The following is a 57,671-nucleotide window of genomic DNA, read 5'->3' as shown; positions in this document are numbered from 1 at the left end:
GCCGGTCGCCGGCGACGTCACGGGCCGCGCGCGGCTGCGCAACTTCGACATCATCGACATCGCGCTCAACCATCTGCAGTGATGCATCCGCATCCGCAAGGGGACACACTCATGAACGCCATTGCAGCATCGACGGACGTCCGCGAGATTCGTCGCGAAGCACTGCGAATCGACGGCGAACGGATTCATCGGGACGCGGTGATCGAAGTGCGCAACCCGTACGACGGCGCGCTGGTCGGCACCGTGCCGAAGGCGACGCTCGACGACGTGCGGCGCGCGTTCGCGGCCGCGCGTGCATACCGGCCGGCGCTCACGCGCCACGATCGCGCGGCGATCCTGCGCCGCGCGGCCGACATCGTGCGGGCGCGCACGGCGGAGATCGCGGCGCTGATCACCGCCGAGGCCGGGCTGTGCATCAAGGATTCGACATACGAGGCGGGGCGTGTGGCCGATGTGCTGACGTTCGGCGCCGGCGAAGTGCTGAAGGACGACGGGCAGATCTTCTCGTGCGACCTGACCCCGCACGGCAAGAAGCGCCGCGTGTACACGCAGCGCGATCCGCTGCTCGGCGTGATTTCGGCGATCACGCCGTTCAACCACCCGATGAACCAGGTCGCGCACAAGATCGTGCCGTCGATCGCGACCAACAACCGGATCGTCGTGAAGCCGTCCGAGAAGGTGCCGCTGTCGTGCTACCTGTTCGCGGACATCCTGTACGAAGCGGGCCTGCCGCCGCAGATGCTGCAGGTGCTCACCGGCGACCCGCAGGAGATCGCCGACGAACTGATCACGAACCCGGCGATCGACCTCATCACGTTCACCGGCGGCGTATCGATCGGCAAGTCGATCGCGGCGCGGATGGGCTACCGGCGCGCGGTGCTCGAACTCGGCGGCAACGATCCGATCATCGTGATGGAAGACGCCGATCTCGACGAAGCGAGCACGCTCGCGGTGTCGGGGTCGTACAGGAACTCGGGGCAGCGCTGCACCGCGATCAAGCGGATGCTCGTGCACGAGTCGGTGGCCGATCGCTTTACGGAGCTGGTCGTCGAAAAAACGCGTGCGTGGTCGTATGGCAATCCGGCCGATCAGTCGGTGGACATGGGCACGGTGATCGACGAAGCGGCCGCGAAGTTCTGCGAGCGGCAGGTGAACGACGCGATCGCGCGCGGGGCGCGGCTGCTGGTCGGCAACGTGCGCGACGGCGCGCTGTATTCGCCGACGGTGATCGATCGCGTGACGCCCGACATGCCGCTCGTGAAATACGAGACGTTCGGGCCCGTGTCGCCGATCATGCGTTTCCGCGACATCGACGAAGCGATCAGGATGTCGAACAGCACCGACTATGCGCTGTCGTCGTCGGTGTGCACGAACCGCTTCGACCACATCACGCGCTTCATCACCGAACTGGAAGTCGGCAGCGTGAACGTGCGCGAAGTGCCGGGCTACCGACTCGAGCTGACGCCGTTCGGCGGCGTGAAGGACTCGGGGCTGGGGTACAAGGAAGGCGTGCAGGAAGCGATGAAGAGCTTCACGAATACGAAGACGTATTCGCTGCCGTGGTAAGCGGTGTGTAAGCCGCGCGCACCGGTTTCGCGGCCGGTGCGCGCGTCGATCGGTGCGTTGAGCGGCGCGTTGATCGACGCGTTATTCGATCGGCTCATATCGATAGCCGATTTGCGTTTTTGCCGTGCCTCGACGCGTCGGTAGAATTCGCGGACTTCTCGAACGGCACGCGCGTGCCGCGGGATCATTCCCTCCAATCATTCGGGGTCCGCACCATGAAAATCCTTCGCTCCATCCTGGTCGTCGCCATGCTGCAGGCCGTTTCGGTCACGAGCGCACTGGCGGCCGACGACCTGTCGCAGATCAAGTCGTCCGGCGTGTTCCGGGTCGGTACCGAAGGGACGTACGCGCCGTTCACGTACCACGACGAGACCGGCAAGCTGACGGGCTTCGACGTCGACATCGCGACCGCGATCGCGCAGCGTCTCGGCGTGAAGCCGCAGTTCGTCGAAGGCAAGTGGGACGGGTTGATCGCCGGCCTCGACGTGAACCGCTACGACGCGGTCGTCAACGAAGTGTCGATCACCGACGCGCGCAAGGCGAAATACGATTTCTCCACGCCGTACATCACGTCGCGCGCGGTGCTGATCGTGCGCGCGGACAACACGACGATCCGCTCGTTCGACGACCTGAAGGGCAAGAAGTCCGCGAACACGCTCACCAGCAATTTCGGCAAGCTCGCGGCCGCGCATGGCGCGGACGTCGTGCCGGTGCAGGGCTTCAACGAATCGATCGACCTGCTGAGCTCGGGCCGCGTCGACGCGACGATCAACGATTCGCTGTCGTACCTCGATTTCCGCAAGCACAAGCCGGACGCGAAACTGAAGATCGCGGCGACCGACGCGGGCGGCGCCAGCGATGCATCGGGCGTGCTGCTGCGCAAGGGCAGCCCCGCGCTGGTGGCCGCGATCGACAAGGCGCTCGCGGACATCAAGGCCGACGGCACCTACGCGAAGATCTCGCAGAAGTATTTCGGCCGCGACGTGTCGCAGCCGTGACGCGAGGCTGAACGATGCCGGCCTGGCTTCACCTGATGGCGGAATCGCTGAAGCCCCTGCTCGTCGCGGGGCTCGTGTTCACGGTTCCGCTCACGCTCGCGTCGTTCGCGATCGGTCTGCTGCTCGCGTTCGGCGCGGCGCTCGTGCGGCTGTTCGGGCCGCGCTGGGCGCAGGCCGCCGTGCGGTTCTACATCTGGCTGTTTCGCGGCTCGCCGCTGCTCGTGCAGCTGTTCGTGATCTTCTACGGCCTGCCGAGCGTCGGCATCGTGCTCGATCCGCTGACGGCCGCCGTGATCGGCTTCTCGCTGAACGTCGGCGCGTACAACGCGGAGGTGATCCGCGGCGTGATCGAATCGATTCCGAAGGGGCAGTGGGAGGCCGCGTACTCGATGGCGATGACGCGCCCGCAGGCGCTGCGCCGCGCGATCCTGCCGCAGGCCGCGCGCGTCGCGCTGCCGGCTTTGTCGAATTCGTTCATTTCGCTGGTGAAGGACACGTCGCTCGCGGCCGTGCTGACCGTGCCGGAGATCTTCCAGGCCGCGCAGCGGATCGCGGCCGTGACCTACGAACCGATGATCCTCTATACGGAAGCCGCGCTGATCTATCTGCTGCTCAGTTCGGTGCTGTCCACGCTGCAGCGTCGCCTCGAAACCCGCTTCGGCCGTCACGCGCTGTTCCAGGCGGAGTTGCGATGATCCGGCTCGAACGCATCGACAAGTCGTTCGGGACGCAGCGCGTGTTGCACGGGATCGACCTCGCCTTGCAGCCCGGCAGCGTGACGGCGCTGATCGGGCCGTCCGGCAGCGGCAAGAGCACGCTGTTGCGTTGCGTGAACCTGCTCGAAGTACCCGAGGCAGGTGCGCTGACGGTCGGCGACGCCCGCATCGACTTCTCGCCGGCGCACCGGCCGGCGCGCGACGCCGTGTTCGCGGTGCGCCGACAGACCGGCATGGTGTTCCAGAACTTTCAGCTGTTTCCGCACCTGAGCGTCGTGCAGAACGTGATGGAAGGGCTCGTCACCGTGCAGCGCTGGTCGCGCGAACGGGCCCGCGAACGCGCGCTCGCGCTGCTCGAGAAGGTCGGCATCGCGAACAAGGCCGACGCGTGGCCCGGCACGCTGTCGGGCGGCCAGCAGCAACGCGTCGCGATCGCACGTGCGCTTGCACCGTCGCCGCAGGTGCTGCTGTGCGACGAGCCGACGTCGGCACTCGATCCGGAGCTGTCCGTCGAAGTCGTCGAGGTGCTGCGCCAGCTCGCGCGCGAAGGCACGACGATGCTGATGGCGACGCACGACCTGCGCCTGGCCGCGTCGATCGCGCACGACGCGGCGTTTCTCGCGGAGGGGCGCGTGGTCGAGGCCGGTGCATCGCGCGACCTGTTCGGCGGCCCGCGCGATCCGCGCACCGCGAAGTTCATCTCGACGCTCGCGCAGGGCGTGCCGGTGTTCTGACGCGGCACGCGACACGCGGTACAGGCGGCGTCAACCTTTCCCGGGCCGGTCGAGCACCGCCGCGACGATCGCTTCCGGCGCATCTTCCTGCACCAGGTGGCCCGCGCGCGGCACCCTGATCAGCTGGCCGCCGGCGATGCGATCGGCCAGCGCCTGCCCCTGTTCGAGCGGAATCCACGCGTCGTCCTCGCCCCACACGATGCGCACCGGAAAGTCCGGTGGCGCATAACGGGCCTCGGCTTCCTCGATGTAGTGCTGGCGCATCTGCGCGATCTGGCGATAGAACGCGGCCTGGCCGACTGGCGTGAGCCACGGCGCGCGGTAGATCGACAGCGCCTCGTCGCTCAGCGGCCGGGCGACGGCGTTGCCGAGATAGGCCGACACGAGTGCGTGATGCGCATACGCGGGCAATCCGGTGAAGGCGGCTTCGTGCTGCGCGACGTGGCGCACGAACGGCGAACCCTGCGGCGCAATCGCGACCGGGTTCACGAGCGTGAGATCCGCATAGGCGACACCGTCGAGGAAGTGCGCGCGCAGCACGGTGGCGCCGCCGTAGTCGTGCGCGAGCACGCGCGGTCGCGAAATCTTCCACTCGTCGAGCATCGCGCCGAACAGCGCGTTCTGGCGGCCGAGCGACACGTCCGCATCCGGCATGTCGGATTGACCGTAGCCGAGCAGGTCGTAGAAGAACACGCGATGACGGCGCGCGAGCCACGGTGCGATCCGCCGCCACACCTGCGACGAAAACGGCGTGCCGTGCACGAGCACGAGCGGCGGGCCTTCGCCGAACGTTCCCCAGGCAATCCGGTGGCCTTCGAAAATGAAGCGGTTGGCGAGTTCGAGCATCGGCATCTCCGTGCTAACCTGTTTTGGTTGTTAACAGGTTACTCCGGATTGTTCGGGTGTGAAACCGATAGGTGAAAATAAATGGTTACTCGACACGAACCCGTGCGACATGCGCATGAATGGGGGGCAGCCGATTTCGTCGGCGGCCATCCGGCGCTCGACTTCCTCAACACGGTGGCCGACACGGGCAAGACGCGCGACGCGGACAAGTTCGTCGACTGGCCGGCCGTGCATGCCTGGGTGGAGCGATCGGGGTTGCTGGTGCCGGCCGATCTGGCGCGGCTTCTGCGTCATGCGCGGCAGGACGACGCCGACGCACTGGTCGCGCTGCGTCGCTTTCGCGAGGAGGCTTACACCGCGATCGCACACCTGACGGCCGGCAGTGGCGGCACTGCCGGCGCGCGCGCGGCGGGCCGGCTCGCCGTTGCGATCCGCGAGGCGATCGGGCGCAGCGCGTTCGATGCGGTCGACGGCCGGTTCGCGTGGCGGCCCGACGCGCGCGTCGCGTCGCGCTGGGTCGACGCGGCCGCACTCGGGTTCGAGCATCTGCTGCGCAGCGACGAATTTGCGCGCGTGCGCCAGTGCGGCCGTTGCACGTGGTTCTTCGTCGATCGCGGGCGCGGTGTCGGGCGGCGCTGGTGCGACATGCGCACCTGCGGGAACCGCGCGAAAGTGGAGGCGTTCAGGGAGCGGTGACGTGCGCGCCGAGCTGGTCGTCGTGCCGCGCGGTGCGCGGCCGGCACGCGAACGTCATGGCGCGGCTTCGTGCGGCGGATGTTCCGGCCACAGCGTCGCGGCGATGAACAGCCCGGCCGCGAGGAACGGTGCGCCGATCGCGAACAGGATGGCCGTGAGGCCCCAGTGATCCCAGAAGCGGTCGACCACCGCGCGCTCGGGTGTGACGGGGTCGTACAGCACGTTGACCGCTTCGCCTTCGTGCAGGCCCGGATGCGACGACGCCGAACCCTGCGCGAACTTGATCTGGCGTCCGCTGTCGGTCGTGAACGCGACGATCGCCGAATACAGCGACGTGCGCGCGCGGGGCGAGTGCGTGTTTTTCGCGATCTCGACGACATGGCCGGTGGAACGCGCATAGTGATGGATGACCTGCCACTGGCGCAGGCCGGCCGCACCGGCGCCGGCGATGAAGCCCGTGCCGATCGCGATCGGAATCAGCACGATCGCGATATCCCAGCGGCTGCGCACGTGCTTGCGGGCGCGGCGGGCCGGCGGCGGGGCGGACGACCGGCGCCGGCGCTCGCCGGCGATCAGCAGGCCGCCGATCGCGAACGATGCGATGGCGAGCAGCGCCGGCACGATTGCCGGAAACCAGCGTTGCGCGAAATCGTCGATCAGCGCGGGGCGTTCGGGGTGGCCGGGGTCGAGCCATACCTCGACGTTCTCGCCGATGTCGTAGGCGGGGACGGTCGATGCGGTATTGCCGGCGACTTCGCGACGCTGGCCGTCGTTCGCGAGGTACGCGACGATCGGCCGGTACGCGCGCATCGCGTCGCTGTCCTGCACGATGCGCACGACCGTGCCCGGTGCACGGACCAGCTGGCCGGTCGCCTGCCCGGCCGTCACGGCGAGCATGGCGGCCAGTACGAGCAGCACGACGCCGAGCGCCATCGCGACGAGTGCGTCCCTACCCGGCATGACCGGATCCGGTTCGTCGTGCTTCGCACTGCGGATTCCGGCTTGATCGGAGGGATCGCGCGACCCGCCGAACCGGCCGATATCGGCGCAACCAGGCCCTCTGAATGGTCGCGTCCCGTTCACATGCTTCCATGTCTGACGTCCCATGCTCTCTCAGTGCCGGCGGGCGAACCACAGTGCCTGCGCCGGTCGTGTGATATTTGTCGGACGATTCTAGCGGAAACGATGCGGAAGATGGGTGCGCTCGCGTACCGCGAGGGGCGCGCAACGCGAAGCGAGGCGGCGTAAATGAAAAACGGCAGGAAAGCGGCGTAAACGGAAAAGGCCGGTCAGCTTGCGCTGACCGGCCTTTGAAATTCCTGGTGGGGCGTGAGTGACTCGAACACTCGACCTACGGATTAAGAGTCCGCTGCTCTACCAACTGAGCTAACGCCCCCAACAGAAGAAAGATTATGCACGAGCATTTCAGGCTTGGCAAGTCCTTTCTGCAAATTTCCTGAGAATATTTCGTCACGACAACGGTGGCTGCCGGCCCGATAACGAGCGATCGCAGTTTTCGTGCTCCCGGTATGATGACGCCACACGTGTTGCGCGGCGGTCGCGCAACGCTTTCTGGGCTTTCGAAGATGGACGAAAACGCAGTCCGCGAATTGCTGGATCGCCTGCTGGCCCCCTGGGTCCGCTCGCTCGGTCTGGTCCCCGTGTCGATCGGCGACGACAGCGTCACGCTGCGCCTGCCGTTTTCCGGCGAATTCCGCCATTCGGGCGGTGTGATCTGCGGCCAGGTGTTCACGGCGGCCGCCGATACCGCGATGGTGGTCGCGATCTCGGCCGCGCTCGGCGAGTTCCGGCCGATGACGACCGTGTCGTTGAACACGAACTTCATGCGTCCCGTGCGCAAGGGCGACGTGCTCGTCACCGCGCGCGTGCTGCGGATGGGGCGCAATCTCGTATTCGGCGAAGTCGAGCTGTTCGACGAAGACGGCAAGATGGCCGTTCACGCGACGTCGACCTACGCGCTCGTCAGCTGAGCGGCGCGATGTTCGACCAGATCGTCTTTGCGGGCGGCGGCAATCGCTGCTGGTGGCAGGCCGGCTTCTGGGACGTCGCGCAGCCGGCGCTCGGCCTGCGTCCGCGCGTGATCACCGGTATCTCGGCCGGCGCGGCAACCGCCTGCATGCTGTATACACGCGACGCCGCCTGGGTGATGCGCTATTACGAAGAGGCGCTGCGCCACAACCGGAAGAACGCGTACTGGGGCAACCTGTTCGGGCGCGAGCCCGTGTTTCCGCATTACCGGATTTACCGTCAGGCGCTGCTCGACATCTACGGCGAACCGTTCGCGAAGCTTGCCGCGGCGCCGGAGATCCGCATCGGCGTGTCGCATGTGCCGCGCTGGCTCGGTGCGCGCAGCGCAGTCGCCGCCGGTCTCGTCGCGTACAACATCGAGAAGTACGTGCGCAAGACGCTGCACCCGACGCTCGGGCGCACGCTCGGCTTTCGGCCCGAATTCGTGCGTGCGCAGGCCTGCACGCAAGTCGAGGAACTCGCCGACCTGATCCTGCAGTCGTCCTGCACGCCGCCGTTCACGCCGGTGCTGCGCCGCGGCGGCCGGCCGGTGCTCGACGGCGGGATGGTCGACAACGTGCCGGTCGACGCGCTCGACCCGACGCCGGGCGACGTGCTGGTGCTCGTCACGCGGCTGTATCCGCGCCCGCAGATGTTCACGGTCGCGCATGGCGAGCAGCGCCGGCTGTACGTCCAGCCTTCGAGCAAGGTGCCGATTTCGAGTTGGGATTACACGAGCCCGTCGCAGATGCGGCATGCGTACGATCTCGGTCGGCGCGACGGCGAGCATTTCCTCACGCGCGTCGGCGCGATGACGGGCGGCCGCGTGGCCGCCTGACGATCGGGAATGGAGGAGCGGGGCTGCGGCGTGCGCAGCCCGCGCGGTCAGCGCTTGCGGATCGGCGTCAGCGCTTCCGGGTTGGCAACGCTCGACATGTCGCCGTCGTCGAACGCGAGGATGTTGCGGAACGCCGCGCTGAAGTAGAGCTCGTAGCTTTCGCGCTCGACGTAGCCGATGTGCGGCGTGCAGATCACGTTTTCCATTCGCAGCAGGCTGTAGCCCTGCAGGATCGGCTCGCTCTCGAACACGTCGATCGCGACCATCCCCGGACGGTTGTGCGACAGCGCGTTGACCAGTGCGTTTTCCTCGAGCAGTTCGGCGCGGCTCGTGTTGACGAGCAGCGACGTCGGCTTCATCCGCATCAGGTCTTCCTGCTTCACGATCCCGCGCGTGTCGTCATGCATGCGCAGGTGCAGCGACAGCACGTCGCTCTGCTCGAACAGCGCTTCGCGGCTTTCGGCGGCCGTATAGCCGTCGGCGCGCGCGGCCTCGAGCGAATGCTCGCGGCCCCAGATCAGCACGTTCATCCCGAACGCCTTGCCGTAGCCGGCGACGAGCCGGCCGATCTTGCCGTAGCCCCAGATGCCGAGCGTCTGGCCGCGCAGCACCTGGCCGAGGCCGAAGTTCGGCGGCATGGCCGACGTCTTCAGGCCCGACTGCTGCCAGGCGCCCTGCTTCAGGTTCGCGACGTACTGAGGAATGCGGCGCTGGGCGGCCATCACGAGCGCCCAGGTCAGTTCGGCGGGGGCGACCGGCGAGCCCGTGCCTTCGAGCACCGCGATGCCGCGGTCGGTACAGGCTTCGAGATCGATGTGGCTCGACACGCGGCCGGTCTGGCTGATCATGCGCAGGTTCGGCAGCTTTGCGAGCAGTTGCGACGAAATCGGGGTCCGTTCGCGAATCAGCACGAGCGCCTCGACTTCCGCCAGACGGCTGGCGAGTTGTCCCAATCCGCGCACCGTATTGTTGAAGACCTTCACGTCGTGGCCGGCAAGCATCTCGAAGCAGTTCAGCTTGCGGACGGCGTCCTGGTAGTCGTCGAGGATGGCAATTTTCATGATGAGCGGGTGTCGCGCGTTGAAAGCGGCGGTGGCGGCGGCGCACCTCGCGCACCCGTCCCGCCCGGCCGGGGCCGACATGATGCTATGTCAGCCGCCTTCGTGGTGTCTTTTTAACAGGTTGTTACGCTCCGCCGCAATTGGCGGCGGCCTGACCCGGCGCCGCTCGCGGGAAGGGCAGAAGGGTGCGCTGTTGTGTCGCATCAAATACGTCCTTCCTGATTCGGCCGCTTACACGACGAGGTTCACCCAATTGTTGTCTCAATCGGAATAATTGGATCAACTATCCGCAGAGGGCGAGGATTTTTGACTATTTTTATCGTCAACCGGGGCCTTGTTGAGCAACTCTGCATCATTTCCGCTGTCGTAGGAGAATTACGCATTTGCTTCATCTTTTTGAAGTTGTAACAGCGGCAGGAGTCGTTTATGGATCATTTGCAGTCGATGCGCGTGTTCGTCAAGGTTGCAGATCTCGGCAGTTTCGCGCGGGCCGCGAGTGCAATGGATATCTCCAACGCGGTCGCGACGCGTCACGTCGCCGATCTGGAGGGCAGGCTCGGCACGCGTTTGCTGAACCGCACCACGCGCAGCCTTTCCCTGACCGAGTCAGGCCAGGTCTATCTGGAGCGTGCCCGCCAGATCCTCGATGAGCTGGAAGACGTCGAGCAGATGGTCGTCGCACGCAATCACGAGCCGGTCGGCACGCTGCGCATCGTTGCGCCGGTCGTGTTCGGCCTGCATAACCTCGCGCCCGTGTTGCAGTCGTACACGGAGAATTTCCCGAAAGTGGTGCCGGATCTCACGCTGGTCGACCGGCAGGTCGATCTGGTCGAGGAAGGTTTCGATGTCGGCATCGTCGTCACGCGCCAGATGCGCAGCGCGAGCATCGTCACGCGGCGCCTGACCACCGGCTGCATGACCGTGTGCGCGACGCCGAGCTATCTGGAGAAGCACGGCGTGCCGACCCATCCGGAGCATCTCGCCGAGCATCCGAGCCTGAGCCTGCCGACCGAATACTGGGGCGACGAGCGTGTGTTCACGGGGCCGGACGGTGAGGTGCGCGTGCGCCCGACCAACGTGATCGTCGCGAACAACACCGCGATGCTGCGCCAGTTCGCGTTGCTCGGGATGGGGGTCGCGATCCTGCCGAGCTACCTGATCGGCGGCGACATCGCGCGCGGTGCGCTCGTGCGGTTGCTGCCGGATTTCCGGCTGCCGCAGGTCGAGATCAACATCGCTTACCCGAGCCGGCGCCATCTGCCCGCGAAGGTGCGCACGTTCATCGACCACCTCGTCGAGCATTTCAGCCACTCGACCGACGCGACGATGGGTGAGCAGTGGGCCGCGCAGAGCTCCGCGCTCGCGCCGATCGGTGTCGAGACGCGTGCCGAGCAACCGGAATCGGCCGACCCGAACCTGTCGCCGCGCCTGCCGCGTTCGCCGCGCACGCGCGTCGCGGCGCCGTCGCCGCTGTAACGGCGCGACGGCCCGGGCGGCCGGGCGTCGGTTACCGCCGGCACAAAGAAAAACGCGGATCGAGCAGTCGATCCGCGTTTTTTTATGGCTGCCTGACGAAGCAGGGCGCGCCGGGAGAAAGCCAGCCCCGGCGTCCAGGCTGTTACGAGCCCGTCTTGCGGGTCGTCGTCTTGCGAGCCGCCGTCTTGGTGGCGGCAGTCTTCGCGGCGGTCTTGCGAGCCGGTGCCGGTTTCTCGTCTGCACCTTCCGTCACGGTTTCGGCATCCTTCGTCGCCGATTTCGCAGTCTTCTTCGCGGCGGCGGCTTTCGGTTCCTTCTTCTCGAACTCGAAGCCGATCTTGCCGTCCGGCTGCTTCACGAGGAACGCCTTGAAGTTGCGGCCGGTACGCGACGACTTGAAGTTCGGCAGCAGATCCGTGCGGCCGTCGGCCAACAGCTTGCCCATCTGCTCGCGCGTGATTTCCTGCTGCAGGATCACCTTGCCCGAGCGGAAGTCGCACGTCTTCGGGTTGGCCACCGAGTGCTCGCACACGTAGCTCATCCCGTGCTCGAACACGCGGCCCTTGCACTTCGGGCACGCGCCGACCGGTTCCTGCGTCGAGAAGTCGGGCGCCTCGCCTTCCTCGCCGCCCGTATCCTGGCCGAAATCGAACTCGAGCTTGTAGTTCTTCGTCTCGTCGTCGAACGAGAGCTTCAGGATCGCCGAGAACGGGCGGCCCATCTTGCTGCGGAATCCGGAAAGCGGGCCGATCGTCTTTTCCCGCAGCAGTTCCTCGACTTCCGCGATCTCGAACTGCCGGCTGCCCGGGATCTTCGAGATCGAGAACTCGCACTTCGTGCACGCGAAGCGGCGGTAGTTTTCCTTCACCTGGCCGCCGCAGTTCGGACACGGCGTCTCGAGCGTCGCGTAATCGCCGGGGATCGTGTCGGAATCGTATTCCTTCGCGCGCTTGACGATCTGCTGCGTCATGCGGGCGATTTCCTGCATGAAGGCGTCGCGCCCGAGGTTGCCGCGCTCCATCTGCGACAGCTTGTATTCCCATTCGCCGGTGAGCTCCGGCGCGGTCAGTTCCTTCACGCCGAGCCCGCGTAGCAGCGTCATCAGCTGGAACGCCTTCGCGGTCGGGATCAGTTCGCGGCCTTCACGCACGAGGTACTTTTCGCCGAGCAGGCCTTCGATGATCGCCGCACGCGTGGCCGGCGTGCCGAGGCCCTTCGCGGCCATGGCTTCGCGCAGTTCGTCGTCTTCGACGAGCTTGCCCGCGCCTTCCATCGCGGACAGCAGCGTCGCTTCCGAATAGCGAGCGGGCGGCTTCGTGACGAGCGCGACGGCGGCGATTTCGTCCGTCTTCACCTTCTCGTCCTTCTGCACCGGCACGAGGTTCGCGTCCGCGCCTTCGGCGTCGCGGCCGTACACCTGCAGCCAGCCCGGCTCGACGAGCACCTTGCCTTCGGTCTTGAAGTGATGGCCGGCGACTTCGGTGATCCGCGTCGTGACACGGAATTCGGCGGCCGGGAAGAACACGGCGAGGAAGCGCTTCACGACCATGTCGTACAGCTTCTGCTCCGGCTCGGACAGCGACTTCGGTGCCTGCAGCGTCGGGATGATTGCGAAGTGGTCGCTGATCTTCGAGTTGTCGAAGATGCGCTTGTTCGGCTTCACCCAGCCCTTGTCGAGCACCTGCTTCGCATGCGGCAGGTAGTTGTGGCTCTCCTTGAGCATCTCGAGCGTGGACTGGACCGTCGACAGATAGTCTTCCGGCAGCGCGCGCGCGTCGGTACGCGGGTAGGTCAGCACCTTGTGCTTTTCATACAGCGCCTGCGCGAGACCGAGCGTGTTCTTCGCGGAGAAGCCGAAGCGGCTGTTCGCTTCGCGCTGCAGGCTCGTCAGGTCGAACAGCAGCGGCGACAGTTGTGTCGACGGCTTCGATTCCTCCGAGACCGTGCCGACCTGGTCGCGGCACGCGGCGACGATCGTTTCGGCAGCCGGCAGGCTCCACAGGCGGGAGTCGCGCTTTTCCGGATCGAATTCGTCGCGCTTGAATTTCGGGTCGAACCACTTGCCTTCGTAGAAGCCGCCCGCGCACGCGAATTCCGCCTTCACTTCCCAGTAGTCGCGCGGGATGAAGCGGCGGATTTTCTCTTCGCGTTCGACGACGATCGACAGTGTTGGCGTCTGAACGCGGCCAACTGTCGTCAGGAAGAAGCCGCCGCCCTTGCTGTTGAACGCGGTCATCGCGCGGGTGCCGTTGATCCCGACGAGCCAGTCGGCTTCCGAGCGGCAGCGTGCGGCGTCGGCGAGCGGCTGCATGTCGGTGTCGCTGCGCAGGTTCGCGAAGCCGTCGCGGATCGCCTGCGGGGTCATCGACTGCAGCCACAGGCGCTGGACCGGCTGCTTCGCCTTCGCGTGCTGCGCGATCAGGCGGAAAATCAGCTCGCCCTCGCGCCCCGCGTCACATGCGTTGATCAGGCGGTCGACGTCCTTGCGCTTCATCAGCTTCGTGAGCACCTTGAGGCGCGACTCGCTTTTTGCGATCGGGTTCAGGTCGAAATGCGGGGGGATGACGGGCAGATGCGCGAAGCTCCATTTCCCGCGCTTGACCTCGTACTCTTCCGGGGCGGCGATTTCCAGCAAGTGGCCGACAGCGGACGAAAGGACGAAATCGTCGCTCTCGTAATACTCGTCATGCTTGGTAAAGCCGCCCAAAGCGCGTGCGATGTCGTTCGCGACAGAAGGCTTTTCCGCAATGATCAGTGCTTTGGACATGACAGGTGTGTGTTGGTAGACCGGGTTCGCCGGTTGTGGGTCCCTTTAACGACCGCTTTATAGCACACGCCGACGCGACGGCGGCTCGGCGTGCAAAAAGCGGCTCATCATAGAGGGGGCCTGCAACGGCGGCAAGCGCCCGGCGCGGCGGCGCGCGCAAACGGGCGCAAAACCACCGGGCCGGCTCGCGAATTCAGGCTTCGACGGTCAGGACGTTGCGCAATTTCGGTGCGTGCGGCGCACCGGGTACCGCACTCAGGTCGGACAGCATCCGCTCGACGATTGCCGCATGCGGCAGCACCGTGCCGAAGAAACGTGCGGTGTGGGTATCTTCGATCAGGATCGTCGGGAAGTTCTCGACGTCGAGATCGTCGAGCTGGTCGGCATGCGTTTCGATGTCGATCCAGGCGAAGCAGGCGTCCGGATGCGCGTCGGCGAGCTGGTCGAAGGCCGTCCGGTAGTCGCGGCACGTGCCGCACCACTCGGCGCACAGGCAGGCGACGAGCAACGTGCCGGGATCGGCGAGGCGCTCGGCGATCCGATCCGCATCGGTGTCGAGGTTCAGCGCGGGCATGGATTTCCTTGGATATCGTCGGCGGCTTGGCCGCCCCTATGCGGGGGAATGTAGCACGCCGTGCGTGGCCGGGGTGGGCGCTGCGTCAAGGCGCGCGAAGCGTCCGCCGGGGACGCTCGCGACGCGACCGGCCAGCTCGAGCGCGAGCAGCGCGCCGTGCAGCACGTCGTCGGCGAGGCCGCTGTGTTCGGCGAGCCATTCGTAGGTGACGGGGCCGTATCCCAGTGCGGCGAGTACGGCCTGTTCGGACGGGCAGTGGGGTAGCGCCGGCGATGCTTCGACTCGCGCCGGCGGGCCGGCTGCAACGAGCGGATCGGCCTGCATGACGCCGGCAGCCTCGGTTCCGCGGAGGTTGGCGGCGCTGGCGAGCTGATTTCCGGTGCACGATGCATCGCCCGCCGCGTGAACAGCCGGTTCGCCCAGCCCGTACTCCTCGAGCACGTCGAGCGGCGCCGCTGTCAGCTTCGCGCCGTCGCGGATCAGTGCGTGGCAGCCCTGCGCGAGCGGCGCATGGATCGAGCCCGGCATCGCGAACACATCGCGCCCCAGTTCGTTCGCGAGCCGCGCGGTGATCAGCGAGCCGGAGCGCGGGGCGGCCTCGACGACGAGTACGCCGATCGCGAGCGCGGCGATCAGCCGGTTGCGTTGCGGGAAGTGTGCGGCGCGGGCTGGTGTGCCGAGCGGCCACTCCGACACGATCGCGCCGTGAGCGGCGATTTCGTGGGCGAGCGCACGGTGTCGCGCCGGATAGACGAGATCGGCGCCGGTCGCGATCACCGCGACCGTGCCTGACCGGCCGTCGAGCCCGCCGCGATGCGCGGCGCCGTCGATTCCGAGCGCGAGGCCCGACACGACCGGAAGCCCGGCGTCGGACAGCTCGCGGGCGAAGCGCGTCGCGTCGGCGAGACCCTGCGGCGTCGCGTGGCGGCTGCCGACCACGGCGAGACCGCGCGCGTGCAGCAGGTCGAGACGGCCCTTTACATATAGCAGCGGCGGCGGATCGTGCAGGTCGCGCAGCCGCGGCGGGTAGGCCGGATCGTTGAGCGTGACGAGCGCGTTGCCCGGCGCGTCGAGCCAGGCGAGCACGGCGTCGGTGCGCGCGTCGAGGTCGCCGCGCTCGCTCGCGCGCACGGCCTGGGCCGCGGCGGGGCTGGTTGCGGCGGCGATCGCCTGGACGGACGCGCGCAGCAGCGCATCCGGCGAGCCGAACGCGTCGAGCAGTGCCTGCAGCACGGCGGGTGCGAGGCCGGGCGCATGCGCGAGCTGCAGCCACGCGCGCAGCGCGGAGGCGGTCAGCACTTGCGGCGACATGAGGCGCTCCTCGAATGCGGCGGCCAGCGGACCGCGTGGCGCCATGATAAAATTTTCATCATCCGAAATACTCGACAGGGCCGCGCGCGCAGGCGCCCGGCCAATTGCAGGAGGCGTGATCCGCGGCATTGATTCGCCGCGCGTCCGCCTCATCTTCATTGCATCCCGGCGGCACCGCCAGCTGGCCGGATGGCCGATGCGGCATGCCGCCCCACGAATACCGAACGCCATGGCTTTACTCAATATTCTTCATTACCCCGACAAGCGGCTGCACAAGGTCGCAAAGCCCGTCGACAAGGTCGACGACCGGATCCGCAAGCTCGTCGCCGACATGGCCGAAACCATGTACGCAGCGCCCGGCATCGGCCTGGCGGCCACGCAGGTCGACGTGCACGAGCGCGTGATCGTGATCGACGTCTCCGAGGAGAAGAACGAGCTGCGCGCGTTCATCAACCCCGAGATCGTGTGGTCGAGCGACGAGAAGCAGATCTACGAAGAGGGTTGCCTGTCGGTGCCCGGCATCTACGACGAAGTCGAGCGTCCCGATCATGTGCGCGTGCGTGCGCTCAACGAGCAGGGCGAGACCTTCGAGCTCGACTGCGAGGGCCTGCTGGCCGTGTGTGTCCAGCACGAGATGGATCACCTGATGGGGCGCGTGTTCGTCGAATACCTGTCGCCGCTCAAGCAGACGCGCATCAAGACGAAGATGAAGAAACTCGAACGCGCGATGTGACGCGCGTTCGCCCTGCCCGACCCCGAAAGCTGTCATGACCCATACGTTGCGCGTGATTTTTGCCGGCACGCCGGAATTTGCCGCGGCTGCCCTGGCCGCGATCCACGAGGCCGGTTTTCCGGTGCCGCTCGTGCTGACCCAGCCCGATCGCCCTGCCGGGCGCGGGATGAAGCTGCAGGCAAGCGCGGTGAAGCGCTACGCCGTCGAGCACGGGATGCCCGTCGCGCAGCCGCCGTCGCTGCGGCGCACGGGCAAGTACCCGGCGGAGGCGGCCGACGCGATCGAGCTGCTGCGCTCGACTCCGCATGACGTGATGGTGGTCGCCGCATACGGCCTGCTGCTGCCGCAGGAGGTGCTCGACATTCCGCGTGGCGGCTGCATCAACATTCACGCATCGCTGCTGCCGCGCTGGCGCGGCGCCGCGCCGATCCACCGCGCGATCGAGGCCGGCGACGCCGAGACGGGCGTCACGCTGATGCAGATGGACATCGGCCTCGACACCGGCGCGATGATCGAGGAGGCGCGCATCGCGATCGCGCCGGACGAGACGACCGCGACCCTGCACGACCGGCTCGCTGCCGAAGGTGCGCGACTGATCGTCGACGCGCTCGTGCAGCTCGAGCGCGACGGTGTGCTGCCGGCCACGCCGCAACCGGCCGACGGCGTGACTTACGCGGAAAAGATCGGCAAGCACGAAGCGGCGCTCGACTGGCGCAAGCCGGCCGACGTGCTCGCGCGCCAGGTGCGTGCGTTCGATCCGTTCCCGGGCTGCGTCGCGACGCTCGATGGCGCGGCGATCAAGCTGTGGGCGGCCGAGCCCGTGGCGGCGCGCGGCGACGCGCTGCCCGGCACGATCGTCGAAGCCGCGCCGGAAGGCGTGGTCGTCGCGTGCGGCAGCGGTGCGCTGCGCATCACGCAGTTGCAGAAGCCGGGCGGCAAGCGGCTGCCCGCCCGCGAGTTCCTGGCCGGTTCGCCGCTCGCCGCGGGCCAGCGTTTTGCGCTGACCGACGTTGCCTGAGGCGGCCTGACCGCCATTCGACACGGCCTGCCGGGCGTGCGCAATCGGCCGGACGGCCGAGTCGCGTGGTGTGGCAGGCGCGCGTAGAATTTCCCTGCGCTCTCAGGTTTCGAGGTTTTCATGTTCGGCATCACCCATTTCGGCTTCTTCGTGCTGGCAGTCTTCCTGCTGAACGTCACGCCCGGCCCCGATACGGCCTATATCGTCGGCCGCAGTGTCGCGCAGGGCCGCGGCGCGGGGCTGATGTCGGCGTTGGGCATTTCGGCCGGCTGCTGCGTGCACGCGCTCGCCTGCGCATTCGGCCTGACCGCGCTGCTCGCGGCATCGGCTGCCGCGTTCACGGTGATCAAGCTGGTTGGCGCCGCCTACCTGATCTACCTCGGCGTGCGGATGATCATCGCGAAGCAGGCGGCCGAGCCGTCGGGCAAGGCGGCCGCGCAAGCCGCGAAGCCGCTGCGCCAGCTGTTCATGCAGGGTTTCTGGACCAACGTGCTGAACCCGAAGGTGGTGCTGTTCTTCGTGTCGTTCTTCCCGCAATTCGTGTCGGCCGACAGCCCGCACAAGGCATTGGCGTTCCTGACCCTCGGCGGCGTGTTCGTCGCGATGAGCACGGTGTGGACCAGCCTCGTCGCCTGGGTTGCGGGCAGTGTCACGGCGCGCTTTTCCGGCAAGCCGGGTGTCAGGAAGTGGCTCGACCGCACGGTCGGCAGCGCTTTCGTCGGCCTCGGCCTTCGTCTTGCGGCATCGCAACGCTGAGATTGAATTTTTCCGGCAAGACCTTATCTAACAAATCGCTTACAATTTTCCACCGTGCCTTGTGATGTGCGGCGGGTCCCCTGACGGATAAGGAGTGGGTATGTTCAATTGGGTCAAAACGGCGATGCTGATGGCCGCGATCACGGCCCTGTTCATCGTGATCGGCGGGATGATCGGCGGCTCGCGCGGCATGACGATCGCGCTGCTGTTCGCGCTCGGCATGAATTTCTTCTCGTACTGGTTCTCCGACAAGATGGTGCTGCGCATGTACAACGCGCAGGAAGTCGACGAGAACACGGCGCCGCAGTTCTACCGGATGGTGCGCGAGCTGGCCACGCGCGCGAACCTGCCGATGCCGCGCGTCTACCTGATCAACGAGGATGCGCCGAACGCGTTCGCGACGGGCCGCAACCCCGAGCACGCGGCGGTCGCCGCGACGACGGGCATCCTGCGCGTACTGTCGGAGCGCGAGATGCGCGGCGTGATGGCGCACGAGCTTGCACACGTGAAGCATCGCGACATCCTGATCTCGACGATCACCGCGACGATGGCGGGCGCGATCTCGGCGCTCGCGAACTTCGCGATGTTCTTCGGCGGGCGCGACGAGAACGGCCGGCCGGCCAATCCGATCGCGGGTATCGCGGTCGCGCTGCTCGCGCCGATCGCCGGCGCGCTGATCCAGATGGCGATCTCGCGGGCACGCGAGTTCGAGGCCGACCGCGGCGGCGCGCAGATTTCCGGCGATCCGCAGTCGCTCGCAACCGCGCTCGACAAGATCCATCGTTATGCGGCAGGCATTCCGTTCCAGGCGGCGGAAGCGCATCCGGCCACGGCGCAGATGATGATCATGAATCCGTTGCATGGTGGCGGATTGCAGAACCTGTTCTCGACGCACCCGGCCACCGAGGAGCGCATCGCGCGCCTGATGGAGATGGCGCGTACCGGCCGCTTCGATTGAGCCACGGCACCCCGTGCGGCAGTTGCCGCTCGGGGGCCGCTACGCCACCCCGCACGCTTCGCGCTGCGGGGTTTTCATTTGTGCGTGCCGTAAAGGGGCCAAAGGGGCTGCAACGTCGCACGCTACAATGCCCGGTTTGGGGCCGCGGGGCCACGCGAGTGCCGCGATCCCGCCGTTTGCCGTATTTGCTTGCCGCGCTTGTTTGCCGAATTTGCTCCGATGACACGAACCCGTTCTACCGCTCCGTCTTCTTCCGGCCGCCCGGCGCGCCTGTCCGCGCTGCATCTCGCGCCCGATTCGCTCGGCCTCGCGCTCGACGCGGCCGCGCAGGCGGTCGATGCGGTACGACGCGGCACCGCGCTGCCGGCGGCACTCTCGGCGGTTTTCGCGCAGATGGCGTCCGGTACGCAGGCCCTTGCGCGCGGGGCGACGCAGGACGTCGCCTACCGGACGATGCGCCGTCTCGGCAGTGCGGACTGGCTGATCGGCCGGCTCGTCAGCAAGGCGCCGCCCGCGCATGTGCACGCAGTCCTTGCCGGCGCGCTCGCGCTGTTGCTCGATCCGGCGGACGAGGCCGCGTATCCGCCGTTCACGGTGGTCGACCAGGCCGTGACCGTGATCGGCGCCCGCCGCGAATGCGCGTTCGCGAAGGGGATGGTCAATGCGGTGCTGCGCCGTTTCCTGCGCGAGCGCGACGCGCTCGTCGCGGCGCTGCAGGACGATGTCGTCGCGCGCTGGAATTACCGCGCGTGGTGGGTCGATTCGGTGAAGCGCGCGTGGCCCGACGCATGGCAGGCGATCCTCGCGGCCGGCGAGCGCCAGGGGCCGCTGACGCTGCGCGTGAATGCGCGCCGCGCGAGCGTCGACGCGTATCTCGATACGCTGCGGGCGAGCGGAATCGAAGCGACCGCGATCGGCAAGCATGCAGTGCGGCTCGCGTCGGCGCTGCCGGTCGATCGCATTCCGGGGTTTGCCGACGGCGTCGTGTCGGTGCAGGATGCCGGTGCGCAGCTCGCAGCCGAATGGCTTGGCGCGCGTGACGGCATGCGCGTGCTCGACGCATGCGCGGCACCCGGCGGCAAGACCGGTCATATTCTCGAACTCGCCGATGCGGAAGTCGTTGCGCTGGAAAGCGACGCCGCGCGCGCGGCGCGGATCGGCGAGAACCTCGTGCGGCTGTCGCTCGCGGCGGACGTGCGCGTCGGCGATGCGGGTGCGCCCGACGCGTGGTACGACGGGCGCCCGTTCGATCGTATCCTGGCCGACGTGCCGTGCTCGGCGTCCGGTATCGTGCGTCGTCACCCGGACATCCGCTGGCTGCGCCGCGAGGCCGACATCCCGGCGCTCGTCGCGGAACAGCGTCGCATCCTGTCGGCGTTGTGGCCGCTCGTGAAGCCGGGCGGCGAACTGCTTTACGTGACCTGTTCGGTCTTCCCCGAAGAAGGCGAATTGCAGGCCCGCTGGTTTGAAGCGGCCTGTGAAGATGCGGTACGATTGGACGCCCCCGGCCAACTGCTGCCGGGCGGAGTGCAGGGAGGGGCGGCCGCCGGCGCACTCGACCAGAACACCGATCACGACGGATTTTTCTACGCGCGGTTTCAGAAACGGTGACGATCAAACACCTTTTTCCACTTCGGCTCGCGGCCGTCCTGATGGTCGCGTTGACGCTGTGCCTGGCTGTCGTCCGGCCGGCGCATGCCGAGTCGATCGCCGTGCAGCGCGCGTCGCTCCAGGCCGACGGAAGCGGCTGGAGCCTCGACGCCCGCTTCGATTTCGAACTGAACCCGAGCCTCGAGGATGCCGTCAACAAAGGCATTCCGGTGTATTTCACGACGGATTTCGAGTTGAGCCGCGCGCGCTGGTACTGGCTTGACGAACAGCCGGTATCGGTGTCGCAGACGATCCGCCTGTCGTTCCAGCCGCTCACGCGCGAGTACCGCGTGTCGACGGGCGGCCTGCAGCTCGGTTTCCCGTCGCTGAAGGATGCGCTCGCGGTCGTCAGGCACATCACATCGTGGCACGTGATCGACCGCAGCCAGGTGCGCTCGGGCGAAACCTACACGGCATCGGTGCGGATGCAGCTCGATACGGCGCTGATGCCGAAGCCGTTCCAGGTCGATGCGGTGAACAACCGCGACTGGACGCTCGGGTCGGACTGGAAGCGCTTCAACTTCACGGTGACCGAACGTGCTAAATAAAGTGCGCCGCGCGGCCAGCGGGAAGAGCCTCCTCGTTCGCGTGATCGTCTCGACCGTCGCGCTCACCGCGCTGCTGCTGCTCGTGCTGCTCGCGGCCGCGAGCGCGAACACCGAATTCTTCGATCGCTACTACTCGTGGCTGTACGCGACGAACATCGTCGTCGCGCTCGTGTTCCTGCTCGTGGTCCTCGGGCTGATCGGGATGATCGTCGTGCGCCTGAGGAAGGGCAAGTTCGGCACGCGGCTGCTCGCGAAGCTTGCGGTGTTCTTCGCGCTCGTCGGCGTGGTGCCTGGCGGGATCATCTACATCGTGTCGTACCAGTTCGTGTCGCGCAGCATCGAGTCGTGGTTCGACGTGAACGTCGAGACGGCGCTGACGGCCGGCCTGAATCTCGGCCGCGGGATGCTCGATGCGTCGCTGTCCGATCTGCAGACGAAGGCGCGGCTGATGTCCGACCAGCTCGCGAGCGCTGACGCGAACACGAACGGCACGACGCTCACGCTGCTGCGGCTGCGCGACCAGTTCGGCGTGCAGGACGCGACGATCGTCGAGCCGAGCCGCGGCGGTTCGGGCGCGGCGCCCGACCTGCACATCGTCGCGCAGGCGTCGGGCAATTTCGCGGCGCTGATTCCGGACGACCTGCCGACGCCGCTGATGCTGAGCCAGGCGCGCGAACACGGCGCGTACGCGGCGATCGAGGGCGAAGTCGACGGCGATCCGCGTGCGCACGGCGCGAAGGGCGCGCTGCGGCTGCGCGTCGTGCGGCCGATTCCCGATGCGACGACATCGCTGCTGCAGCCGGCGGAGCGTTTCCTGCAGCTCACGCAGCCGGTGCCGCCAACGCTCGCACACAACGCGGATGCCGTGCAGCGCGCGTATCGCGAGTACCAGGAAAAGGCGCTTGGCCGCACGGGGCTGCGCAAGATGTACATCGGCACGCTGACGCTCGCGCTGTTCCTCGCGACCTTCATCGCGATGATGCTCGCGCTCGCGCTCGGCCAGCAGCTCGCGCGGCCGCTGTTCCTGCTCGCACAGGGCACGAAGGAGATCACGGAAGGCGACTACACGCCGAAGCGCGAGATCAAGACGCGCGACGAGCTCGGCTTCCTCACGCAGTCGTTCAACGCGATGACGCGCCAGTTGTCCGAGGCGCGGCTCGCGGTCGAGAAGAACCGCATCGCGCTCGAGCATTCGAAGACGTATCTCGAGAGCATCCTCGCGAACCTGACGGCCGGCGTGTTCGTGCTCGACCGCCAGTTCCGGCTGACGACGGCCAATCGCGGCGCCGAGCGGATTTTCCGGCAGCCGTTCAACGCGCTGATCGGCACGACGCTCGACCGGATCGGCGTGGCCGCCGGATTCGGCGCGATGGTGCGCAAGGCGTTCGCCGATCGCGAGGCGGCGTCCGACGGCGGCAGCGGCGATCGCGGCCACTGGCAGCAGCAGTTCGCGATCGAGATGCCGGGCGAAACCGAACCGCTGACGCTGCTCGTGCGCGGCGCGCGCCTCGTGTCGACGGTCGAGGGGCAGGCCGACGATCCGCAGACGTCCGGTTACGTCGTCGTGTTCGACGACATCTCCGACGTGATTTCCGCGCAGCGTTCGGTCGCGTGGGGCGAGGTCGCGCGGCGGCTCGCGCACGAGATCAAGAATCCGCTGACGCCGATCCAGCTGTCGGCCGAGCGGTTGCAGATGAAGCTGTCCGACAAGCTCTCGCCGTCCGACGCGGATGTGCTCAAGCGCGGCGCGACGATGATCGTCAACCAGGTGGCTGCGATGAAGCGGATGGTCGACGATTTCCGCGAATACGCGCGCACGCCGCCGGCGGTGCTGGCGAACCTGCAGTTGAACGAACTGGCGAGCGAGGTGCTCGGGCTGTACGGGGTGGGCGAAGGCAAGAGCGCGATCGTCGCCGAGCTCGCGCCGTCGCTGCCGGTGATTCGCGGCGACGCGACGCAATTGCGCCAGGTGATTCACAACCTGCTGCAGAATGCGCAGGATTCGGTCGCGGAGTCGGCGCATCCGCGTGTGTTGATCGAAACCAAGACAGTAGAATATGGCGATCCCGACGCCGAGGGCAAAACACGCGTCGCGGTACGTCTTACCGTGTCCGACAACGGGCCCGGTTTTCCGGCGCGCATCCTGACCCGCGCGTTCGAGCCTTATGTGACGACGAAGGCGAAGGGCACGGGGCTGGGGTTGGCCACGGTCAAGAAAATCGTCGATGAGCACGGTGCGCGGATCGATCTGCGCAATCGCATGCACGGCGAGACCGTCGAGGGTGCGCAGGTGTCGATTCTGTTCCTGCAGATGGCGAGCGATGCGCCAGGCGCCGAATCGGGCGTGCAGGACGGGACGGCTCCCGCCAAGACAAAAGCAAGTGAGCAGACAAAGGCAGCGTAAATGGCAACCATCCTGGTGGTAGATGATGAAATGGGCATCCGGGAATTGCTCTCGGAGATCCTCAGCGATGAAGGACATGTCGTCGAGGCAGCGGAGAACGCGCAGGCCGCGCGGGAATACCGGTTGAATCAGGCGCCCGATCTCGTGCTGCTCGATATCTGGATGCCCGATACCGACGGCGTGACGTTGCTCAAGGAGTGGGCGGCGCAAGGGCTGCTGACGATGCCCGTGATCATGATGTCCGGGCACGCGACGATCGATACGGCCGTCGAGGCGACGAAGATCGGCGCGCTCGATTTCCTCGAGAAGCCCATCGCGCTGCAGAAGCTGCTGAAGTCCGTCGAGCACGGCCTCGCACGCGGTGCGGCGCCGGTGTCCGCGAACGCGGCGGCGAAGGCCGGTGCGGGGCAGGCGGCGGGCCCCGCGGCGGTCGCATCCGCGGCCGCGCTGCCGACGCTCGGCGACGACATGGCTTCGGCACTCGGCCTCGCGGGCCAGACGGCCGCGATCCCGTTCGACATCCCGTTGCGTGAAGCGCGCGATGCGTTCGAGCGCGCGTACTTCGAATATCACCTCGCGCGCGAAAACGGCAGCATGACGCGCGTCGCGGAGAAGACGGGCCTCGAGCGCACGCACCTGTATCGCAAGCTCAAGCAGCTCGGTGTCGAGCTCGGCAAGAAACCGTCCGAAGGCGCCGTATAAAATATTTTGCGAAAACGCTTGCTCAGGTACGAATAGCTCGATATACTTTCATTCTTCGTTGGCCCGGTAGCTCAGTTGGTAGAGCAGCGGATTGAAAATCCGCGTGTCGATGGTTCGATTCCGTCCCAGGCCACCAGAATTAAAACCCCAAGAATCGGAAGGTTCTTGGGGTTTTTCGTTTGTGGTGGGGTTGGCGTGATGGGGCCAGCGTGCCCGGCAGTATTCGTGAGGGCATGATAAAATCCGTGTCCGCTCAATAACTTAGCGCATCGCTTCATGCGCACGGCAGGCTGCCAGCGTGGCGCCGCCGTGGCGCGCGGCAACGATGCCGCGCGATGGGCGGTATAAGCGCTCCGCCGCGTTCGCGGCCGATTGCGCTGCCTATACTGGTCGAGCCGGCCCAGGCCGGCACGCGTCGGGCCGCCCGGCGGCAGCCGGCCCCGGGGCGCAGCGCGACGCGAGCCTACACATTCACGGAGTATCACGGTGATTCGGACAGACGCTAAAGACGGCGCGCTCGTGTTGTTTTCCGGCGGGCAGGACTCGGCCACGTGCGTGGCATGGGCCCTCGAACGCTACCAGACGGTCGAGACGCTCGGCTTCGATTACGGCCAGCGCCACCGCGTCGAGCTCGAATGTCGCGAAGGCGTGCGCGAAGCACTGAAGCGCGATTTTTCCGCATGGTCGGACCGGCTCGGCGACGATCACATGATCGACCTGTCGGTGCTCGGCGCGATCAGCGATACCGCGATGACGCGCACGATCGAGATCGAGACGGCGGCGAACGGCTTGCCGAACACGTTCGTGCCGGGCCGCAACCTGATGTTCATGACGATCGCCGCGGCGATCGCCTATCGCCGCGGGCTGCGTGTGCTGGTCGGCGGAATGTGCGAGACCGATTTCTCGGGCTACCCCGATTGCCGCGACGACACGATGAAGGCGCTGCAGGTCGCGCTGAACCTCGGGATGGACACGCGCATCGTGCTCGAGACGCCGCTGATGTGGCTCGACAAGGCGCAGACGTGGCAGCTCGCCGAGCAGCTCGGCGGCGAAGCGCTCGTCGAACTGATCCGCGTCGAGACGCACACGTGCTACGTGGGCGAGCGCGCGGAATTGCACGAATGGGGCTTCGGCTGCGGCGAATGCCCCGCCTGCAAGCTGCGCAAGCGCGGCTACGAGGCTTACCTGAAGGGCGAGCGGGTGACCGAAGCGCCGCTGTGACGCGGGTGCGCCGGCAGCGCTGGATGAATAACGGATTCTGATCGACAACGAGCGGCGCGAGCCGGACGAAGCACGATGACTTACGCGGTCAAGGAAATTTTCTACACGTTGCAGGGCGAGGGCGCGAACGCGGGCCGGCCGGCCGTGTTCTGCCGGTTCGCCGGCTGCAACCTGTGGTCGGGCCGCGAAGAGGATCGTGCGGAGGCCGTGTGCCGCTTCTGCGATACCGACTTTGTCGGCACCGACGGCGAGAACGGCGGCAAGTTCAAGGACGCCGAAGCACTCGTCGCGACGATCGCCGGCCTGTGGCCGGAGGGCGAGGCGCACCGCTTCGTCGTCTGCACGGGCGGCGAGCCGATGCTGCAACTCGACCAGCCGCTCGTCGACGCGTTGCACGCGGCCGGCTTCGAGATCGCGATCGAGACCAACGGTTCGCTGCCGGTGCTCGAATCGATCGACTGGATCTGCGTGAGCCCGAAGGCCGACGCGCCGCTCGTCGTCACGAAGGGCAACGAACTGAAGGTCGTGATCCCGCAGGACAACCAGCGGCTGGCCGACTACGCGAAGCTCGACTTCGAGTATTTTCTCGTCCAGCCGATGGACGGCCCGTCGCGCGACCTCAATACGAAGCTCGCGATCGACTGGTGCAAGCGTCATCCGCAGTGGCGGCTGTCGATGCAGACCCACAAATATCTGAACATTCCCTGAGCCACGGCTTTTGACATCGTGCTGATTACCCGAAAACTCGAATTCGACGCGGGCCACCGCATTCCCGATCACCGCAGCCAGTGCCGGAACCTGCATGGTCATCGTTACGTGCTCGAAGTCACGCTGCGCGGCGATCTCGTCGATACCGAGGGGGCGCCCGACCGCGGCATGGTGATGGATTTCGCCGACGTGAAGGCGCTCGCGATGGAGCACCTGGTCGGCAAGTGGGACCACGCGTTCCTGGTCTACGCCCGCGACGAGGTCGTGCGCTCGTTCCTCGAGCAGATGGCCGACCACAAGACGGTCGTGATCGACCGGATCCCGACCGTCGAGAATCTCGCGGCGATCGCGTTCGACATCCTCGCGAACGTGTACGACGCGCACTACGGCGTGAACCTGCGGCTCGAGCGCGTGCGCCTGTACGAAACGCCGAACTGCTGGGCCGACGTCGAACGCCAGCCCGGCCGCTGATCCCGCCTTCCCGGCAGCCCCGCCAGCCGGCGCGGGCTGCCTGACGCCGCACCCCGCGGCTTCGTCCCGCTCCCCGTCCGTTCCCACATTCCGCGTAACGCCGCGCTATGATCGTTGCGTGGCGCCGGAAAATGCGGCCGTGCGCGATCGCGCGGCCGGCGCTGTCAGATCGGCCGTCCACGGCCGACCAACGATCCAGGGCCCGGTCCTGGCGCCGCCGTGCTTCGTTGCCCGGCGTGTCGCGCTCCGCTTTGCCCGTTGCTTGTCCCGTTCGATTGCCGTTCCGTCCAGGAGGCCGTATCGATGAGCACGCTCACCAATTCCCTCAAACAACGCCTGCACGATGGCGACGACCCGTTGTACGGCCTGTGGCTGTCGCTCGGCAGCGACTCGGCCGCGGAAGCGCTCGCGCATGCCGGCTACGACTGGCTCTGCATCGACATGGAGCACGCGCCGAACGACAGCCGCGATGTTGCATCGCAGTTGCGCGCGATCGCGGCCGCCCATCTGCCGAGCGAGCCCGTCGTGCGCGTGCCGGCGCGCGAGCCGTGGCTCGTGAAGCGCGCGCTCGATGCCGGCGCGCGCACGCTGATGTTTCCATGCATCGAGACGGTCGACGACGCCGCGCACGCGGTGCGGCTGACGCGCTATCCGTCGCCCGAGTCGCCGGACGGGCTGCGCGGTGTCGCGGGCATGGTGCGCGCGGCGGCGTTCGGGATGCGCCGCGATTACGTGCAGACGGCGAACGCGCAGGTCGCGGTGATCGTGCAGATCGAATCGGCGCGCGGCGTCGACGAAGTCGAGCGGATTGCGGCGCTGCCCGGCGTCGACTGCCTGTTCGTCGGCCCGGCCGATCTCGCGGCGAGCCTCGGGCATCTCGGCGACATCCGCCACCCGGACGTTGAAACCGCGATGGCGCGCGTGCTCGCGGCCGGCCGGCAGGCCGGCGTCGCGGTCGGCATCTTCGCGGGCGATACGGCGGCCGCGCGCCAGTATCGCGAGGCCGGCTACCGGATGATCACGCTGTCGGCCGACGTCAGCTGGCTGTTGCGCGCCACGCGGCAGGCGCCGCAGGAGGTACGGTCATGAACGATGGCGACGGCGCGCGCCGTGGGCGCGTGCAGGGCGGGGCCGGGGCGCGCAGGCGGATCGGCGCGATGCTCGGCCTGTGGTGCGTGTGTGGCGTGTGTGGCGTGTATGGCGTGTATGGCGTATGTATGGCAGCCGGCACACCGGGTGCGCCGCAAGCGAAGTCCGATCCATCGCGCGAGACGCAATCGGCGGTCGCCGACTACAACGCCGGCGACTATCGCGCGGCGCTGGTGCAGTTCCACGACGCGGCCGAGCGCGGCGACCGTCTCGCGCAATTCAACTACGCGATGATGCTGCTGACGGGCGAAGGCGTGACGGCGAACGTCGACGAAGGGCTGCGCTGGCTGAAGCGCGCGGCCGACGCGAACATGTCGCATGCGCAGTACGTGTACGGGCGGATGCTCGACGATGGCGAGTTCGTCGCGCGCAATCCGGCCGAAGCGCATCGCTGGTTCCTGCGGGCGGCGAAGCAGGGGCACGTGCAGGCCGCGCTGTCGCTCGCGAACCAGTTCCTCGACGGGCGCGGCACGCCGCGCGACAACCGGCAGGCGTTCACGTGGTACAAGCAGGCCGCCGACGCGGGCGAGCCGACCGCGCAGTACGTGACCGCGTCGTTCTACGAGCGTGGGGGCGACGGTGTCGAGCAGAACCTGAACATCGCGCGGGCGTATTACGCGGCGGCGGCCGCGCAGGGCGACGAGACGGCCGGGCTGAAATTCAAGGAGCTGAGTGCGCGGCTGAAGGTGCAGGGGCCGGCGTCGGGCGCCGCCGCGGAGCCGGGCGGCCCGCACGCGCCGGCGCCGTGAACGGCGGTCGCGCCATACCGCGTTGCGCGGCCGCGTTCGGCAAGGACGGTCGAAAAAAACGGCGCCGGGGCGCCGTTTTTCTTTCTGCGATGCGTGCCGCGCGGTCAGCTCTTCATCAACCGCCGCTGCCGCCCGACGCTCATGATCATCCCGATCGCGATGCCGAGCGTCGTGAGCGCCGTGCCGCCATAACTCATGAACGGCAGCGGCACGCCGACGACCGGCAGCACGCCGCTCACCATCCCGATGTTGACGAACGCATAGACGAAGAACGCGAGCGTGAGCGAGCCCGCGAGCAGGCGGCCGAACAGCGTCGCGCCCTGCGCGGCGATATAGAGCCCGCGTGCGATCAGCGCCATGTAAAGCGTCAGCAGCACGAGCCCGCCGACGAGCCCCCATTCCTCGGAGAACACCGCGAAGATGAAGTCGGTGTGCTTCTCCGGAATGAACTCGAGGTGCGCCTGCGTGCCTTTCAGGTAGCCCTTGCCGAGCACGCCGCCCGAGCCGATCGCGATCACGGCCTGGATCGTGTGGAAGCCCTTGCCGAGCGGGTCGGAAGTCGGGTCGAGCAGCGTGCACACGCGGTGCTTCTGGTAGTCGTGCATCAGCGGCCACTGCACTTCGGGCTGGCAGATGCGCTCCTCGAACACGGCGATCGAGCCGACCGCGATCACGCCCGCGACGAGCACCGGCACGATCAGCTTGAACGACAGGCCGGCGAGGTAGATCACGAAGAAGCCGGCCGCGAACACGAGCAGGCCCGTGCCGAGGTCGGGCTGCTTGGCGATCAGCCCGACCGGCACCATCAGGATCCCGAACGCGGCGATGAAGTCGTACCAGCGCAGCCCGCCTTCGCGGCGCTGGTAGTACCACGCGAGCATCAGCGGGGTCGCGATCTTGAGGATCTCCGACGGCTGGATCACGACGCCGACGTTCAGCCAGCGCTTCGCGCCTTTCTTGGTCATCCCGAACAGCGCGACCGCGACCAATAGCGCGACCCCGAACGTGTAGAGCGGGACCGCGAAGCGCATCAGCGTCGTGGGCGGGATGTTGGCGATCACCCACATCAGCACGAACGTCAGCAGGATGTTGCGCAACTGGTCCTCGACGCGGCCCGGCATGTCGATCGCCGCGCTGTACAGCGTGACGATGCCGACGCACAGCAGCAGGAACACGATGAGGGCGAGCGGGCGGTCGAAACCCGCGAACATCTGCTTGATCTTGTCGAGCCAGGCGCGCTTGTCGAATTGCATGCCTTTCTCCGTTAATGAGCGGTGCCGGCGTCCGCCGCCTTCGCGGGGGCCGTCGCACGGTGGTTGTCGTCGCGCGGCGTGGCGACGAGCGGCTGCGCGTCACCGGCGGGCCGGCGCGGCCGGTGCGGGCGCCGGATCGGCGGCAGGCTCGCGGCCCTCGGCGCATCGGCACCGGCGCTGGCCGGCGAGGCGGCGCTTGCACCGGCGGCCGACGCTTCGGAGGCCGCGGCGGCCGATGCCGCTTCCGCCGCACTGGCCGCGCTCGGCACGACCGGCTGCGGCAGCGCCGTGAAGCCGGCCGCGACGGCGGCGGGCCGGTTCGCGTCGCCGATCACCGGCGCGTTGACGGGTTCGGTCGCCGACGCCGCGGCAGCCACGGCCGCGGCCTCGTTCTGCGGGTTCTGGCGGTCGACGAGATAGAAGTCGAGCACGCGGCGCGCGATCGGGCCCGCGGCCTGCGCCCCCCAGCCGCCGTTCTCGACGACCAGCGCGACGGCGATCTGCGGATGGTCGACCGGTGCGTACGCGATGAACAGCGCGTGGTCGCGCAGGTGCTCGGCGAGCAGGTGGCCCTTGTAGTTGGAGCCTTGCAGCGAGAACACCTGCGCGGTGCCGGTCTTGCCGGCGGCGAGGTACGGCGCGCCGCGGAACACCTTGTACGCGGTGCCGGACGGGTTCTCGATCACGTTCTCCATCCCGCGCTTCACGACGTCGATGTCGGCCTGCTTGAGCGGGATCACTTCGCTTTCCTTCGGCACGGTCAGGCGGCGCCCGCGCGTGATCGGGTCCTCGATTTCCTTCACCAGGTGAGGCTTCATCACGACGCCGTTGTTCGCGAGCGTCGCGGTCGCGTGCGCGAGCTGCAGGATCGTGAACGAGTTGTAGCCCTGGCCGATCCCGAGGCTGATCGTCTCGCCGTCGAACCACTTCTGCTGCGCGGCCTTCTTGAACGCCTTCTTCTTCCAGTCGGTCGACGGCAGGATCCCGCGCGCCTCGCCCTGGATGTCGATCCCGGTGATCTGGCCGAAGCCGAACGGCTTCATGAAGTTCGCGATCGCGTTCACGCCGAGGTCGCGCGCGAGCATGTAGAAGTAGGTGTCGTTCGACACCATGATCGCCTTGTTCATGTCGACCCAGCCCTGGCCCGAGCGCACGTCGTTGCGGAACGTGTGGCCGCCGAACGTGAAGTAGCCGGGATCCTGGAAGCCCCAGCCCGGCGTGCGCTTGCCGAGCGTCAGGCCGGCGAGCGCCATGAACGGCTTGTACGTCGAGCCGGGCGGGTAGGTGCCGTGCAGCGGGCGGTTCAGCAGCGGCTTGTCGGTCGAGTTGTTCAGCTCGTCCCAGGTCTGCTGGTCGATGCCGTCGACGAACGAGTTCGGGTCGAAACTCGGCGACGACACGAACGCGAGCACGTCGCCCGTCTTCGGCTCGATCGCGACCAGCGCGCCGCGCTTGCCGGCGAACGCCTGCTCGGCGACCTGCTGCAGCCCGATGTCGAGCGACAGCACGAGGTTGTTGCCGGGCGTCGCCTGCGTGCGCGACAGCGTGCGCACCGGCCGGCCGCCGGCCGTCACCTCGACTTCCTCGAAGCCCGTCAGCCCGTGCAGCTCGGTTTCGTAGCTCTGCTCGACGCCGATCTTGCCGATGTAGTCGGTGCCCTTGTAGTTGTTCGCGTCGCGGCGCGGATCGTAGTTTTCCTGGTCGCTGTCGTTGTCGTCGCTCATCGCGTCGATGCGGTCCTGGTCGCGCTTCGAGATCCGGCCGATGTAGCCGATCACGTGCGCGGCCGTCGTGCCGAGCGGATATTGGCGGAACAGCCGCGCGCGCACGTCGACGCCGGGGAAGCGGAAGCGCTGCGCGGTGAAGCGCGCGACTTCCTCGTCGGTGAGCCGGGTGCGGATCGGCAGGCTCTCGAAGTTCTTCGAGTCTTCCTGCAGCTTCTTGAAGCGGCGGCGGTCGCGCGCGTCGATCGGGATGATCTCGGACAGCTTGTCGATCGTGTTCTCGAGCGTGTCGTCGAGCTTCGACGGCGTGATCTCGAGCGTATAGGCCGAATAGTTCTTCGCGAGGATCACGCCGTTGCGGTCGGTGATGATCCCGCGGTTCGGCACGATCGGCGCGACCGAGATGCGGTTTTCCTCGGCCTGCAGCGCGTATTTGCCGTGCTGCATCAACTGCAGGTAGAAAAAGCGGCTCGCGAGCAGCCCGAAGCAGACGAACACGAACACGCCCGCCGCCGCGACGCGCAGGCGGAACTTCGAGAGCTGCTGTTGGGTGTCGTTGAATTCGGTCATGCGGTTACGATCGATCTGGCCCGCAGCACGGTGTGCGGCTGCGGGCGAGGGGCCGCCCCGGAGCGCGGCGGGCGTGGAGGCGGCGGGTAGTCAAGGCAGGCCCCGGGTTCAGATGGGGCGCGTATCGTCCGGATCGACCGGGCGGCGTTGCGGCATCAGCAGCAGGTGGCTCGCGATCGGCCACAGCGCGGCCTCGACGAAGCCGTCGACCAGGTAGCGCCAGCCCGGGAACGCGGCGCCCATCACGAGGCGGATCACGAACGGGACGAGCTGCGCGACGACCAGCAGCGGCGTGACGTACAGCACCTGCACGCCGATCGGCATCCACAGCACGCGACGGTGGATCGTGATCGCGCCGTACGACAGCAGCGTATAGGCGAGCGCATGCTCGCCGAGCAGCCCCGCGTCATGCACGTCCATCAGGATGCCGAGCGCGAACGCGACGCCCATCCCGACCTTGCGCGGCTGGTGGATGTTCCAGAACAGCAGCACGAGCGCGACGAAGTCGGGCACGCCGGGCAGGCGGCCCCACGGCATCAGGTTCAGCAGGAACGCGGCGGCGAGGCTGAAGACGATGAAGTACGGATTGACCGGCTGCAGGATGTATTGCGGGCGATTCATCGCTGGGCTCCTGGTTGCCCGGCCGCGGGCTTCGCGGGCGCGGCGGCGGGCTTGGCCGCAGGCGCGGCAGGCGCCGGCTTGGCGCCGGGCTGGGCCGCGGCGGCCGGCTTCGCGCCGGCGTCAGCCTTCTCGCCCTTCTCGGCCTTCTCGGCCTTCTCGCCTTTCGCGGCGGCTTTCGCGCCTTTCTTGCCCTTCGCGTTCTTGTCGGCGGCCGGATCGGGCTCGGCCGGGCGCGGCGGGATGTCGTTCTGGTAATGCAGCACGAGCATCTGGCGCGCGCCGCGCACGGCGGCGATCGGCGCGCAGGTCACGCGCGCGAATGCGGTATCGGCGAGCTTGTCGACGCGTACGACCTTCGCGACCGGCAGGCCGGGCGGATAGACGCCGTCGAGGCCGCTGGTGACGAGCTCGTCGCCGACGACGAGATCCGCGCTCGTCGGCACGAAACGCAGGTCGAGCGAATCGCCCTTCGGCGTGCCGTAGATCACGCTGCGCAGGCCGGTGCGCAGTACCTGCACGGGAATTGCGAGATCGCGGTCGGTGACCAGCGTGACTTCGGACTGCAGCGGGAACACGCGCGTGACCTGGCCGACCACGCCGTTCTCGCTGACGACGGGCGCGCCGTTCTGGATGCCCTGCTGCGAACCCTGGCCGATCACGATCTTCTGCGTGAACGGATCGCTCGTGTCGTACTGGATCTCGGCCGGCGTCGATTGCGTCGCGATGTGCTGGCGCAGCTCGAGCACGGCGCGCAGGTGCGCGTTCTCCTGCGCGAGCACGGCGGCCTGGTTGGCCTGCGTGGACAGCTGCAGGTTGCGCTTGCGGAGATCGTCGTTGTCGTGGCGCAGCGACGCGCCGGTGACGGCGATGTCGGCCGCGCCCATGAACAGGTCGCGCGGCACGAGTGCGGCGCGCTGCAGCGGATAGAGCACGGTGCCGAGCACGCCGCGGACGATTTCGAGCGTGTTGAAGCGCGCGTCCGACACCAGCAGTGCGATCGCGACGGCGACGAAGAAGATGAGCCGCGCGAGCGCGGGCGGGCCTTGCTTGAAGAGGGGCGGCGGACTGTATTCCATGGTCGGCGCCGGGCGCGAACGATCGGTTAAATGAAGCTCAGACGCGCAAACGGCGCGGCGGTTCGTTCTGAATGAGCGAGCCGGCCACGCCGCGGGTGCGTCATGTCAGGAAGACTGCCTAGACGATCACTCGTACGAGAAGATGCTGCCCAGCTTGTCCATGCGCTCGAGCGCCATGCCCGAACCGCGCACGACGCAGGTGAGCGGATCTTCCGCGACGAGCACCGGCAGGCCGGTTTCTTCCGCGAGCAGGCGATCGAGGTCGCGCAGCAGCGCGCCGCCGCCCGTCAGCATCATCCCGCGTTCGGCGATGTCGGCGCCGAGTTCCGGCGGCGTCTGTTCGAGCGCGATCTTCACCGACGACACGATCTGGTTCAGCGGATCGGTCAGCGCTTCGAGGATTTCGTTGCTGGAGATCGTGAAGCTGCGCGGAATGCCTTCCGACAGGTTGCGGCCCTTCACTTCCATTTCCTTGACTTCGGAGCCCGGGAACGCGGAGCCGATTTCCTTCTTGATCGCCTCGGCGGTCTGCTCGCCGATCAGCATCCCGTAGTTGCGGCGGATGTAGTTGACGATCGCCTCGTCGAACTTGTCGCCGCCGACGCGCACCGAGCCTTTATAGACGATGCCGCCGAGCGAGATCACGCCGACTTCCGTCGTGCCGCCGCCGATGTCGACGACCATCGAGCCGGTGGCTTCCGACACCGGCAGGCCCGCGCCGATCGCGGCCGCCATCGGCTCCTCGATCAGGTAGACCTGCGATGCGCCGGCACCGTGCGCGGCTTCCTTGATCGCGCGGCGCTCGACCTGGGTCGAGCCGCACGGCACGCAGATGATGATGCGCGGCGACGGCGAGAACATGCGCGACTCGTGGGCCGTCTTGATGAACTGCTTGATCATCTGCTCGGTGACGGTGAAGTCGGCGATCACGCCGTCCTTCATCGGGCGGATCGCCTCGATGTTGCCCGGTACCTTGCCGAGCATCTGCTTGGCTTCCTTGCCGACTGCCTGGATCGTCTTCTTGCCGTTGGGGCCGCCTTCCTGGCGGATCGACACGACGGACGGCTCATCGAGCACGATGCCCTTGCCGCGCATGTAGATCAGGGTGTTTGCGGTGCCGAGGTCGATCGCGAGATCGTTGGAGAAGTAGCTGCGCAAAAAACCGAACATTCAGAATCCTGTTTCGCTCTGGGCCGGCCCTGCATAGCGAGCGCTGAGGGCGGCAGCGGAAAAAATAACAGCCTCGGGAAGCGTGGCGGAAGCGGCCGCCGCGGCGCACGAAGCTGCGAGTGATGTCTACCGGGGATCGCACGAAGCACGCACGGCTTGCCGAAGCGGGGCGAAACGGTGCGGGAAAAGGCTGCCGGGTTTGGGTCGAACGCGTAATGATACCTTATAATTTCACGGTATTTGAATCGAAACGGGCGGTATTTTTGCCGCTTCGGCCCCGATTTTTGAGGGTGGGATCGCACCCTCCAACCCCCCGCCGCAGTGCTGCTTTCGATGCATTGCGCAGTCTTGTTTTTCCGGTGATCGCATGGCCCTGACCCTGACCGATGTGAAACGCATCGCGCACCTGGCGCGACTCGAAATGGCCGACGCCGACGCCGAGCACATGCTCGGCCAGCTCAATGATCTCTTCGGCCTCGTCGAGCAGATGCAGGCGGTCGATACCGCCGGCATCGCGCCGCTCGCCCACCCGATCGAACAGATCCAGGAAGTCGCGCAGCGCCTGCGCGACGACGCCGTGACGGAAGTCGTCAATCGCGACGATAACCAGCGTCCGGCGCCGGCCGTCCAGGACGGCCTCTATCTCGTGCCGAAGGTGATCGAGTAAGCATTCGACGACAAGCGCGCCGGCCAGCGCCGCGCGCCACCCAGAATTCCCAGGAAAACCACTCAATGCACGCAAAAAGCCTGACCGAACTGCGCGCCGCGCTCGCCGCCAAGGAATGCTCGGCCGTCGAGCTCGCGCAGCTCTACCTGAAACGGATCGACGCCGCGCGCGACCTGAACGCGTTCGTCCACGTCGATGCCGACCTGACCCTCGCGCAGGCGAAAGCTGCCGACGCGGAGCTCGCGCGCGGCGCGGGCGGCGCGCTCACCGGCCTGCCGATCGCGCACAAGGATGTGTTCGTCACGCGCGGCTGGCACTCGACCGCCGGCTCGAAGATGCTCGCGAACTATGCGAGCCCGTTCGACGCGACCGTCGTCGCCCGCCTGCAGGCGGCCGGCATGGTCACGCTCGGCAAGACCAACATGGACGAGTTCGCGATGGGCTCGTCGAACGAGAACTCGGCGTTCGGCGCGGTGAAGAACCCGTGGGACACGAACGCGGTGCCGGGCGGCAGCTCGGGCGGCAGCTCGGCCGCCGTCGCCGCGCGCCTCGCGCCGGCGGCAACCGGCACCGACACCGGCGGCTCGATCCGCCAGCCCGCGTCGTTCGCGGGCGTGACGGGCATCAAGCCGACCTACGGCCGCGTGTCGCGCTACGGGATGATCGCGTTCGCGTCGTCGCTCGACCAGGGCGGCCCGATGGCGCAGAGCGCGTCCGACTGCGCGCTGCTGCTGAACGCGATGGCCGGCTTCGACGAGCGCGACTCGACGAGCCTCGATCGCGACGACGAAGACTTCACGCGCCACCTCGGCCAGCCGTGGGCGGCCGGCAACGATGCGGGCAAGCCGCTCGCGGGCCTGCGCATCGGCCTGCCGAACGAGTATTTCGGCGACGGCCTGGCCGACGACGTACGCGCGACGATCGACGCGGCACTGAAGCAGTATGAAGCGCTCGGCGCGACGCTCGTGCCCGTGTCGCTGCCGAAGACGGAGCTGTCGATCCCCGTGTATTACGTGATCGCGCCGGCCGAGGCGTCGTCGAACCTGTCGCGGTTCGACGGCGTGCGTTTCGGCCACCGCGCCGCGCAATACGGCGACCTGCTCGACATGTACAAGAAGTCGCGTGCGGAAGGCTTCGGCCCCGAGGTGAAGCGCCGGATCCTGGTCGGCACGTACGTGCTGTCGCACGGCTACTACGACGCGTACTACCTGCAGGCGCAGAAGATCCGCCGCATCATCGCGAACGATTTCCAGGAAGCGTTCAAGACCTGCGACGTGATCATGGGCCCGGCCTCGCCGACGGTCGCATGGGATCTCGGTTCGAAGGGCGACGATCCGGTGCAGATGTATCTCGCGGATATCTACACGCTGTCGGTGAGCCTCGCGGGCCTGCCCGGCATGAGCGTGCCGTGCGGCTTCGGCGCCGGCGCGAACGCGAAGCGCCCGGTCGGCCTGCAGATCATCGGCAACTATTTCAACGAAGCCCGGATGCTGCAGGTCGCCGACGCGTTCCAGCGCGCGACCGACTGGCACAAGCAAGTTCCGGCAGGGGTGTAAGCACATGGCTACTCAATGGGAAGTCGTTATCGGTCTCGAGACGCACGCGCAACTGTCGACCGTCTCGAAGATTTTCTCGGGCGCGTCGACGCAGTTCGGCGCCGAGCCGAACACGCAGGCGTGCCCGGTCGACCTGGCGCTGCCGGGCGTGCTGCCGGTGCTGAACCGCGGTGCGGTCGAGCGCGCAATCCGCTTCGGCCTCGCGATCGGCTCGACCATCGCGCCGCGCAGCATCTTCGCGCGCAAGAATTATTTCTACCCCGATCTGCCGAAGGGCTATCAGATCAGCCAGTACGAGATTCCGGTCGTGCAGGGCGGCCAGATCACGATCCAGGTGCCCGCCAACGAAAAGGCCGGCAAGGAAGCGTACGAGAAGACGGTCAACCTGACCCGCGCGCACCTCGAGGAAGACGCGGGCAAGTCGCTGCATGAAGACTTCGCCGGGATGACCGGGATCGACCTGAACCGCGCAGGCACGCCGCTGCTCGAGATCGTCACCGAGCCGGAAATGCGCAGCGCGGCCGAGGCCGTGGCCTATGCGAAGGCGCTGCACGGGCTCGTCGTGTGGCTCGGCATCTGCGACGGCAACATGCAGGAAGGCTCGTTCCGCTGCGACGCGAACGTGTCGGTGCGACCGGTCGGCCAGGAGAAGTTCGGCACGCGCGCGGAAATCAAGAACCTGAACTCGTTCCGGTTCCTCGAGGAAGCGATCAACTACGAAGTGCGTCGCCAGATCGAACTGATCGAGGACGGCGGCGAAGTCGTGCAGGAAACGCGCCTCTACGATCCGGACAAGCGCGAGACGCGCTCGATGCGCAGCAAGGAAGACGCGCACGACTACCGCTACTTCCCCGACCCCGACCTGATGCCGCTCGTGATCGGCCAGGACTGGATCGAGCGCGTGCAGTCCGGGATGCCCGAGCTGCCGGCCGCGATGCAGCAGCGTTTCGCCGAGCAGTACGGCGTGTCCGCGTACGACGCGGGCGTGCTGACGTCGAGCAAGGCGATGGCCGCGTATTTCGAGTCGGTGGTCGCGAAGGCCGGCGCCGCGAACGCGAAGATCGCCGCGAACTGGCTGATGGGCGACGTATCGTCGCAACTGAACCGCGACGGCATCGAGATCGACGCGATCCCCGTGTCGGCCGCGCAGCTCGCGCTGCTGCTGCAGCGCATCGCCGACGGCACGATCTCGAACAAGATCGCGAAGGAGATCTTCGCGACGATCTGGGACGAAAAGCCGGACGACGAAGGTGCGGCCGACCGCATCATCGACGCGAAGGGCCTGAAGCAGATCTCCGACACCGGCGCGCTGGAAGCGATCATCGACGAGGTGCTCGCGGCGAACGCGAAGTCGGTCGAGGAATTCCGCGCGGGCAAGGAAAAGGCGTTCAACGCGCTGATCGGCCAGGCGATGAAGGCGACCAAGGGCAAGGCCAATCCGCAGCAGGTCAACGAACTGCTGAAGAAGAAGCTCGGCTGAGCATGACCGCGCGCCTGAACCGCGCTTGACGACGGGCCGCCCCGAACCAGTTCGGGGCGGCCCGTTGCGTTTGGCGGATGCGTTATCGTATGCGTCACACCGTCCAACGGAGGAACGAATGGCGAAACAACCCGCGCTCGACGATTTCCGCGTGCCTTATTTCACGCGCGAGAAGGAAGCCGCCGCATTCAAGCTCGATGCGTTCGACCCGGCCGCGAAGCCGTTTTCGTCCGGCTCGAAGGACGACGACCGCGAACGGCTGTCGGCCGTGTCGACCGAACTCGACGTGCAGCAGGAGCGCCTGCACACGCAGCAGAAGAAGCGCGTGCTGCTCGTGCTGCAGGGGATGGACACCAGCGGCAAGGACGGCACCGTGCGCGCGGTGTTCCGCGAGGTCGATCCGCTCGGCCTGCGCGTCGTGCCGTTCAAGGCGCCGACGCCGATCGAGGCCGCGCACGACTTCCTGTGGCGCGTGCATGCGCAGGTGCCGGCCGCGGGCGAGCTCGCGATCTTCAACCGCAGCCACTATGAAGACGTGCTCGTGCCGCGCGTACTCGACCTGATCGACGCGAAGGAATGCGAGCGCCGCTACCGGCAGATCCGCGATTTCGAGACGATGCTGGTCGAGAACGGCACGACGATCATCAAGTGCTTCCTGCACATCTCGAAGGACGAGCAGCGCGCGCGGCTGCAGGCGCGCATCGACGATCCGACCAAGCACTGGAAGTTCGACATCTCCGATCTCGACGCGCGCAAGCACTGGGACGCGTACCAGTCCGCGTATCGCGACGCGCTTGCCGCGACGTCCGCCGAGCATGCGCCGTGGTACGTGATCCCGGCCAACTCGAAGACGCACCGCAACGTGATGATCGCCGAGCTGCTGCTGCGCACGATGACCGACATGAAGCTGGAATTCCCGCCGCCGAAGCCCGAGCTCGAAGGCGTGAAGATCCGTTAAGCTGCCACCCTGTAAAACATCGAACTGAACGGAATCCGACATGATGCGAGTGATTACCGCCAACCTGAACGGCATCCGCTCCGCCGCGAAGAAGGGCTTCTTCGAGTGGCTCGGCGAACAGAACGCCGATTGCGTGTGCGTGCAGGAAATCAAGGTCTCGGCCGACGACCTGCCGGCCGAATTCGTCGAGCCGCACGGCTTCAAGAGCTATTTTCACCACGCCGAGAAGAAGGGCTACAGCGGCGCGGGCGTGTACAGCCGCCGCGAGCCCGACGACGTGATCATCGGCTTCGGCAGCAGCGAATTCGACGCCGAGGGTCGCTATGTCGAGGCGCGTTACGGCAAGCTGTCGGTCGTGTCGGTGTACGTGCCGTCCGGCTCGAGCGGCGAGGAGCGCCAGCAGGCGAAGTACCGCTTCATGGACGAGTTCATGCCGCACCTTGCCCAGCTCAAGAAGAAGCGCGAGGTGATCCTGTGCGGCGACGTGAACATCGTCCACAAGGAAATCGACATCAAGAACTGGAAGAGCAACCAGAAGAACTCGGGCTGCCTGCCGGAAGAGCGCGAGTGGCTCACGAAGCTGTTCGACGATGTCGGCTACGTCGACGTGTTCCGCACGCTCGACCCGCGCGCCGAGCAGTACACGTGGTGGAGCAACCGCGGCCAGGCGTATGCGAAGAACGTCGGGTGGCGGATCGATTACCAGATCGCGACGCCGGGCGTCGCCGGCACCGCGAAAAGCACGTCGATCTTCAAGGACATCAAGTTCAGCGACCACGCGCCGCTGACGGTGGACTACGACTACAAGAAGTAACCAAGGCGTGATGTTCGCCGCCGCACAGCGCGCGCGGCGCAGCCGCCGGATGCAAAACGGGCCGCATGTCTGACATGCGGCCCGTTTCGCTTGGGGCTGCCCTTATGCTTGATCTAGGGGCATGACATTCCCCTTCTGGGCGGGGAAGGATACTGCGGACGATCCAGCGGTCTTGACAGCGCGCTTTCGCTGACTGATAGGATCGAATCATGCAACGTCTTCAAGCCTTCAAATTCGAACTGACGCCGACCGGCGAGCAGCGGCGCGATATGTGTCGCTTTGCTGGGGCATGCCGATTTGTCTTCAACAAGGCGTTGGCATTGCAGCAGACGAACCGTGAGGCCGGCGGCAAGTTCATCGGCTACGTGGCCATGGCGAGGCACCTGACGGCGTGGCGTAATGGTGCGGAAACGCCGTGGCTTAAAGACTCCCCCGCGCATCCGCTCCAACACGCGCTCAAGAACCTGGAGCGAGCCTACAAGAATTTCTTTGCCGGGCGCACGGCGTACCCGCGTTTCAAGAAGCGGGGCTGGTGCGACAGCTTCCGTTACCCCGACCGAAAGCAGATCAAGCTTGATCAGGGCAACAATCGGATCTTCCTGCCCAAGCTCGGCTGGCTGCGCTATCGCAACAGCCGGAATGTATTGGGCGAAGTACGCAATGCCACCGTATCTCAGCACGCAGGCAAATGGTTCGTCTCGATCCAGACCGCACGGGAAGTCGAGCAGCCGGTAACGCAGGCAACCAGCGCGATTGGGATCGACATGGGCGTCGCACGGTTTGCCACCCTCAGCGACGGCAGCTTTCTCGCACCGCTTAACAGCTTCAAGAGGCACGAGGCCAGACTGCGCCGCGCGCAGCAAGCGATGAACCGAAAGGTCAAGTTCAGCAACAACTGGCGGAAGGCCAAGGCCCGCGTCCAACGCATTCATGCCTGCATCGGCAACGCCCGGCGCGACTATCTGCACAAAGCCACGACCACGATCAGCCAAAACCACGCGATGGTGTGCATCGAGGACTTGCAGGTACGGAACATGTCGAGGTCGGCGGCTGGCAGCGTCGATGCTCCGGGCAAAAACGTTCGGACCAAGTCCGGTCTGAACAAAGCAATCCTCGATCAGGGGTGGTTCGAATTTCGTCGCCAACTGGACTACAAGATGGCGTGGAACGGCGGTTGGCTCATCGCAGTCCCGCCGGCGAACACGAGTCGAACGTGCCCGGCATGCCACTGCGTGAGCGCCGAGAACCGAAAGGTGCAGGCCGCATTCCGCTGCGTCGAGTGCGGGCATGAAGTGCATGCCGATGTGGTCGGTGCGATCAACATACTGGCGCGGGGACACCGCGTTGCAGCCTGTGGAGAGCCGGTGCAGTCAGGCCGCTCCATGAAGCAGGAACCCGCCGAGGCGATTTGAGATGCGCATCACCGTTTCAGACGCGGTAGGAATCGCCCGCCTTCAGGCGGAAGAGGATGTCAACGATGCCATGTCGATCACGAACCGGTACTTCACGTCGCTCTTCAGCATCCGCTCGTAAGCGGCGTTGATCTGCTGCATCGGAATCGTCTCGATATCCGACGTGATCCCGTGCTCCGCGCAGAAGTCGAGCATTTCCTGCGTTTCCGCGATCCCGCCGATCAGCGAGCCCGCGAGGCGGCGGCGCTTGAAGATCAGGTTGAACACCTGCGGCGACGGATGGTCGTGCTCCGGCGCGCCGACGAGCGTCATCGTGCCGTCGCGCTTCAGCAGGTGCAGGAACGGGTTCAGGTCGTGCTGCGCGGCGACCGTGTTCAGGATGAAGTCGAAGCTGTTCAGGTGCGCGTTCATCTGCGCTTCGTCCTTCGAGATCACGACTTCGTGCGCGCCGACGCGCTTGCCGTCCTCGATCTTCGACGGCGACGTCGTGAACAGCACGACGTGCGCACCCATCGCGCGCGCCAGCTTCACGCCCATGTGGCCGAGGCCGCCGAGCCCGACGATGCCGACCTTCTTGCCGGGGCCGACGTTCCACTGCCGCAGCGGCGAGTACGTCGTGATCCCCGCGCACAGCAGCGGCGCGGCGCCGGCCGGGTCGAGCGTCTCGGGCACGCGCAGCACGAACGCCTCGTCGACGACGAGCTGCGTCGAGTAGCCGCCGTAGGTGACGTCGCCCGTCACGCGGTCCTGGCCGTTGTAGGTGCCGACGAAGCCGTTCTCGCAATACTGCTCGAGCCCGTCGGCGCAGCTCGGGCAGGTGCGGCACGAATCGACCAGACAGCCGACGCCGACCAGCTCGCCGACCTTGAAGCGCGATACCTGCGGGCCGGTCGCGGTCACGCGGCCGACGATTTCATGGCCCGGCACGACCGGGTAGATCGTGTTGCGCCATTCGTTGCGCGCCTGGTGCAGGTCCGAGTGGCAGACGCCGCAGTAGAGGACGTCGATCTGGACGTCGAGGTCGCGCAGCGCGCGACGCTGGAATTCGAACGGGGCGAGCGGCGACTGCGAATCGGTTGCCGCGTAAGCGTAGGTGGTGCTCATGCAGGGGGCTCCTTGGCCGGGAAAACATCCGGCGAAACGAACTGCCGTCGCACCCTGTGGCGATGCGGCGAGGCAGGACGTCATCGTAAGGAGCACGGCGCCGCGATGAAATACACGAAGGTCTGGAAGATTTGCCTATTCCTCTCGAACTGCGTGCAAACGGCCGCCAAAACGCATTCAAGATGCTACATTGCGAGCCAGATTCTCTTGCCGGACAGGATGACGCAGATGAGCTTCGAGCCCCTTTTCGCCGACACGGGCGACCGCGTGCAGCGCCGCATGATCGAGCTGCACACGCGCCTCGCGCCGAACGAGGGCGACACGCTGGCGGCGCTCGACGGCGTGCGTTTGATTCGCGTGAGCCGTCCGGGGCCGCGCATGCCCGTGCTGTACGAGCCGAGCATCATCGTCGTGTGCCAGGGGCGCAAGCTCGGTTATCTCGGCGATCGCTCGTTCGTCTACGACGCGCAGCAGTATCTCGTGCTGTCGGTGCCGCTGCCGTTCGAATGCGAGACTTTCGCGAGCATGGACGAGCCGTTTCTCGCGATCTCGATCCGCGTCGATCTCGCGGTGATCGCCGAGCTCGCGCTCCTGCTCGACGAGACGCTCGGCGCGGCCGCGAGCGAACCGCTCGGCGTCTATTCGACGCCGCTCGACGCGCCGCTGGCCGATGCGGTCGTGCGGCTGCTCGAAGTGCTGGCTTCGCCGCACGACACGCGCGTGCTGGGCCCCGCGATCATGCGCGAGATCGCGTATCGCGTGCTGACGGGCGCGCAGGGCGACGCGATCCGCGCGGCGCTCGTGCAGCAGCATCACTTCGGCCGCATCGCGAAGGCGTTGCGGCGCATCCATGCGGAGCTGAGGGCCGACCTCGATGTCGAGACCCTGGCGCGCGAGGCCGGGATGAGCCTCGCGGTGTTCCACGCGCACTTCAAGCACGTGACGGCGACGTCGCCGATGCAGTACGTGAAGGCCGCGCGCCTGCATCAGGCGCGGCTGATGATGGTGCAGGACGGCGTCGGCGCCGGTACGGCGGCCGCGCGTGTCGGTTATGCGAGCGCGTCGCAGTTCAGCCGCGAGTTCAAGCGGCTGTTCGGCCGCAGCCCCGGTGACGAAGTGCGCTGGATGCGTGAAATCGGGATTCGCCCGGCCGTGGCCGATACGGACGCGTAGCGTCCGGCGTCATCCGGTGGCGCCGCGCCGCACGACCTTGCGCCGCTGCGCGCTGATGCCCGCGTAGTCGGGCAGTGAGTCGACCCGCTTGCCGATCGCCTTTGCGTACAGCGGCATCAGGTCCGGCAGCCGGTTCAGCAGATCCTGGCGCCGCGCGGTGCTGTACGGGTGCGTGTAGATGAAGCCGGTGGCCTTGTTCGCGCGCGTCGCGGCCGCGAGCTTGTCCCACAGCGTGATCGCCGCGCGCGGATCGAAGCCCGCGCGGGCGGCGATGTCGCCGCCGATCACGTCGGCTTCGGTCTCGTCGGTCGGGTCGTAGTGGAGCGACTGCAGGCGCTCGCCGAGGTTCAGCGCCTGCGGCAGCGGATCGCCGACGCCGAACAGCGGCGGCAGCGCGGCGGCGCGCAGCGAAGTTTGCGATGCCGCGCTGAAGTTGCTGCGCGCGTGTTCGCGCAGCGCGTGCGCGATGCCGTGCGCGGCCAGCACGCCGAGTTCATCGTCGTTCAGCCGGATGCGCTCGAGCAGGCCGCCGTATACGAGCACCTTGCCGCCCGGCAGGCAGGTCAGGCGGATGTCGCGCGAGCGGATCACGTTCACGTCCCACGCCCAGTTCTTCACGCGATCGTTCCACTTCACCGAATACGGCGCGAGCTTCGTGACGATCGCGCGCAGGCGTTTCACGCGCGGCTGGTTTGCCGGCAGCAGGCGGTTGCTGTCGGCGGCCGCCTGCACGATCTGCGCGTATTCGCTCGCGGTGAGCTGCTCGAGCAGCGGCGACGGGATCAGCGTGCGGAATGCGATCGCATTGCCGTAGCGGACCTGCTGCGGTGTCGGCGTATAAGCCTTCGTCGACGCGGCGCCGCCGGTCGGCTGTGCGGGTTCGGCGGTGGCCGGCTGGGCGGGGGCGGCGGAAGTCGACGTTGCCGGCGGTGAAGCCGGTGCGGCGGCCGGCGCGGAGCCCGCGGCGGTTGCAGCGGTCGCGCCGGTGTCGGACGCATGGGCGGCGAACCCGGCGGCGAGCGCCGCGGCACCGACGCTCCACGAAGCCGCAACGCGCGCGAGGCGGTGCAGGCGGTTACTGCGCACGGCTGGCCTCGCCGTTGCGTGCGGTGCCGTTCCACGGCGCGATCCTGAACAGCAGCAGCATGCCGGGAATCGCGAGCGCGGTGCACACGATGAAGTAGTCGAACCAGCCGATCTTCGCGACGATGAAGCCGCTCGCGGCCGACGCGAGCGTGCGCGGTACCGACGCGAGGCTCGTGAACAGCGCGAACTGCGTGGCCGTGTAGCGCGGGTCGGTCGTGCTCGCGATGTACGCGACGAACGCGGCCATCGTCAGGCCGGTCGTGAAGGTTTCGAAGCCGTAGACGATCGCGAGCGCGACGGTCATCGGGCTCAGATGCGGCGTGACCTCGAAGCCGAAGATCGACAGGAACGACGCGAGCGCATGGCTGGCCGCCACCGTGAAGTCGTAGAGCGTCGCGAGCACCGGCGAGCCGGGGCCAACCTGCGCGAGCCACGCGAAGCCGAGCGTCGACACCATCTGCAGCGCGCCGAAGACCCACAGCCCGCGGCCGATGCCGATCTTCACGAGCCAGACGCCGCCGATGATGCCGCCGGCGACGCTCGCGACGAGCGCGGTGGTTTTCGCGACGATGCCGATCTCGGTGCGCGAGAAGCCGATGTCGAGGAAGAACGACGTCGACAGCGTGGTGGCCATCGTGTCGCCGATCTTGAACAGGAAGATGAACGCGATGACGAGCAGCGCGCCGGCCCAGCCGTCGCGCTGGATGAATTCGCGGAACGGCAGCACGATCGCGTCGCGCAGGTTGCGCGGCGGCGCGCCGACCACTTCGGGCTCGCGCACCAGCAGCGTCATCAGGATGCCCGGCAGCATGAACGCGCCGGTGAGCGCGAACACGGCGTCCCACGGCATGTGATCGGACAGGATCAGCGCGAGCGAACCGGGGATCAGCGCGGCGAGCTTGTACGCGTTCACGTGCACCGCGTTGCCGAGGCCCTGCTCGGTGTCGCGCAGCAGCTCGCGGCGGTAAGCGTCGATCACGATGTCGGAACTCGCGCCGAAGAACGCGACGAGCGTGGTGAGCGCGGCGACCGTCCAGATCGAATCGCGCGGCGACACGAAGCCGAGCGCGGCGATCGCGCCCGCGACCAGCACCTGCGTGAGCAGCATCCAGCCGCGCCGGCGTCCCGGCCGCCAGCCGGGCAGGCGCGGGATGTAGCGGTCCATCAGCGGCGCCCACAGGAACTTCCACGTATACGGGAACTGGATCAGCGCGAACAGGCCGATTTCCTTCAGGTTCACGCCTTCCGAGCGCAGCCATGCCTGCACGAGGTAGACGAGCGTGAACAGGGGCAGGCCCGACGTGAAGCCCAGGAACACGCAGATCAGCATGTGCGTGTTCAGATAGGCTCGCCAGCCGGGGTGATCCTCGTGAGCGGTGAGTGCGGGCGCCTCGTGTGGCGTTTTCGACATGGACGGAAACTGGGTAGCGTTGACTGATGGCGGCGGCAGCGCAGGCGGCGGTGCGAGCGACACGAGAGGGGCGGCCGCACGCTCGTGCGGGCCGGATCTTCCGTCAACGGCCCCCGGCTCAGCTGCGCTTGACGCGGTAGACAGCAAGACTACCACGCCAGTTCGCTCCCCATCGAATCGGCTGGCCTTCGTGCAGCACGACGCGGTCGAGGATCGTGACGCCGACTTCCGGCGCGAGCGCCTCGAAATCCTTGATCGTCAGCACCCGGACGTTCGGCGTGTTGTGCCACTGGTAGGGCAGCGATTTCGACACGGGCATCCGGCCGTGCAGCACCGACAGCCGGTGCGACCAGTAGCCGAAGTTCGGGAACGACACGATGCACTCGCGGCCGACGCGCGCCGTTTCGCGCAGGATCGCGGCGGTCTGGTGGATCGTCTGCAGGGTTTGCGACAGGATCGCGATGTCGAAGCTGTGGTCCTCGAACAGGCGTAGGCCGTCCTCGAGATTCTGCTGGATCACGTTGATGCCGTTCTTCGCGCTCGCGAGCACGCCCGCGTCGTTCAGTTCGATGCCGTAACCGGTGACGTCCAGTTCCTCCATCAGCAGCGCGAGCAGCGAGCCGTCGCCGCAGCCGAGGTCGAGCACGGTCGAGCGCGGCTCGACCCAGCGGGCGATCGTGCGGAAATCCGCGCGCGCGGACAGGGAATTCAGCGCTTGCTGGTTCATACACCCACCTCGATGGCGATTCGTTCGTAGTACGCGCGGAGCAGGTTGTGATAGCGCGCGTCGTCGAGCAGGAACGCGTCGTGGCCGTGCGGCGCGTCGATTTCCGCGTAGCTGACCGTGCGCTTGTTGTCGAGCAGCGCCTTCACGATCTCGCGCGAGCGTGCCGGCGCGAAGCGCCAGTCGGTCGAGAAGCTCGCGATCAGGTATTTCGCCTGCGTGTGCGCGAGCGCGGCCGTCAGGTTGCCGTCGAACGCCTTCGCGGGGTCGAAGTAGTCGAGCGCGCGCGTGATCAGCAGGTAGGTGTTCGCGTCGAAGTAGTCGGCGAACTTGTCGCCTTGGTAGCGCAGGTACGACTCGACCTCGAATTCGACGTCGAAGCTGAAGTTGTACGCGTCGAGCGCGCCGTCCGCGCGGCGCAGCGCCCGGCCGAATTTCTCGGCCATGTCGTCGTCGGACAGGTACGTGATGTGGCCGATCATCCGCGCGACGCGCAGGCCGCGCTTCGGCTTCACGCCGTGCGCGTAGTAGTCGCCGCCGTGGAAGTCGGGATCGGACAGGATCGCGGAGCGCGCGACCTCGTTGAACGCGATGTTCTGCGCGGACAGCTTCGGCGTCGACGCGATGTCGATGCAGTGCGCGACGCGCTCCGGATACATCAGGCTCCACGCGAGCGCCTGCATCCCGCCGAGGCTGCCGCCCATCACCGCGGCGAAGCGCTCGATGCCGAACGCGTCGGCGACGCGCGCCTGCGCGTGCACCCAGTCCTCGACGGTGACCACCGGAAAGCGCGCGCCGTACGGCTTGCCGGTCGACGGATCGACGCTCATCGGGCCGGTCGAGCCGAAGCACGAGCCGAGGTTGTTCACGCCGATCACGAAGAAGCGGTTGGTGTCGAGCGGCTTGCCGGGGCCGACCATGTTGTCCCACCAGCCGGTGCTGCGCGGATCGTCCGCGTAGACGCCGGCGACGTGGTGCGACGCGTTGAGCGCGTGGCAGACGAGCACCGCGTTCGAGCGCGCGGCGTTGAGCTCGCCGTACGTCTCGACGACGAGCTGATAGTTGCCGAGCGCGCTGCCGCTTTGCAAGCGCAGCGGTTCGGCGAAGTGCATGGTCTGTGGAGCGACGATGCCGATCGATTCCATTCGTTCCGCCTTATGCCATATGACTGGGCGGCTAAATGGTGTCGGCGAGGCGCGGAGTCGAAGGTGCGCGGCTGACGACCTCTTTAGCCGCATTTGTAGTGAACCGCCGGGCGAACGCACATCCACGCCCCCGGCCGGTTCGCGCGCCCGCAATCGAGTCAGCAAATCGGCGCGCTTCCGACCTGCCGCCCACAGGGCGACAGTCGGCAAAGTATAGCGGATTTTTTCCGGAGGGCGACGCGCAATCCCGATTGCATCGACGCATCGGGTGCGAGGACATGCAGGACAAGTTCAGGCGAAATCACGCATCGCCGCGCTTTTTAATATTCGAAATATTGAATTGATCTTCTAATGTTTCGATGGGGGTAATTTTGTAAATTTCTTAACGGTTATTAAATCTTAAAAATAATTAGTACTTGTTCTAGACGAAATTATTTCTATTTGGTGATCGTCCTATTTTTGGGACGGGTGGCTGTTAATAGAGTTTCAACTGGCTTTCAGTATCCGGTTGAGGCGCGTGATTTCACGGCTTTCCGGCACGGCGCCCCGCCTCCCGGGCGCCGATTTTCCGGAATGCGGGCGCCGCGCTTTTTCCTCGAAAGCAGGGCATGGAGTTACTTGTCACCGCTCTCGCGTTGTCGTCGTGTCGATATGACCGTATTGGTTCGATACGCATCGTGAAGAGGTTTACCAAAGGAAAATGTTCATATGAACAAGTCGTATCGTGTCGTGTGGAATGCGTCGACCAGCACCTGGTGCGCGGCATCGGAAATTACACGCGGGCGCTCGAAATCGTCGGGGTCCGCGAAGTCGTCGAAGGCCGCGGCTGCCGCTGCGCTCGTCATGGTTTCGATGGGGTCCGCCTACGCGGAGGAAAGCGGCGCGGCGGATGCGATGGCCGGCGATTCCGCGCAACTCGCCGAAGGGATGCGGGCCGACCGGACGGGCGCCAAGCCGAGCATGCCGACCACCCGGATGATCGTGCCCGACAACGCCGCATACGTGAAGATCGATGCGAAGGGCGACGGTTCGGACAACGCGCTCGCGCAGGGCGAGAGGTCGATCGCGATCGGCGCCAACGCGAGTACCCGCCCGGCTGCGGCGGGCCTCGGCGGCGCGGTGGCGATCGGCGACGCGGCGACGGCCTCGGGCAATAACGTCGCGCTCGGCGCCAACGCTTCGGCGCTTGGCGACCAGGGGGCGATAGCCTTGGGCGGCGGGGCGAATGCGAGCGGCAAGTCGTCGATCGCGCTCGGCAACGATGCGCAGGCAACGGGCTGGGGCGCTTACGCGCTGGGCCGCAAGGCGAAGGCGAGCGCGGAATCCGCGCTGGCGATCGGCGATTCCTCGATGGCGACGCGACAAGGCACGATGGCGCTCGGTTCGCAGGCTGCCGCATCGGCGGAAAACGCGATCGCGATCGGTCAAAGCGCGGCGGCGCGCGGCGCCGATTCCATTGCACTCGGCTCGTATTCCGAGTCCGATCGGGATCAGACGGTATCGGTGGGCACCGCCGGTTTCGAGCGCCAGGTCGTGAACGTCGGGCACGGCACGCAGTCGACCGATGCCGTCAACGTTGCGCAGCTCAAGGGCGTGGCCGAGGTATTGGGCGGCAGCGCCACCATCGATGCGAACGGCAACGTCAAGAAGCCGACCTACACGATCGGCAGCAAGACGTACGACAACGTCGGCGATGCGTTGCAGGCGGCCTCCTCGTCGGGCGGCGGAACCGAAAACGCGGTGCAGTACGATTCCGATGCGCAGAATTCGGTGACGCTCGGCGGTGCCGATGCGGCCGCGGTCAAGCTGACCAACGTACGCGCGGCGGCGCTGTCGGCGAAAAGCACGGATGCCGTCAACGGTGCACAACTGTTCGCGACCAACGGCCGTGTGACCGACATCGAGAAATCGCTGACGGATAGCGGCCTGATCGATTCGTCGACCGGCGAGTCGCTTGCGGTCGTCTACGACAGCGCAACGAAGGGCACGGTCACGCTGGGCGGCACGGGCGGTACGGCCATCACGAACGTGAAGGCGGGCAAGATCGCATCGACCAGCAAGGACGCCGTGAACGGCGGCCAGTTGTACGGTGTGTCGTCGAGCATCGCGTCCGCACTCGGCGGCGAATCGGCCGTCAACACGGACGGCACCGTGTCGAAGCCGGCATACAAGATCGGCGACAAGACCTACGACAACGTCGGCGATGCAATTCAGGCTGCGGCCGCGACAGGCGGCGCCGGCGGTGGTGAGGACGCGAGCGCCGTGCACTACGACGGGACGAACAAGTCGAGCGTGACGCTGGGCGGCACGGGGGCATCCAAAACGGTTTCGCTGAAGAATGTCGCGACGGGCGTGGCGGACACGGACGCCGTCAATGTGGCGCAACTCCAGAGCGGCCTGAGCGACGTCAAGACCGAAATTACGGACAGCCTCAAAGACGGTTCGCTCGACATGAAGTACATCAAGGTCAATGCGAAGGGGATTCAGGCGAACGCGCTGGGGCCGAACAGCGTGGCGATCGGTTCGTCGGCAAGTGCGACGAACAAGGATACGCTGGCAATCGGCTCCGGCGCGCGGGCGTCGGGCACCAGCTCGATCGCCATCGGCATCAATTCGGTCGCGACCCAGGCGAATACCGTGTCGGTGGGGAGCAGCGGCGCGGAGCGCCGAATCGTGAATCTCGGCGACGGCGTGGACGATAACGACGCGGTCAACATGAAGCAGTTGCACGAGGCGTTCCAGACCGCCGGTTCGCAGGTCAGGGAAGAGATGACCCGGGCGATGCCGAAGGGCGGCATGACGCGCGACACCATCTCGAAGCCGGGCAGCTTCGTCGCGGTCGAGGGCATGGGTGACGACGGCAGTCTGCCGTCGATCGCGTCGATGAACGGCAAGGATCCGACGTCGGGTACCGCGGCCGCCATCGGCGTGTCGTCGGCCGCGGCCGGCGTCAATGCGATTGCCGTCGGTTTGCAGTCGGTCGCGCAGTCCGACAACTCCGTCGCCATCGGCAGCATGGCGCAGACCGGGGTCGATCAACCCTATTCGGTTGCCATCGGCACCATGGTGACGACGAATGGAACGCGAGCGATCGGTATCGGCGCGGAAGTGAGGTCGAACGGCGAAAACTCGGTGGCCGTCGGGAACAATTTCGTCAGCGCGATTGGCGACAATTCCGTGGCGATCGGCAACGCGGCAAAAGCGGCGGCCGGTGCCGTCAACAGCATTGCGGTGGGCAAGAGCGCGAACGTTGCGCTGAACGTCACCGACGCCCTCGCGCTGGGCGCCAACACGAGCGTGACGGCGGGTGGGGCGGGCGGTGTGGCACTGGGTTCCGGTTCCGTTGCGAATCGCGGCACCGCGGTTTCCGTCGGGTCGGGCAAGGCGCAGCGACAGATCGTCAATGTCGCAAAGGGGACGCAGAGCACCGACGCGGTGAACCTGAGCCAGTTGAAGGGCGTAACGGATGCGCTCGGCGGCGGCTCGGGCATCGGGACGGACGGTGCGGTAACGGCCCCGTCGTACACGGTCGGCGACAAGACGTACAACAATGTCGGCGATGCGCTGGCGGCGATGTCCGAGTCCGCAGGCGGGACGGATCCGAATGCCGTGGCTTACGACAGCGAGAAAAAGGACAAGGTGACGCTGGCCGGCGAGAACGGCACGACGTTGACGAACGTGAAGGCGGGCAAGGTGAGCGCGGACAGCAAGGACGCGGTCAACGGCGCGCAGTTGCACGACACGGCGCAGAGCGTGGCGGACGCGTTGGGCGGCGGCTCGTCGGTGGACGAGAACGGCGAACTGACGGCGCCGACTTACAGCCTGGCCGATCCCGAGGACGAATCGAAGCAGACCGAATACCACACGGTCGGCGATGCGCTGGAGAACCTTGACGGCCGGGTGGCAGGCAACACGACCGAAATCACGAACATCAAGAACGAGTTCAAGGACGCGGGCCTGGTGGATGGCGATGGCGACACGCGCGCCGTGGTGACGTACGGCAAGAACGCGGACGGTACGCCGAACTTCAAATCAGTGAAGCTGGCCGGCGAGGGTGGCACGATCCTGTCGAACGTGGCGGCGGGCAAGGCCGACATGGATGCGGTGAACGTGTCGCAGTTGAAGTTGTCCGGTCTGATCGGCGGTGACGGCAAGACGCGTGTCGCGGTGACGTACGACAAGAACGAGGACGGCACGGCGAATTACGGCAAGGCGACGCTGGCCGGCGAGGGCGGCACGACGCTGTCGAACGTGGCCGACGGCAAGGCGGACAAGGACGCGGTGAACGTATCGCAACTGAAGTCGTCGGGTCTGGTTGGCGAGGACGGCAAGGCGCTGGCAGCGGTGACCTACGACAAGAAGGCGGACGGCACGCCGGACTACGGCTCGGTGACGTTCGGGAATGGCAAATCCGCCGATCCGGTGAAGCTGTCGAATATCGCGAAGGGCACGGATGGTGCGGACGCGGTGAACGTCGACCAACTGACCGAGGCGATTCGCAACGTCGAAGGCGGCATGAATCCGCTGTCCTTGTCTTACGACGATGTATCGAAGAGCAAGGCGACGCTGGCCGGCGAGAACGGCACGACGTTGACGAACGTGAAGGCGGGCAAGGTGAGCGCGGACAGCAAGGACGCGGTCAACGGCGCGCAGTTGCATGACACGGCGCAGAGCGTGGCGGACGCATTGGGCGGCGGCTCGTCGGTGGACGAGAACGGCAAGCTGACGGCGCCGACATACAGCCTCGCGGATCCGGTGGACGGTACGAAGGAAATTGCTTACCACAACGTTGGCGACGCATTGGAGAACCTTGACGGCCGGGTGGCAGGCAACACGACCGAGATCACGAACATCAAGAACGAGTTCAAGGACGCGGGCCTGGTGGACGGTGATGGCCATACGCGTGCCGCGGTGACGTACGACAAGAACGCGGATGGCACGCCGAACTACGGCAAGGCAACGCTGGCTGGCGAGAATGGCACGACGCTTTCGAACGTGGCCGACGGCAAGGCAGACAAGGATGCGGTGAACGTGTCGCAACTGAAGTCGTCGGGTCTGGTCGGCGAGGACGGCAAGGCGCGTGCCGCGGTGACGTACGACAAGAACGCGGACGGAACGGCGAACTATGGCAAGGCGACGCTGGCTGGCGAGAACGGCACGACGCTGTCGAACGTGGCCGACGGCAAGGCGGACAAGGATGCGGTGAACGTATCGCAACTGAAGTCGTCGGGTTTGATCGGCGAGGACGGCAAGGCGCGCGCCGCGGTGACGTACGACAAGAAGGCGGACGGCACGGCGGATTACGGCAAGGCGACGCTGGCCGGCGAGAACGGCACGACGTTGACGAACGTGAAGGCGGGCAAGGTGAGCGCGGACAGCAAGGACGCGGTCAACGGCGCGCAGTTGCACGACACGGCGCAGAACGTGGCGGACGCATTGGGCGGCGGCTCGTCGGTGGACGAGAACGGCAAGCTGACGGCGCCGACATACAGCCTCGCGGATCCAGTGGACGGTACGAAGGAAATTGCTTACCACAACGTTGGCGACGCATTGGAGAACCTTGACGGCCGGGTGGCAGGCAACACGACCGAGATCACGAACATCAAGAACGAGTTCAAGGACGCGGGCCTGGTGGACGGTGATGGCCATACGCGTGCCGCGGTGACGTACGACAAGAACGCGGACGGCACGGCGAACTATGGCAAGGCAACGCTGGCTGGCGAGAATGGCACGACGCTTTCGAACGTGGCCGACGGCAAGGCAGACAAGGATGCGGTGAACGTGTCGCAACTGAAGTCGTCGGGCCTGGTTGGCGAGGACGGCAAGGCGCGTGCCGCAGTGACGTACGACAAGAAGGCGGACGGCACGGCGGATTACGGCAAGGCGACGCTGGCCGGCGAGAACGGCACGACGCTGTCGAACGTGAAGGCGGGCAAGGTGAGCGCGGACAGCAAGGACGCGATCAACGGCGCGCAGTTGCACGACACGGCGCAGAGCGTAGCGGACACGTTGGGCGGTGGCTCGTCGGTGGACGAGAACGGCAAGCTGACGGCACCGTCGTATAGCCTGACCGATCCGGTGGACGGCTCGAAGCAGATCGAATACCACACGGTCGGCGATGCGCTGGAGAACCTTGACGGCCGGGTGGCAGGCAATACGACCGAGATCACGAACATCAAGAACGAGTTCAAGGACACGGGCCTGGTGGACGGCGACGGCCATACGCGCGCCGCGGTGACGTACGACAAGAACGCGGACGGCACGCCGAACTACGGCAAAGCGACGCTGGCCGGCGAGAGCGGCACGATCCTGTCGAACGTGAAGGCCGGCGTGGCGGACAAGGATGCGGTGAACGTATCGCAACTGAAGTCGTCGGGCCTGATCGGCGAGGATGGCAAGGCGCTGGCGGCGGTGACGTACGACAAGAAGGCGGACGGCACGCCGGACTACGGCTCGGTGACGTTCGGGAATGGCAAATCCGTCGATCCGGTAAAGCTGTCGAATATCGCGAAGGGCACGGATGGTGCGGACGCGGTGAACGTTGACCAACTGACCGAGGCGATTCGCAACGTTGAAGGCGGCATGAATCCGCTGTCCTTGTCTTATGACGATGTATCGAAGAGCAAGGCGACGCTGGCCGGCGAGAACGGCACGATCCTGTCGAACGTGAAAGCGGGTACGTCGGACATGGACGCCGTGAACGTATCGCAACTGAAGTCGACCGGCCTGATCGACGAGGATGGCAAGGCGCGCGCCGCAGTGATGTACGACAAGAATGCGGACGGCACGCCGAACTACAAGTCGGCGACACTGGCCGGCGAGAACGGCACGGTCCTGTCGAACGTAGCCGACGGCAAGGCGGACAAGGATGCGGTGAACGTATCGCAACTGAAGTCGTCGGGCCTGATCGACAAGGATGGCAAGGCGCGTGCCGCGGTGACGTACGACAAGAACGCTGACGGCACGCCGAATTACGGCAAGGCGACACTGGCCGGCGAGAGCGGCACGATCCTGTCGAACGTGAAGGCCGGCGTGGCGGACAAGGATGCGGTGAACGTATCGCAACTGAAGTCCTCGGGTCTGGTTGGCGAGGACGGCAAGGCGCGCGCCGCAGTGACGTACGACAAGAATGCGGACGGCACGCCGAACTACAAGTCGGCGACGCTGGCAGGCCTCGGCGGCACGACACTGTCGAACGTGGCCGACGGCAAGGCGGACAAGGATGCGGTGAACGTATCGCAACTGAAGTCGACCGGCCTGATCGACGAGGATGGCAAGGCGCGCGCCGCAGTGATGTACGACAAGAATGCGGACGGCACGCCGAACTACAAGTCGGCGACGCTGGCAGGTCTCGGCGGTACGACACTGTCGAACGTGGCTGACGGCAAGGCGGACAAGGATGCGGTGAACGTATCGCAACTGAAGTCGACCGGCCTGATCGACGAGGACGGCAAGGCGCTGGCCGCAATGACGTACGACAAGAATGCGGACGGCACGCCGAACTACAAGTCGGCGACGCTGGCCGGCGAAGGTGGCACCACGCTGTCGAACGTGAAGGCCGGCAAGGCGGACAAGGACGCGGTGAACGTGTCGCAACTGAAATCGTCGGGCCTGATCGGCGAGGACGGCAAGGCGCTGGCCGCGGTGACGTACGACAAGAACATCGACGGTACGCCGAACTACAAGTCGGCGACGCTGGCAGGGCTCGGCGGCACGACACTGTCGAACGTGGCCGACGGCAAGGCGGACCGGGACGCGGTGAACGTATCGCAACTGAAGTCATCGGGCCTGATCGACAAGGATGGCAAGGCGCGCGCCGCAGTGACGTACGACAAGAATGCGGACGGCACGCCGAACTACAAGTCGGCTACGCTGGCAGGGCTCGGTGGCACGACGCTGTCGAACGTGGCCGACGGCAAGGCGGACAAGGATGCGGTGAACGTATCGCAACTGAAGTCGGCAGGCCTGATCGGCGAGGACGGCAAGGCGCTGGCGGCGGTGACGTACGACAAGAACCTCGACGGCACGCCGAACTTCAAGTCGGCGACGCTGGCAGGGCTCGGTGGTACGACGCTGTCGAACGTGAAGGCAGGCGTGGCGGACCGGGACGCGGTGAACGTATCGCAACTGAAGTCGTCGGGCCTGATCGGCGAGGATGGCAACGCGCACGCCGCGGTGACGTACGACAAGAACCTCGACGGCACGCCGAATTACGGCTCGGTGACGTTGGGCGGCGGGAAATCCGAGAAGACCGTCATGCTGTCGAACGTGGCAACGGGGGTGCTCGGAACCGATGCCGTCAACGTCGATCAGTTGACCGATGGTCTGTCCAATCTTGAAGACAAGCTCGTCAACGGCGCAATCGACCTCAAGTACATCAAAGTCCGGTCGGACGGCATCGCGGCTCGCGCGATTGGCGACCAGGCCGTAGCCATCGGCGCATCAGCCAACGCGACGGGGCAATACACGATGGCGCTGGGGTCGGGTTCGAGGGCGTCCGGCAAGAACTCGGTGGCGATCGGCGTCAACTCGGTGGCGGACGAGGCCGATACGGTAGCGGTCGGTCGCGACGGCGAGGAGCGTCGGATCGTTCACGTGAAGGCGGGTCAAGTCGATGCATCCAGCACCGATGCGGTGAACGGCTCGCAGCTTTATGCCGCGCTGGATCAGATCAACGCGTCGGTGGCCGAGCAGCAGCGCAGCCTCCGCACCCTGTCTCAGACGCGTGACGTGACCTCCCCGCCGGGGAGCTTCATCGCGGTCGAAGGGTTGGCCGCGGACGGCGGTTCGCCGAACATGGCTTCGATCAACGGCAAGGACCCGAAATCGGGAACGGCCGCGGCCATCGGCATTTCGAGCACGGCGGCCGGCCTTGATACCGTCGCGGTCGGTTTGCAGAGCATAGCCCAGTCGGACAATGCGGTCGCCATCGGCAGCTTCGCTCAAACGGGCGTGGATCAAGAGTATTCGGTTGCCATCGGCAGCATGGTCACGACGAACGGCGTAGGGGCCATCGGAATCGGCTCGAAGGTGAGATCAAACGGGGAAA

General features: G+C 66.6%; 46 protein-coding genes and 2 tRNA genes (2 of these 48 cut by a window edge). 31 read left to right on the top strand and 17 right to left on the bottom strand.

Annotated elements, in window-relative coordinates:
* From phnA to PQB87_RS17505, 5 genes are all read left to right on the top strand, one after another.
* On the top strand, positions 1 to 82 hold the 3' portion of the coding sequence (gene phnA / locus PQB87_RS17525; RefSeq protein WP_059688933.1) for a phosphonoacetate hydrolase. The gene continues 1,157 nt to the left of window position 1, outside the view; only the last 82 of its 1,239 coding nucleotides appear in the window; its start codon lies off the left edge, out of view; the stop codon is at positions 80 to 82.
* Between the two features lie 29 nt (positions 83 to 111).
* The gene (gene phnY / locus PQB87_RS17520; RefSeq protein ID WP_489242425.1) at positions 112 to 1,566 is read left to right on the top strand and encodes a phosphonoacetaldehyde dehydrogenase; all 1,455 of its coding nucleotides are present in this window, start codon (positions 112 to 114) and stop codon (positions 1,564 to 1,566) included.
* Positions 1,567 to 1,781: 215 nt separating this feature from the next.
* Entirely contained in the window at positions 1,782 to 2,564 is a 783-nt protein-coding gene (locus PQB87_RS17515) for an amino acid ABC transporter substrate-binding protein (RefSeq protein WP_048025642.1), read from the top strand.
* 14 nt (positions 2,565 to 2,578) lie between these two features.
* Positions 2,579 to 3,259 (top strand): amino acid ABC transporter permease, encoded by a 681-nt coding sequence (locus PQB87_RS17510; protein ID WP_027788824.1) that lies wholly within the window; start codon positions 2,579 to 2,581, stop codon positions 3,257 to 3,259.
* On the top strand, positions 3,256 to 4,014 hold the full coding sequence (locus PQB87_RS17505; RefSeq protein ID WP_489242424.1) for an amino acid ABC transporter ATP-binding protein: 759 nt from the start codon (positions 3,256 to 3,258) through the stop codon (positions 4,012 to 4,014). The genes PQB87_RS17510 and PQB87_RS17505 overlap by 4 nt, the downstream gene beginning before the upstream one ends.
* 30 nt (positions 4,015 to 4,044) lie before the next feature.
* On the opposite strand, the gene PQB87_RS17500 is transcribed toward PQB87_RS17505, so the two are convergent.
* On the bottom strand, positions 4,045 to 4,860 hold the full coding sequence (locus tag PQB87_RS17500; protein ID WP_153488956.1) for an alpha/beta fold hydrolase: 816 nt from the start codon (positions 4,858 to 4,860) through the stop codon (positions 4,045 to 4,047).
* 81 nt (positions 4,861 to 4,941) lie between these two features.
* Between PQB87_RS17500 and PQB87_RS17495 the strand changes: the two genes are divergently transcribed.
* Positions 4,942 to 5,556, top strand: a complete 615-nt coding sequence (locus tag PQB87_RS17495) for a CGNR zinc finger domain-containing protein (protein ID WP_153488954.1) — start codon at positions 4,942 to 4,944, stop codon at positions 5,554 to 5,556.
* 54 nt (positions 5,557 to 5,610) lie between these two features.
* Here the strand turns inward: PQB87_RS17495 and PQB87_RS17490 are convergent, their stop codons facing one another.
* Both PQB87_RS17490 and PQB87_RS17485 read right to left on the bottom strand, forming a co-directional pair.
* A complete protein-coding gene (locus PQB87_RS17490) occupies positions 5,611 to 6,663 on the bottom strand; it encodes a DUF3592 domain-containing protein (RefSeq protein WP_153488953.1) in 1,053 nt (350 codons plus the stop codon).
* Between the two features lie 213 nt (positions 6,664 to 6,876).
* Positions 6,877 to 6,952, bottom strand: a tRNA-Lys gene (locus tag PQB87_RS17485).
* Positions 6,953 to 7,142: 190 nt separating this feature from the next.
* Between PQB87_RS17485 and PQB87_RS17480 the strand changes: the two genes are divergently transcribed.
* Positions 7,143 to 7,547, top strand: a complete 405-nt coding sequence (locus PQB87_RS17480) for a PaaI family thioesterase (protein WP_027785770.1) — start codon at positions 7,143 to 7,145, stop codon at positions 7,545 to 7,547.
* 8 nt (positions 7,548 to 7,555) lie between these two features.
* A complete protein-coding gene (locus tag PQB87_RS17475) occupies positions 7,556 to 8,422 on the top strand; it encodes a patatin-like phospholipase family protein (RefSeq protein ID WP_111942249.1) in 867 nt (288 codons plus the stop codon).
* 47 nt (positions 8,423 to 8,469) lie between these two features.
* Here PQB87_RS17475 and PQB87_RS17470 read toward each other — a convergent pair whose 3' ends face one another.
* Entirely contained in the window at positions 8,470 to 9,483 is a 1,014-nt protein-coding gene (locus PQB87_RS17470) for a D-2-hydroxyacid dehydrogenase family protein (protein ID WP_027788844.1), read from the bottom strand.
* Positions 9,484 to 9,909: 426 nt separating this feature from the next.
* Between PQB87_RS17470 and PQB87_RS17465 the strand changes: the two genes are divergently transcribed.
* Complete coding sequence (locus PQB87_RS17465; RefSeq protein WP_059688353.1) at positions 9,910 to 10,959, top strand: transcriptional regulator GvmR; 1,050 nt, start codon at positions 9,910 to 9,912, stop codon at positions 10,957 to 10,959.
* 142 nt (positions 10,960 to 11,101) lie between these two features.
* On the opposite strand, the gene PQB87_RS17460 is transcribed toward PQB87_RS17465, so the two are convergent.
* From PQB87_RS17460 to dprA, 3 genes are all read right to left on the bottom strand, one after another.
* On the bottom strand, positions 11,102 to 13,726 hold the full coding sequence (locus PQB87_RS17460) for a DNA topoisomerase III (RefSeq protein ID WP_060062938.1): 2,625 nt from the start codon (positions 13,724 to 13,726) through the stop codon (positions 11,102 to 11,104).
* A 193-nt stretch (positions 13,727 to 13,919) separates the two neighbouring features.
* Entirely contained in the window at positions 13,920 to 14,300 is a 381-nt protein-coding gene (locus PQB87_RS17455; protein WP_021159864.1) for a thioredoxin family protein, read from the bottom strand.
* Between the two features lie 36 nt (positions 14,301 to 14,336).
* Positions 14,337 to 15,656, bottom strand: coding sequence for a DNA-processing protein DprA (gene dprA, locus PQB87_RS17450; protein WP_233345472.1), 1,320 nt, complete (start codon positions 15,654 to 15,656; stop codon positions 14,337 to 14,339).
* A 184-nt stretch (positions 15,657 to 15,840) separates the two neighbouring features.
* Between dprA and def the strand changes: the two genes are divergently transcribed.
* From def to PQB87_RS17380, 14 genes are all read left to right on the top strand, one after another.
* Entirely contained in the window at positions 15,841 to 16,344 is a 504-nt protein-coding gene (gene def / locus PQB87_RS17445) for a peptide deformylase (RefSeq protein WP_011353573.1), read from the top strand.
* Between the two features lie 34 nt (positions 16,345 to 16,378).
* Positions 16,379 to 17,362 carry a methionyl-tRNA formyltransferase gene (fmt, locus tag PQB87_RS17440; RefSeq protein WP_174415818.1) on the top strand — a complete coding sequence of 328 codons (984 nt, stop codon included), beginning with the start codon at positions 16,379 to 16,381 and terminating at the stop codon, positions 17,360 to 17,362.
* A gap of 120 nt (positions 17,363 to 17,482) precedes the next feature.
* Positions 17,483 to 18,118 (top strand): LysE family translocator, encoded by a 636-nt coding sequence (locus PQB87_RS17435; protein ID WP_059688349.1) that lies wholly within the window; start codon positions 17,483 to 17,485, stop codon positions 18,116 to 18,118.
* A 100-nt stretch (positions 18,119 to 18,218) separates the two neighbouring features.
* Complete coding sequence (gene htpX / locus PQB87_RS17430; protein WP_006485774.1) at positions 18,219 to 19,076, top strand: zinc metalloprotease HtpX; 858 nt, start codon at positions 18,219 to 18,221, stop codon at positions 19,074 to 19,076.
* Positions 19,077 to 19,295: 219 nt separating this feature from the next.
* Positions 19,296 to 20,687: a 16S rRNA (cytosine(967)-C(5))-methyltransferase RsmB gene (rsmB, locus tag PQB87_RS17425; protein ID WP_489242423.1), complete on the top strand. Its 1,392-nt coding sequence runs from the start codon at positions 19,296 to 19,298 to the stop codon at positions 20,685 to 20,687.
* The gene (locus PQB87_RS17420) at positions 20,684 to 21,274 is read left to right on the top strand and encodes a DUF4390 domain-containing protein (RefSeq protein ID WP_021163980.1); all 591 of its coding nucleotides are present in this window, start codon (positions 20,684 to 20,686) and stop codon (positions 21,272 to 21,274) included. The genes rsmB and PQB87_RS17420 overlap by 4 nt, the downstream gene beginning before the upstream one ends.
* Complete coding sequence (esaS, locus tag PQB87_RS17415) at positions 21,264 to 23,678, top strand: sensor histidine kinase EsaS (RefSeq protein ID WP_042978240.1); 2,415 nt, start codon at positions 21,264 to 21,266, stop codon at positions 23,676 to 23,678. The genes PQB87_RS17420 and esaS overlap by 11 nt, the downstream gene beginning before the upstream one ends.
* A complete protein-coding gene (gene esaR, locus PQB87_RS17410; RefSeq protein ID WP_021163978.1) occupies positions 23,679 to 24,380 on the top strand; it encodes a response regulator transcription factor EsaR in 702 nt (233 codons plus the stop codon).
* A gap of 60 nt (positions 24,381 to 24,440) precedes the next feature.
* A tRNA-Phe gene (locus PQB87_RS17405) sits at positions 24,441 to 24,516 on the top strand.
* Positions 24,517 to 24,866: 350 nt separating this feature from the next.
* Complete coding sequence (queC, locus tag PQB87_RS17400) at positions 24,867 to 25,601, top strand: 7-cyano-7-deazaguanine synthase QueC (protein ID WP_027788853.1); 735 nt, start codon at positions 24,867 to 24,869, stop codon at positions 25,599 to 25,601.
* Between the two features lie 75 nt (positions 25,602 to 25,676).
* Positions 25,677 to 26,309, top strand: coding sequence for a 7-carboxy-7-deazaguanine synthase (gene queE / locus PQB87_RS17395; protein ID WP_021163976.1), 633 nt, complete (start codon positions 25,677 to 25,679; stop codon positions 26,307 to 26,309).
* 18 nt (positions 26,310 to 26,327) lie between these two features.
* Entirely contained in the window at positions 26,328 to 26,780 is a 453-nt protein-coding gene (gene queD, locus PQB87_RS17390; RefSeq protein ID WP_021163975.1) for a 6-carboxytetrahydropterin synthase QueD, read from the top strand.
* A 303-nt stretch (positions 26,781 to 27,083) separates the two neighbouring features.
* Complete coding sequence (locus tag PQB87_RS17385; protein ID WP_489242422.1) at positions 27,084 to 27,869, top strand: HpcH/HpaI aldolase family protein; 786 nt, start codon at positions 27,084 to 27,086, stop codon at positions 27,867 to 27,869.
* On the top strand, positions 27,866 to 28,678 hold the full coding sequence (locus tag PQB87_RS17380) for a tetratricopeptide repeat protein (RefSeq protein ID WP_489242421.1): 813 nt from the start codon (positions 27,866 to 27,868) through the stop codon (positions 28,676 to 28,678). The genes PQB87_RS17385 and PQB87_RS17380 overlap by 4 nt, the downstream gene beginning before the upstream one ends.
* 104 nt (positions 28,679 to 28,782) lie before the next feature.
* Here PQB87_RS17380 and rodA read toward each other — a convergent pair whose 3' ends face one another.
* From rodA to PQB87_RS17355, 5 genes are all read right to left on the bottom strand, one after another.
* A complete protein-coding gene (rodA, locus tag PQB87_RS17375) occupies positions 28,783 to 29,931 on the bottom strand; it encodes a rod shape-determining protein RodA (RefSeq protein WP_021163972.1) in 1,149 nt (382 codons plus the stop codon).
* A gap of 11 nt (positions 29,932 to 29,942) precedes the next feature.
* On the bottom strand, positions 29,943 to 32,225 hold the full coding sequence (gene mrdA, locus PQB87_RS17370) for a penicillin-binding protein 2 (protein ID WP_059688345.1): 2,283 nt from the start codon (positions 32,223 to 32,225) through the stop codon (positions 29,943 to 29,945).
* Between the two features lie 108 nt (positions 32,226 to 32,333).
* On the bottom strand, positions 32,334 to 32,846 hold the full coding sequence (gene mreD / locus PQB87_RS17365; RefSeq protein ID WP_009687274.1) for a rod shape-determining protein MreD: 513 nt from the start codon (positions 32,844 to 32,846) through the stop codon (positions 32,334 to 32,336).
* Complete coding sequence (mreC, locus tag PQB87_RS17360; protein WP_489242420.1) at positions 32,843 to 33,922, bottom strand: rod shape-determining protein MreC; 1,080 nt, start codon at positions 33,920 to 33,922, stop codon at positions 32,843 to 32,845. The genes mreD and mreC overlap by 4 nt, the downstream gene beginning before the upstream one ends.
* 126 nt (positions 33,923 to 34,048) lie before the next feature.
* Positions 34,049 to 35,092, bottom strand: coding sequence for a rod shape-determining protein (locus tag PQB87_RS17355; RefSeq protein WP_004189550.1), 1,044 nt, complete (start codon positions 35,090 to 35,092; stop codon positions 34,049 to 34,051).
* Between the two features lie 367 nt (positions 35,093 to 35,459).
* Here PQB87_RS17355 and gatC point away from each other — a divergent pair, with 367 nt between their 5' ends.
* The 6 genes from gatC to PQB87_RS17325 all read left to right on the top strand — a co-directional run bounded on the left by gatC (position 35,460) and on the right by PQB87_RS17325 (position 41,979).
* Positions 35,460 to 35,759: an Asp-tRNA(Asn)/Glu-tRNA(Gln) amidotransferase subunit GatC gene (gene gatC, locus PQB87_RS17350; protein WP_027788858.1), complete on the top strand. Its 300-nt coding sequence runs from the start codon at positions 35,460 to 35,462 to the stop codon at positions 35,757 to 35,759.
* Positions 35,760 to 35,824: 65 nt separating this feature from the next.
* Positions 35,825 to 37,315: an Asp-tRNA(Asn)/Glu-tRNA(Gln) amidotransferase subunit GatA gene (gatA, locus tag PQB87_RS17345; protein ID WP_027788859.1), complete on the top strand. Its 1,491-nt coding sequence runs from the start codon at positions 35,825 to 35,827 to the stop codon at positions 37,313 to 37,315.
* A 4-nt stretch (positions 37,316 to 37,319) separates the two neighbouring features.
* Positions 37,320 to 38,795: an Asp-tRNA(Asn)/Glu-tRNA(Gln) amidotransferase subunit GatB gene (gatB, locus tag PQB87_RS17340; protein WP_021158566.1), complete on the top strand. Its 1,476-nt coding sequence runs from the start codon at positions 37,320 to 37,322 to the stop codon at positions 38,793 to 38,795.
* 118 nt (positions 38,796 to 38,913) lie between these two features.
* A complete protein-coding gene (locus tag PQB87_RS17335; RefSeq protein ID WP_021158565.1) occupies positions 38,914 to 39,753 on the top strand; it encodes a polyphosphate kinase 2 family protein in 840 nt (279 codons plus the stop codon).
* A gap of 40 nt (positions 39,754 to 39,793) precedes the next feature.
* Entirely contained in the window at positions 39,794 to 40,567 is a 774-nt protein-coding gene (locus PQB87_RS17330; protein WP_021158564.1) for an exodeoxyribonuclease III, read from the top strand.
* A gap of 209 nt (positions 40,568 to 40,776) precedes the next feature.
* Positions 40,777 to 41,979 carry an RNA-guided endonuclease InsQ/TnpB family protein gene (locus PQB87_RS17325; RefSeq protein ID WP_111942227.1) on the top strand — a complete coding sequence of 401 codons (1,203 nt, stop codon included), beginning with the start codon at positions 40,777 to 40,779 and terminating at the stop codon, positions 41,977 to 41,979.
* Between the two features lie 42 nt (positions 41,980 to 42,021).
* On the opposite strand, the gene PQB87_RS17320 is transcribed toward PQB87_RS17325, so the two are convergent.
* Positions 42,022 to 43,083 (bottom strand): NAD(P)-dependent alcohol dehydrogenase, encoded by a 1,062-nt coding sequence (locus PQB87_RS17320; protein WP_165582388.1) that lies wholly within the window; start codon positions 43,081 to 43,083, stop codon positions 42,022 to 42,024.
* Between the two features lie 228 nt (positions 43,084 to 43,311).
* Between PQB87_RS17320 and PQB87_RS17315 the strand changes: the two genes are divergently transcribed.
* The gene (locus PQB87_RS17315; protein WP_301863427.1) at positions 43,312 to 44,256 is read left to right on the top strand and encodes an AraC family transcriptional regulator; all 945 of its coding nucleotides are present in this window, start codon (positions 43,312 to 43,314) and stop codon (positions 44,254 to 44,256) included.
* A gap of 9 nt (positions 44,257 to 44,265) precedes the next feature.
* On the opposite strand, the gene PQB87_RS17310 is transcribed toward PQB87_RS17315, so the two are convergent.
* The 4 genes from PQB87_RS17310 to metX all read right to left on the bottom strand — a co-directional run bounded on the left by PQB87_RS17310 (position 44,266) and on the right by metX (position 48,622).
* Positions 44,266 to 45,342, bottom strand: a complete 1,077-nt coding sequence (locus PQB87_RS17310) for a M48 family metallopeptidase (RefSeq protein WP_059649491.1) — start codon at positions 45,340 to 45,342, stop codon at positions 44,266 to 44,268.
* Positions 45,332 to 46,753, bottom strand: coding sequence for an AmpG family muropeptide MFS transporter (locus PQB87_RS17305; RefSeq protein WP_301863426.1), 1,422 nt, complete (start codon positions 46,751 to 46,753; stop codon positions 45,332 to 45,334). Before PQB87_RS17305 ends, PQB87_RS17310 begins: the two co-directional genes overlap by 11 nt.
* 118 nt (positions 46,754 to 46,871) lie before the next feature.
* Positions 46,872 to 47,480: a methionine biosynthesis protein MetW gene (metW, locus tag PQB87_RS17300; protein ID WP_021156285.1), complete on the bottom strand. Its 609-nt coding sequence runs from the start codon at positions 47,478 to 47,480 to the stop codon at positions 46,872 to 46,874.
* Complete coding sequence (gene metX, locus PQB87_RS17295) at positions 47,477 to 48,622, bottom strand: homoserine O-succinyltransferase MetX (RefSeq protein WP_060062909.1); 1,146 nt, start codon at positions 48,620 to 48,622, stop codon at positions 47,477 to 47,479. The genes metW and metX overlap by 4 nt, the downstream gene beginning before the upstream one ends.
* 708 nt (positions 48,623 to 49,330) lie before the next feature.
* On the opposite strand from metX, the gene PQB87_RS17290 reads away from it, so the two are divergent.
* Positions 49,331 to 57,671, top strand: the 5' portion of a protein-coding gene (locus PQB87_RS17290; RefSeq protein WP_489242419.1) for a YadA-like family protein. 2,849 nt of this gene lie beyond the right edge of the window; only the first 8,341 of its 11,190 coding nucleotides appear in the window; it begins with the start codon at positions 49,331 to 49,333; its stop codon lies beyond the right edge, outside the window.

Source organism: Burkholderia sp. KL41 (genome assembly GCF_057005415.2).
The sequence above is the reverse complement of the archived record's forward strand: the minus strand, read 5'-3'. Positions and strand labels throughout refer to the sequence as shown.

Coding starts and splice junctions, on each gene's coding strand:
- metX (WP_060062909.1), bottom strand. CDS start 48,622: ATGGAATCGATCGGCATCGTCGCTCCACAGACCATGCACTTCGCCGAA.
- gatA (WP_027788859.1), top strand. CDS start 35,825: ATGCACGCAAAAAGCCTGACCGAACTGCGCGCCGCGCTCGCCGCCAAG.
- PQB87_RS17475 (WP_111942249.1), top strand. CDS start 7,556: ATGTTCGACCAGATCGTCTTTGCGGGCGGCGGCAATCGCTGCTGGTGG.
- gatB (WP_021158566.1), top strand. CDS start 37,320: ATGGCTACTCAATGGGAAGTCGTTATCGGTCTCGAGACGCACGCGCAA.
- PQB87_RS17480 (WP_027785770.1), top strand. CDS start 7,143: ATGGACGAAAACGCAGTCCGCGAATTGCTGGATCGCCTGCTGGCCCCC.
- mrdA (WP_059688345.1), bottom strand. CDS start 32,225: ATGACCGAATTCAACGACACCCAACAGCAGCTCTCGAAGTTCCGCCTG.
- mreC (WP_489242420.1), bottom strand. CDS start 33,922: ATGGAATACAGTCCGCCGCCCCTCTTCAAGCAAGGCCCGCCCGCGCTC.
- PQB87_RS17305 (WP_301863426.1), bottom strand. CDS start 46,753: ATGTCGAAAACGCCACACGAGGCGCCCGCACTCACCGCTCACGAGGAT.
- PQB87_RS17435 (WP_059688349.1), top strand. CDS start 17,483: ATGTTCGGCATCACCCATTTCGGCTTCTTCGTGCTGGCAGTCTTCCTG.
- PQB87_RS17490 (WP_153488953.1), bottom strand. CDS start 6,663: ATGGGACGTCAGACATGGAAGCATGTGAACGGGACGCGACCATTCAGA.
- PQB87_RS17510 (WP_027788824.1), top strand. CDS start 2,579: ATGCCGGCCTGGCTTCACCTGATGGCGGAATCGCTGAAGCCCCTGCTC.
- rsmB (WP_489242423.1), top strand. CDS start 19,296: ATGACACGAACCCGTTCTACCGCTCCGTCTTCTTCCGGCCGCCCGGCG.
- PQB87_RS17380 (WP_489242421.1), top strand. CDS start 27,866: ATGAACGATGGCGACGGCGCGCGCCGTGGGCGCGTGCAGGGCGGGGCC.
- PQB87_RS17465 (WP_059688353.1), top strand. CDS start 9,910: ATGGATCATTTGCAGTCGATGCGCGTGTTCGTCAAGGTTGCAGATCTC.
- PQB87_RS17315 (WP_301863427.1), top strand. CDS start 43,312: ATGAGCTTCGAGCCCCTTTTCGCCGACACGGGCGACCGCGTGCAGCGC.
- phnY (WP_489242425.1), top strand. CDS start 112: ATGAACGCCATTGCAGCATCGACGGACGTCCGCGAGATTCGTCGCGAA.
- fmt (WP_174415818.1), top strand. CDS start 16,379: ATGACCCATACGTTGCGCGTGATTTTTGCCGGCACGCCGGAATTTGCC.
- PQB87_RS17330 (WP_021158564.1), top strand. CDS start 39,794: ATGATGCGAGTGATTACCGCCAACCTGAACGGCATCCGCTCCGCCGCG.
- mreD (WP_009687274.1), bottom strand. CDS start 32,846: ATGAATCGCCCGCAATACATCCTGCAGCCGGTCAATCCGTACTTCATC.
- PQB87_RS17325 (WP_111942227.1), top strand. CDS start 40,777: ATGCAACGTCTTCAAGCCTTCAAATTCGAACTGACGCCGACCGGCGAG.
- queE (WP_021163976.1), top strand. CDS start 25,677: ATGACTTACGCGGTCAAGGAAATTTTCTACACGTTGCAGGGCGAGGGC.
- def (WP_011353573.1), top strand. CDS start 15,841: ATGGCTTTACTCAATATTCTTCATTACCCCGACAAGCGGCTGCACAAG.
- htpX (WP_006485774.1), top strand. CDS start 18,219: ATGTTCAATTGGGTCAAAACGGCGATGCTGATGGCCGCGATCACGGCC.
- PQB87_RS17495 (WP_153488954.1), top strand. CDS start 4,942: ATGGTTACTCGACACGAACCCGTGCGACATGCGCATGAATGGGGGGCA.
- rodA (WP_021163972.1), bottom strand. CDS start 29,931: ATGCAATTCGACAAGCGCGCCTGGCTCGACAAGATCAAGCAGATGTTC.
- esaR (WP_021163978.1), top strand. CDS start 23,679: ATGGCAACCATCCTGGTGGTAGATGATGAAATGGGCATCCGGGAATTG.
- PQB87_RS17515 (WP_048025642.1), top strand. CDS start 1,782: ATGAAAATCCTTCGCTCCATCCTGGTCGTCGCCATGCTGCAGGCCGTT.
- PQB87_RS17355 (WP_004189550.1), bottom strand. CDS start 35,092: ATGTTCGGTTTTTTGCGCAGCTACTTCTCCAACGATCTCGCGATCGAC.
- PQB87_RS17505 (WP_489242424.1), top strand. CDS start 3,256: ATGATCCGGCTCGAACGCATCGACAAGTCGTTCGGGACGCAGCGCGTG.
- PQB87_RS17470 (WP_027788844.1), bottom strand. CDS start 9,483: ATGAAAATTGCCATCCTCGACGACTACCAGGACGCCGTCCGCAAGCTG.
- PQB87_RS17385 (WP_489242422.1), top strand. CDS start 27,084: ATGAGCACGCTCACCAATTCCCTCAAACAACGCCTGCACGATGGCGAC.
- metW (WP_021156285.1), bottom strand. CDS start 47,480: ATGAACCAGCAAGCGCTGAATTCCCTGTCCGCGCGCGCGGATTTCCGC.
- PQB87_RS17500 (WP_153488956.1), bottom strand. CDS start 4,860: ATGCTCGAACTCGCCAACCGCTTCATTTTCGAAGGCCACCGGATTGCC.
- PQB87_RS17460 (WP_060062938.1), bottom strand. CDS start 13,726: ATGTCCAAAGCACTGATCATTGCGGAAAAGCCTTCTGTCGCGAACGAC.
- dprA (WP_233345472.1), bottom strand. CDS start 15,656: ATGGCGCCACGCGGTCCGCTGGCCGCCGCATTCGAGGAGCGCCTCATG.
- PQB87_RS17335 (WP_021158565.1), top strand. CDS start 38,914: ATGGCGAAACAACCCGCGCTCGACGATTTCCGCGTGCCTTATTTCACG.
- PQB87_RS17320 (WP_165582388.1), bottom strand. CDS start 43,083: ATGAGCACCACCTACGCTTACGCGGCAACCGATTCGCAGTCGCCGCTC.
- PQB87_RS17455 (WP_021159864.1), bottom strand. CDS start 14,300: ATGCCCGCGCTGAACCTCGACACCGATGCGGATCGGATCGCCGAGCGC.
- gatC (WP_027788858.1), top strand. CDS start 35,460: ATGGCCCTGACCCTGACCGATGTGAAACGCATCGCGCACCTGGCGCGA.